The sequence below is a fragment of the Micromonospora sp. NPDC051227 genome (genome assembly GCF_044455385.1).
Lineage (GTDB): Bacteria > Actinomycetota > Actinomycetes > Mycobacteriales > Micromonosporaceae > Micromonospora.
Genome location: NZ_JBITET010000007.1, coordinates 211,393 through 267,842, shown reverse-complemented (window position 1 = coordinate 267,842; position 56,450 = coordinate 211,393). Strand labels below are relative to the sequence as shown.

Annotated in this window: 53 protein-coding genes (1 of these 53 running past the window's edge); 32 read left to right on the top strand and 21 right to left on the bottom strand. The window is 72.2% G+C overall.

From position 1 onward, the window contains the following. Both ACIA47_RS19780 and rsrA read left to right on the top strand, forming a co-directional pair. Positions 1–449, top strand: partial view of a sigma-70 family RNA polymerase sigma factor gene (locus tag ACIA47_RS19780; RefSeq protein WP_112583674.1) — the 3' portion only. It extends 376 nt beyond the left edge of the window; the window shows 449 of its 825 coding nt (coding positions 377–825); its start codon lies beyond the left edge, outside the window; it ends in the stop codon at positions 447–449. A gap of 1 nt (position 450) precedes the next feature. Then, on the top strand, positions 451–738 hold the full coding sequence (rsrA, locus tag ACIA47_RS19775; RefSeq protein ID WP_030336658.1) for a mycothiol system anti-sigma-R factor: 288 nt from the start codon (positions 451–453) through the stop codon (positions 736–738). Positions 739–877: 139 nt separating this feature from the next. Here rsrA and ACIA47_RS19770 read toward each other — a convergent pair whose 3' ends face one another. Beyond that, positions 878–952, bottom strand: a complete 75-nt coding sequence (locus ACIA47_RS19770) for a 50S ribosomal protein bL37 (protein WP_369814844.1) — start codon at positions 950–952, stop codon at positions 878–880. A 221-nt stretch (positions 953–1,173) separates the two neighbouring features. Between ACIA47_RS19770 and ACIA47_RS19765 the strand changes: the two genes are divergently transcribed. Continuing rightward, complete coding sequence (locus tag ACIA47_RS19765) at positions 1,174–1,395, top strand: biotin/lipoyl-binding carrier protein (protein ID WP_203124177.1); 222 nt, start codon at positions 1,174–1,176, stop codon at positions 1,393–1,395. Then, positions 1,392–1,901: a GNAT family N-acetyltransferase gene (locus ACIA47_RS19760; protein WP_203124170.1), complete on the top strand. Its 510-nt coding sequence runs from the start codon at positions 1,392–1,394 to the stop codon at positions 1,899–1,901. The genes ACIA47_RS19765 and ACIA47_RS19760 overlap by 4 nt, the downstream gene beginning before the upstream one ends. 41 nt (positions 1,902–1,942) lie before the next feature. Here the strand turns inward: ACIA47_RS19760 and ACIA47_RS19755 are convergent, their stop codons facing one another. Continuing rightward, the gene (locus tag ACIA47_RS19755) at positions 1,943–2,521 is read right to left on the bottom strand and encodes a TetR/AcrR family transcriptional regulator (protein ID WP_396709662.1); all 579 of its coding nucleotides are present in this window, start codon (positions 2,519–2,521) and stop codon (positions 1,943–1,945) included. Between the two features lie 111 nt (positions 2,522–2,632). Between ACIA47_RS19755 and ACIA47_RS19750 the strand changes: the two genes are divergently transcribed. Beyond that, the gene (locus ACIA47_RS19750; RefSeq protein ID WP_396709659.1) at positions 2,633–4,222 is read left to right on the top strand and encodes an MDR family MFS transporter; all 1,590 of its coding nucleotides are present in this window, start codon (positions 2,633–2,635) and stop codon (positions 4,220–4,222) included. Positions 4,223–4,322: 100 nt separating this feature from the next. Here ACIA47_RS19750 and ACIA47_RS19745 read toward each other — a convergent pair whose 3' ends face one another. Further along, a complete protein-coding gene (locus ACIA47_RS19745) occupies positions 4,323–6,149 on the bottom strand; it encodes a tetratricopeptide repeat protein (RefSeq protein WP_396709657.1) in 1,827 nt (608 codons plus the stop codon). Between the two features lie 183 nt (positions 6,150–6,332). On the opposite strand from ACIA47_RS19745, the gene ACIA47_RS19740 reads away from it, so the two are divergent. Together ACIA47_RS19740 and ACIA47_RS19735 are read left to right on the top strand one after the other, a co-directional pair. Beyond that, the gene (locus ACIA47_RS19740) at positions 6,333–7,364 is read left to right on the top strand and encodes an SIS domain-containing protein (RefSeq protein WP_396709655.1); all 1,032 of its coding nucleotides are present in this window, start codon (positions 6,333–6,335) and stop codon (positions 7,362–7,364) included. 25 nt (positions 7,365–7,389) lie between these two features. Next, a complete protein-coding gene (locus ACIA47_RS19735) occupies positions 7,390–8,982 on the top strand; it encodes a histidine kinase N-terminal domain-containing protein (protein ID WP_396709653.1) in 1,593 nt (530 codons plus the stop codon). Between the two features lie 100 nt (positions 8,983–9,082). Here ACIA47_RS19735 and ACIA47_RS19730 read toward each other — a convergent pair whose 3' ends face one another. Further along, entirely contained in the window at positions 9,083–10,591 is a 1,509-nt protein-coding gene (locus tag ACIA47_RS19730; protein WP_396709651.1) for a glycosyltransferase family 39 protein, read from the bottom strand. A 531-nt stretch (positions 10,592–11,122) separates the two neighbouring features. On the opposite strand from ACIA47_RS19730, the gene ACIA47_RS19725 reads away from it, so the two are divergent. From ACIA47_RS19725 to ACIA47_RS19710, 4 genes are read left to right on the top strand one after another with little or no spacing between them, the layout of a single operon-like run. Continuing rightward, positions 11,123–12,835 carry a nitrite/sulfite reductase gene (locus ACIA47_RS19725; RefSeq protein ID WP_396709649.1) on the top strand — a complete coding sequence of 571 codons (1,713 nt, stop codon included), beginning with the start codon at positions 11,123–11,125 and terminating at the stop codon, positions 12,833–12,835. Next, positions 12,832–12,993, top strand: coding sequence for a hypothetical protein (locus tag ACIA47_RS19720; protein ID WP_165435836.1), 162 nt, complete (start codon positions 12,832–12,834; stop codon positions 12,991–12,993). Before ACIA47_RS19725 ends, ACIA47_RS19720 begins: the two co-directional genes overlap by 4 nt. Beyond that, positions 12,990–13,751 carry a phosphoadenylyl-sulfate reductase gene (locus ACIA47_RS19715; protein ID WP_396709646.1) on the top strand — a complete coding sequence of 254 codons (762 nt, stop codon included), beginning with the start codon at positions 12,990–12,992 and terminating at the stop codon, positions 13,749–13,751. The genes ACIA47_RS19720 and ACIA47_RS19715 overlap by 4 nt, the downstream gene beginning before the upstream one ends. Then, the gene (locus ACIA47_RS19710; RefSeq protein WP_396709644.1) at positions 13,733–14,536 is read left to right on the top strand and encodes a sirohydrochlorin chelatase; all 804 of its coding nucleotides are present in this window, start codon (positions 13,733–13,735) and stop codon (positions 14,534–14,536) included. Before ACIA47_RS19715 ends, ACIA47_RS19710 begins: the two co-directional genes overlap by 19 nt. An 85-nt stretch (positions 14,537–14,621) precedes the next feature. Here the strand turns inward: ACIA47_RS19710 and ACIA47_RS19705 are convergent, their stop codons facing one another. Continuing rightward, a complete protein-coding gene (locus ACIA47_RS19705) occupies positions 14,622–14,879 on the bottom strand; it encodes a WhiB family transcriptional regulator (protein ID WP_007072794.1) in 258 nt (85 codons plus the stop codon). A gap of 447 nt (positions 14,880–15,326) precedes the next feature. Next, on the bottom strand, positions 15,327–16,277 hold the full coding sequence (locus ACIA47_RS19700) for a diacylglycerol kinase family protein (protein ID WP_124818842.1): 951 nt from the start codon (positions 16,275–16,277) through the stop codon (positions 15,327–15,329). A gap of 43 nt (positions 16,278–16,320) precedes the next feature. Between ACIA47_RS19700 and ACIA47_RS19695 the strand changes: the two genes are divergently transcribed. Continuing rightward, positions 16,321–16,710 (top strand): hypothetical protein, encoded by a 390-nt coding sequence (locus ACIA47_RS19695; RefSeq protein WP_203121800.1) that lies wholly within the window; start codon positions 16,321–16,323, stop codon positions 16,708–16,710. A gap of 22 nt (positions 16,711–16,732) precedes the next feature. On the opposite strand, the gene ACIA47_RS19690 is transcribed toward ACIA47_RS19695, so the two are convergent. Genes ACIA47_RS19690 through sodN form a run of 3 tightly spaced genes read right to left on the bottom strand, consistent with a single transcriptional unit; the run spans position 16,733 to position 18,095 of the window. Next, positions 16,733–17,140, bottom strand: coding sequence for an ATP-binding protein (locus tag ACIA47_RS19690; protein ID WP_030336681.1), 408 nt, complete (start codon positions 17,138–17,140; stop codon positions 16,733–16,735). 32 nt (positions 17,141–17,172) lie between these two features. Further along, a complete protein-coding gene (locus ACIA47_RS19685; protein ID WP_396709641.1) occupies positions 17,173–17,694 on the bottom strand; it encodes a GNAT family N-acetyltransferase in 522 nt (173 codons plus the stop codon). Continuing rightward, on the bottom strand, positions 17,691–18,095 hold the full coding sequence (gene sodN, locus ACIA47_RS19680; protein WP_396709639.1) for a superoxide dismutase, Ni: 405 nt from the start codon (positions 18,093–18,095) through the stop codon (positions 17,691–17,693). The genes ACIA47_RS19685 and sodN overlap by 4 nt, the downstream gene beginning before the upstream one ends. 84 nt (positions 18,096–18,179) lie before the next feature. Between sodN and ACIA47_RS19675 the strand changes: the two genes are divergently transcribed. The 3 genes from ACIA47_RS19675 (at position 18,180) to ACIA47_RS19665 (ending at position 20,944) form a co-directional block, all read left to right on the top strand. After that, positions 18,180–18,530, top strand: a complete 351-nt coding sequence (locus ACIA47_RS19675; protein WP_396709637.1) for a S24/S26 family peptidase — start codon at positions 18,180–18,182, stop codon at positions 18,528–18,530. Between the two features lie 145 nt (positions 18,531–18,675). Beyond that, the gene (locus tag ACIA47_RS19670; RefSeq protein WP_203121796.1) at positions 18,676–19,854 is read left to right on the top strand and encodes an NADP-dependent malic enzyme; all 1,179 of its coding nucleotides are present in this window, start codon (positions 18,676–18,678) and stop codon (positions 19,852–19,854) included. Positions 19,855–19,981: 127 nt separating this feature from the next. Continuing rightward, a complete protein-coding gene (locus ACIA47_RS19665; protein ID WP_396709635.1) occupies positions 19,982–20,944 on the top strand; it encodes a zinc-binding dehydrogenase in 963 nt (320 codons plus the stop codon). A 155-nt stretch (positions 20,945–21,099) separates the two neighbouring features. Here ACIA47_RS19665 and ACIA47_RS19660 read toward each other — a convergent pair whose 3' ends face one another. After that, positions 21,100–22,065 carry an alpha/beta hydrolase family protein gene (locus ACIA47_RS19660; protein ID WP_396709633.1) on the bottom strand — a complete coding sequence of 322 codons (966 nt, stop codon included), beginning with the start codon at positions 22,063–22,065 and terminating at the stop codon, positions 21,100–21,102. A gap of 512 nt (positions 22,066–22,577) precedes the next feature. On the opposite strand from ACIA47_RS19660, the gene ACIA47_RS19655 reads away from it, so the two are divergent. Then, positions 22,578–22,751, top strand: a complete 174-nt coding sequence (locus ACIA47_RS19655; RefSeq protein WP_396709631.1) for a hypothetical protein — start codon at positions 22,578–22,580, stop codon at positions 22,749–22,751. A gap of 107 nt (positions 22,752–22,858) precedes the next feature. On the opposite strand, the gene ACIA47_RS19650 is transcribed toward ACIA47_RS19655, so the two are convergent. From ACIA47_RS19650 to ACIA47_RS19620, 7 genes are all read right to left on the bottom strand, one after another. Further along, positions 22,859–23,983 (bottom strand): acetate/propionate family kinase, encoded by a 1,125-nt coding sequence (locus ACIA47_RS19650; RefSeq protein ID WP_396709629.1) that lies wholly within the window; start codon positions 23,981–23,983, stop codon positions 22,859–22,861. Beyond that, a complete protein-coding gene (gene pta / locus ACIA47_RS19645) occupies positions 23,980–26,049 on the bottom strand; it encodes a phosphate acetyltransferase (protein WP_396709627.1) in 2,070 nt (689 codons plus the stop codon). The genes ACIA47_RS19650 and pta overlap by 4 nt, the downstream gene beginning before the upstream one ends. A 164-nt stretch (positions 26,050–26,213) precedes the next feature. Then, positions 26,214–26,399: a DUF6104 family protein gene (locus ACIA47_RS19640; RefSeq protein WP_030490374.1), complete on the bottom strand. Its 186-nt coding sequence runs from the start codon at positions 26,397–26,399 to the stop codon at positions 26,214–26,216. 156 nt (positions 26,400–26,555) lie between these two features. Further along, positions 26,556–30,326, bottom strand: a complete 3,771-nt coding sequence (locus tag ACIA47_RS19635) for a multifunctional oxoglutarate decarboxylase/oxoglutarate dehydrogenase thiamine pyrophosphate-binding subunit/dihydrolipoyllysine-residue succinyltransferase subunit (RefSeq protein ID WP_396709625.1) — start codon at positions 30,324–30,326, stop codon at positions 26,556–26,558. 277 nt (positions 30,327–30,603) lie between these two features. After that, positions 30,604–31,416 (bottom strand): ABC transporter permease, encoded by an 813-nt coding sequence (locus tag ACIA47_RS19630; protein ID WP_203121789.1) that lies wholly within the window; start codon positions 31,414–31,416, stop codon positions 30,604–30,606. Further along, on the bottom strand, positions 31,413–32,348 hold the full coding sequence (locus ACIA47_RS19625) for an ABC transporter ATP-binding protein (protein WP_203121787.1): 936 nt from the start codon (positions 32,346–32,348) through the stop codon (positions 31,413–31,415). Before ACIA47_RS19625 ends, ACIA47_RS19630 begins: the two co-directional genes overlap by 4 nt. Positions 32,349–32,490: 142 nt before the next feature. Then, entirely contained in the window at positions 32,491–33,138 is a 648-nt protein-coding gene (locus ACIA47_RS19620) for a hypothetical protein (RefSeq protein WP_396709622.1), read from the bottom strand. 159 nt (positions 33,139–33,297) lie between these two features. Here ACIA47_RS19620 and ACIA47_RS19615 point away from each other — a divergent pair, with 159 nt between their 5' ends. From ACIA47_RS19615 to ACIA47_RS19575, 9 genes are all read left to right on the top strand, one after another. Further along, the gene (locus ACIA47_RS19615; RefSeq protein ID WP_396709620.1) at positions 33,298–34,068 is read left to right on the top strand and encodes a GNAT family N-acetyltransferase; all 771 of its coding nucleotides are present in this window, start codon (positions 33,298–33,300) and stop codon (positions 34,066–34,068) included. Then, positions 34,065–35,003 (top strand): lysophospholipid acyltransferase family protein, encoded by a 939-nt coding sequence (locus ACIA47_RS19610; protein WP_396709618.1) that lies wholly within the window; start codon positions 34,065–34,067, stop codon positions 35,001–35,003. Before ACIA47_RS19615 ends, ACIA47_RS19610 begins: the two co-directional genes overlap by 4 nt. Positions 35,004–35,126: 123 nt before the next feature. After that, the gene (locus ACIA47_RS19605; RefSeq protein WP_203125363.1) at positions 35,127–35,951 is read left to right on the top strand and encodes a DUF4097 family beta strand repeat-containing protein; all 825 of its coding nucleotides are present in this window, start codon (positions 35,127–35,129) and stop codon (positions 35,949–35,951) included. Then, on the top strand, positions 35,948–36,559 hold the full coding sequence (locus ACIA47_RS19600) for a PadR family transcriptional regulator (RefSeq protein ID WP_203125365.1): 612 nt from the start codon (positions 35,948–35,950) through the stop codon (positions 36,557–36,559). The genes ACIA47_RS19605 and ACIA47_RS19600 overlap by 4 nt, the downstream gene beginning before the upstream one ends. Before the next feature lie 86 nt (positions 36,560–36,645). Then, on the top strand, positions 36,646–37,347 hold the full coding sequence (locus ACIA47_RS19595; RefSeq protein WP_030336721.1) for a response regulator transcription factor: 702 nt from the start codon (positions 36,646–36,648) through the stop codon (positions 37,345–37,347). Further along, on the top strand, positions 37,344–38,900 hold the full coding sequence (locus ACIA47_RS19590; protein ID WP_203125367.1) for a HAMP domain-containing sensor histidine kinase: 1,557 nt from the start codon (positions 37,344–37,346) through the stop codon (positions 38,898–38,900). Before ACIA47_RS19595 ends, ACIA47_RS19590 begins: the two co-directional genes overlap by 4 nt. 62 nt (positions 38,901–38,962) lie before the next feature. Further along, positions 38,963–40,591, top strand: coding sequence for a trypsin-like peptidase domain-containing protein (locus tag ACIA47_RS19585; RefSeq protein WP_396709615.1), 1,629 nt, complete (start codon positions 38,963–38,965; stop codon positions 40,589–40,591). A 177-nt stretch (positions 40,592–40,768) separates the two neighbouring features. Then, on the top strand, positions 40,769–41,437 hold the full coding sequence (locus ACIA47_RS19580) for a BON domain-containing protein (RefSeq protein ID WP_203125371.1): 669 nt from the start codon (positions 40,769–40,771) through the stop codon (positions 41,435–41,437). Between the two features lie 148 nt (positions 41,438–41,585). Then, the gene (locus ACIA47_RS19575) at positions 41,586–42,641 is read left to right on the top strand and encodes a glycosyltransferase family 4 protein (RefSeq protein WP_396709767.1); all 1,056 of its coding nucleotides are present in this window, start codon (positions 41,586–41,588) and stop codon (positions 42,639–42,641) included. A gap of 18 nt (positions 42,642–42,659) precedes the next feature. On the opposite strand, the gene ACIA47_RS19570 is transcribed toward ACIA47_RS19575, so the two are convergent. Continuing rightward, entirely contained in the window at positions 42,660–44,150 is a 1,491-nt protein-coding gene (locus ACIA47_RS19570; protein WP_396709612.1) for a protein kinase, read from the bottom strand. 165 nt (positions 44,151–44,315) lie between these two features. Here ACIA47_RS19570 and ACIA47_RS19565 point away from each other — a divergent pair, with 165 nt between their 5' ends. From ACIA47_RS19565 to ACIA47_RS19535, 7 genes are all read left to right on the top strand, one after another. Next, positions 44,316–45,149, top strand: a complete 834-nt coding sequence (locus ACIA47_RS19565) for a patatin-like phospholipase family protein (RefSeq protein WP_203125373.1) — start codon at positions 44,316–44,318, stop codon at positions 45,147–45,149. Then, on the top strand, positions 45,149–46,153 hold the full coding sequence (locus ACIA47_RS19560) for a 1-acyl-sn-glycerol-3-phosphate acyltransferase (protein WP_203125375.1): 1,005 nt from the start codon (positions 45,149–45,151) through the stop codon (positions 46,151–46,153). The genes ACIA47_RS19565 and ACIA47_RS19560 overlap by 1 nt, the downstream gene beginning before the upstream one ends. Before the next feature lie 21 nt (positions 46,154–46,174). Continuing rightward, positions 46,175–46,495: a divalent-cation tolerance protein CutA gene (cutA, locus tag ACIA47_RS19555; protein WP_091406014.1), complete on the top strand. Its 321-nt coding sequence runs from the start codon at positions 46,175–46,177 to the stop codon at positions 46,493–46,495. A 48-nt stretch (positions 46,496–46,543) separates the two neighbouring features. Next, a complete protein-coding gene (locus ACIA47_RS19550) occupies positions 46,544–50,002 on the top strand; it encodes an SCO7613 C-terminal domain-containing membrane protein (protein WP_396709608.1) in 3,459 nt (1,152 codons plus the stop codon). Positions 50,003–50,138: 136 nt separating this feature from the next. Further along, on the top strand, positions 50,139–51,188 hold the full coding sequence (locus ACIA47_RS19545) for a fatty acid desaturase family protein (protein WP_396709606.1): 1,050 nt from the start codon (positions 50,139–50,141) through the stop codon (positions 51,186–51,188). A 161-nt stretch (positions 51,189–51,349) separates the two neighbouring features. Then, positions 51,350–51,643, top strand: a complete 294-nt coding sequence (locus ACIA47_RS19540) for a 4a-hydroxytetrahydrobiopterin dehydratase (protein WP_396709604.1) — start codon at positions 51,350–51,352, stop codon at positions 51,641–51,643. Then, on the top strand, positions 51,640–52,794 hold the full coding sequence (locus tag ACIA47_RS19535) for an FHA domain-containing protein (RefSeq protein ID WP_396709602.1): 1,155 nt from the start codon (positions 51,640–51,642) through the stop codon (positions 52,792–52,794). Before ACIA47_RS19540 ends, ACIA47_RS19535 begins: the two co-directional genes overlap by 4 nt. Positions 52,795–52,847: 53 nt before the next feature. On the opposite strand, the gene rocD is transcribed toward ACIA47_RS19535, so the two are convergent. The 3 genes from rocD to ACIA47_RS19520 form a co-directional block, all read right to left on the bottom strand. Further along, positions 52,848–54,062 (bottom strand): ornithine--oxo-acid transaminase, encoded by a 1,215-nt coding sequence (rocD, locus tag ACIA47_RS19530; RefSeq protein ID WP_396709765.1) that lies wholly within the window; start codon positions 54,060–54,062, stop codon positions 52,848–52,850. Continuing rightward, complete coding sequence (gene ddaH, locus ACIA47_RS19525) at positions 54,062–54,877, bottom strand: dimethylargininase (RefSeq protein WP_396709763.1); 816 nt, start codon at positions 54,875–54,877, stop codon at positions 54,062–54,064. Before ddaH ends, rocD begins: the two co-directional genes overlap by 1 nt. A 593-nt stretch (positions 54,878–55,470) precedes the next feature. Next, positions 55,471–56,307, bottom strand: a complete 837-nt coding sequence (locus ACIA47_RS19520) for a thrombospondin (protein ID WP_396709600.1) — start codon at positions 56,305–56,307, stop codon at positions 55,471–55,473. Positions 56,308–56,450 lie beyond the last annotated feature (143 nt).

Here is a 56,450-nt window from a genome sequence, read left to right as displayed (position 1 = left end):
AGCAGGGCACGAACCTCAAGGCCTGGCTCTACCGGATCCTGACCAACACCTACATCAACTCCTACCGCAAGCGGCAGCGCCAGCCGATCCAGGCGCCCACCGAGGAGATCACCGACTGGCAGCTCGCCGAGGCCGAGTCGCACACCTCAAGCGGTTTGCGCTCGGCCGAGACGGAGGCACTGGACCGGCTGCCGGACAGCGACGTCAAGGAGGCCCTCCAGCAGTTGCCGGAGGAGTTCCGCCTGGCCGTCTACCTCACCGATGTCGAGGGCTTTTCCTACAAGGAGGTCGCGGACATCATGGGCACGCCGATCGGCACCGTGATGTCGCGTCTGCACCGGGGCCGTCGTAATCTGCGCAAGCTGCTCGAGCGTTACGCGGGGGAGCGGGGCTTCAGTGCGGCCCGCTCGGCGAAGGGCTCGACCGCCGCTGCCGGCCGGGAGGTGTGACGTGAGCTGTGGGGAGCCGCACGAGACGGACTGCCGCGAAGTGCTCGCGGAGGTGTATCTCTACCTGGATCTGGAGTGCGCCGACGAGCGCCGCTCGTTGATCCGGCACCACCTGGACGAGTGCGGGCCCTGCCTGCGCGAGTACGGGCTGGAGCAGGAGGTGCGGGCGCTGGTGGCGCGTTGCTGTGGCAACGAGACCGCGCCGGATGAGCTGCGTGAGCGGCTGCGGGTCAAGCTCACCGAGCTGGTGGTCTTCGAGACCAGCGACTCCCGTGAGCTGGCCGACTGATCGTCTGAGCTGGCCGACCGAGCGTCGGCACGAGCTGGCAAGGCCGGTGGCCCGGGTCGATGTCGACCCGGGCCACCGGTGTACCCGGCCTCGGCCGGGTCGAGCTGAGCGGCGACGGGCAACTGGCCCGTCGACCCGTTCAGGAGTTGGGACGCTTGCCGTGGTTCGCGGCGCTCTTCTTACGAGCCTTCTTCTTCCGGGACTTCTTCGCCATGCTGACCTCCTCGTGATGGGTCGGATCCGTCCTGCGCACGACCTCGGCGCGGATGCGGCCACCGGCGGTCCGGCGTCGGGTCCGACCCGCTGATGGTAGTGCGGTCGACACCCGCCGCCTTCCCCAGGGCGGGCCTGCCATCCCGGCTGTGCCGCTGCGCGCCCATCACCGGTCGACGCATGATTGGATACATCGGCAGGCACGTCGCGAAGAGGGAGGGCCTGGACATGGCCGAGGAGATCCGCGCCGAGATGGTGGCCAACGTCTGGAAGGTCGTCGCCACTGCGGGTGACACGGTGACCGAGGGTGACACCCTGGTGATCCTCGAGTCGATGAAGATGGAGATCCCGGTCATCGCCGAGTCCGATGGTGTGCTCCAGCAACTCGTCGTCAACGAGGGCGACGTCGTGCAGGACGGTGACCTGATCGCCGTGATCGCTTGACCGGGCTGCGGGTCCGTCCGGCCGAGTCGGCCGACTTCCCGGCGGTGGCCCGGCTGACCGTGGCCGCCTACGAGGCGGACGGCCAGCTCAAGGGCGAACACGGGTACGGCGAGGTGCTGGCCGACGTGTCAACCCGAGCCGCCAGCGGCGAGGTGCTGGTCGCGGTCGACGAGGTGACCGGGGCGGTGCTCGGGTCGGTCACGTTCGTGCTGCCGGGCACCCCGTTCGCCGAGCTGGCAGGGCCGGGCGAGGCGGAGTTCCGGATGCTCGCGGTCGACCCGGGCGCTCAGGGGCGGGGTGTGGGTGGCGCGCTGGTCGAGGCGTGTGTCGACCGGGCGACCGGGTTGGGTTGCACGGCGATGGTGATCTGCGTCCGGGCCGGGATGGCCGATCAGGCGCACCGGCTCTACTCGCGGCGCGGTTTCGTCCGCTTGCCGGAGAAGGACTGGTCACCGCTGCCGGGTGTGGACCTGCTCGGCCTGCGGCTGGAGCTGACGCGCGGCTGAGCCGGCGACCCGCGAGCCGGGGCCGGCACGGTCACGCCCGGTCAGGCGTCGGGCTGCGTGCCGATGGCGGCCAGCAGCTCGTCGGCCACCTCCAGGGCGAGCTTGCGGCGTTCGTCGTCGCTGATGTGCGGCGCGCGGACCGCGAACCAGCTGGTGTGCACCGCAAAGATTGACAGCGCGGCGCGCAGTTGGGCGGCTGGGGATTCATCGCCCCGGCAGAGCGCGTCGGCCAGCTCCAACATCCGACCGCGCATCTTCTTACCGGCGGAGAGGCTCTTGAGCGCGGTCTGGTTCTGCTCGAAGAAGCGCATCACCGACGGCTGAGTGCCGTCGAACATCGTGTCGGCGTACCGGGAGATCAGCTCGCGCCGGGTGGCCAGGGTGGCGGGCTGGGTGGCGGCCCAGGCGATCAGTGCGTCCATCCCCTCCAGCCGGTCCTCGACGAAGCTGGCGACGATGTCGTCCTTGCTCTTGAAGTGGTAGTAGAGCGCGGCCTTGGTGACGCTGAGGCGCTCGGCGATTTCCCGGAGCGAGGTCTTCTCGTACCCCTGCTCGGTGAAGAGTTCGAGCGCGACGGCCTTGATCCGTTCCCGCGTTCCGCCGCCTGTGCTCTCGCTCACGCGCGCCCTCCAAATGGCTTGACCGTTACTCGTACCCAACTTACCGTGCGGCTAGTAAGGTGACTAGCCGGGCGGCAAGTAAGTACGGCAATCTTCGGGGGGAGCTTACCCATGACTCAGGCAACCCAGGCCGGCACGCGACCCAACAACATCCGGGTCGTGCTGTTCGGGCTGATGATCGCGATGATGCTCGCGATGCTCGACAATATGATCGTCAGCACCGCGTTACCGCGGATCGTCGGCGAGTTCGGCGGGCTCAACCACTTCACCTGGGTGGTTACCGCGTACGTCCTGGGCACCACCGTCTCCACCCCGATCTGGGGCAAGCTCGGTGACCTCTACGGCCGCAAGTCGGTCTTCCTGACCTCGGTCGTCGTCTTCCTGATCGGCTCCGCCCTTTGTGGCATGGCCGGCTCCGGGATGCTTGGCGGCCCAGAGGACGGCATGGTCCAGCTCATCGCCTTCCGGGCCGTGCAGGGCCTCGGCGCCGGCGGCCTCATGGTCGGCGTGATGGCGATCATCGGTGACCTGGTTCCGCCCCGCGAGCGCGGGCGCTACCAGGGCATGATCGCCGGCATCATGGCCATCGCCATGGTCGCCGGCCCGCTGGCCGGCGGATTCATCACCGACCACCTCTCCTGGCGCTGGGCGTTCTACGTGAACCTGCCGCTGGGCGGAATCGCGCTGCTCGTGCTGATCACCACCATGCACCTGCCGAAGTACCGCACCGAGCACCGGATCGACTGGCTCGGCGCCGGGCTGCTCTCGGTCGGCATCACCGCGATCGTGCTCATCACCACCTGGGGGGGCAACGAGTACGACTGGACGTCGCCGCAGATCCTCGGCCTGGCCGTGCTGGCCGTCGTCGCGTTGGTGGTGTTCGCCCTGGTGGAACGCCGGGTCCAGGAGCCGATCCTGCCGCTGGCGCTCTTCGCCAACCGCAACTTCGCGCTGATCTCGGTGATCGGCTTCCTGCTCGGCTTCGCGATGTTCGGCGCGATGAACTTCCTGCCGCTCTACCAGCAGACCGTGCAGGGTGCGTCGGCCACCAACAGTGGCCTGCTGCTGCTGCCCCTGATGTTCGGCATGCTGGTCGTCTCGCTGGTCATCGGCCGGGCGATCACCCGCAACGGCAGGTACCGGGCGTACCCGATCATCGGTGGTGTGGTGATGACCGCGGGCATGGCGCTGCTGTCCATGCTCGACACCGACACCAGCAAGCTGATGTCCTCGCTCTACATGATCGTGCTCGGCGTCGGCATGGGCTTCCTCATGCAGACGTCGATGCTGATCGCGCAGAACAGCGTGGAGCAGAAGGACCTCGGCGCGGCCAGCGGCGCGGCCACCTTCTTCCGGTCGATCGGCGGTTCGTTCGGCATCTCGCTGTTCGGCGCGATCTTCGCCAGCCGGCTGGCCAGCTCCGAGGGCGGCCGGGCCTTCGGTGGCGACGAGGCCGGCGCCGGGATGGACCTGGAGAAGCTCAGGGAGCTGCCCGCCCAGGCGCGCGAGGCGGTGCTCGGCGGTCTCTCCGACGCCATCTCGCACGTCTTCCTCTGGGCGGTGCTGTTCACCATCGTGATCCCGGTGCTCGCCTGGTTCATCAAGGAGATCCCGCTGCGCACCGCGAACGAGGCGCCGCCGCAGGCCACCCCGGAGGAGGACGCCGAGGTCGCCCTCGGCAAGGCCGCCCCCGTCGCCTAACCCCCGAACCTCCGCGATCTTGCACTTTGTGCGGGTGCATAAGCACTGTTTCCGACAGAACGGCGACAGTAAGTGCAAGATCGCGGGGGTTGGCGGGGAGTCAGCGGCGGAGCAGGCGTTGCCAGAGGCGGCGCAGAGGGTTGCGGGGGCGGGGAAGCCGGGGGGAGTGGGTGGCCAGCAGTTCGGTGGCCAGTGCCGCCGTCGCCGGATCCAACTGCGGGGCGGCGAGTGCCAGGTGAGCCAGCGAGGCGGCGATCGGGACCGGTCGGCTCCGCGCCACGGCAGCCGCGTCGGCCAGCCGCTCCGCCACCACCCGGGCCACGTCCGACCGCACCGAGGGGTCCACCCAGGCGGCGGTGACCAGGGCGAACAGCGCCGCCTCGGTGACCCAGTCCTCGACGCCCCAGATCAGATCGAGCAGCACCCGGCGCCGGGTCGAACCCTCCCACGGCTCGTCGGTGCGGTGGTGCAGCAGCCCCAGACAGGCCCACACCTGCACCCCACGGACCCAGACCGACGGGTCGTGGGCCGCCAGCAGCCGACCCACCGCGTTGGCCGGCGCCGCCGGCGGGTGCACCAGCAGACCGAGCAGGTCGCCCAGGTCGAGGCCGGCCAGGCCCACCGCCGCGTCGTACGCCGCCGGTGGGTGTGCCCACGCCGGGTGGGCGATCTGCCCGATCCGTTCGACAGCCGTCGCCGATGGCGCCGCCAGCGCGGGTGTGGGGACCACGTCCGCGTAGTGCCACAACCGCTGAGCGGACTCCCGCCGGGGCTCGCGCGGGTCGGGCTCCGGCGCGCCGACGACCTCGATCCGCAGCCCGGGGGCGGTGGAGATCGCCGTCCCGACCGCACTCGGCGGGGCGGCGGCGGGTAGGCGGACGGCACCGCCGAGACCATTGTCGTCATCGGCCACCGCCTGGCGCATCGCGTCGACCAGGGGCCCACCGGCCGGGGTGAGTTGACCGAGCCAGGGCCGACCTCGGCAGCACTGGGCAAGGTCGCCGTGCTCGTGGCTGTCGTCCGGGTGGTCCCGCACGAAGTCGGCGAGCGCGACCAGGTGGGCGAGGTCACCGTCGCGCAGGTGCCGCAGGCGGTGGGCTGTGTGCACCGCGCAGTCGAACGACGGATCGCGCGCCAGCGCCCGCTCGGTCCACTCCAACGCCTCGTCCAGCCGGCCGATCTCGGCCAGGGTGCCGGCGATGTCCGCGTAGATCGCCAGGTCGTCGGGGTCCAGCTCGACGGCCCGACCGAGTGCCGCGAGGCCGTCGCGGGTCCGGCCCGAGCTGCGGTACGCGTACCCGAGCCACACCTCGCCCATCTTCGAGGGCTGTGCGCGTACCCCTCGGGTGGCCCAGCGGACCGCCAGCTCGACCTCACCGAGGCGCCGGGCCAGCGCGGACGCCGCGCCCAGCAGCAGGCCGTGTTCGGGGTGCACGGTGGCCGCGTTGCGGGCGAGCGTGAGGTACGGGGTCAGCGGGGCGCGGCCGATCCGCGGCACGGGGTCGGGCAGTGCGGCGCAGACCTGCATGAGGACGCGGGCGATGTGCTCCGGGTCCAGTCGTTCGGCCAGCTCGGGCGCGGTGACCCAGGGCACGCCGGCCCACTCGGTGCCGGGCGCGTACGACGTCGCTGCGGCCAGCAGCTCCAACCCTTCGGCGGGGCGCCCGGCGGTGGCGAGGAGGTGGGCGCGGGCGACGACCGCACCGACGAAGGTGTGGTGGTTGATCGGGAAGAGGTCGAGGCCGCCGCCGCTCGTCGCGGCGAGCCGGGCCAGCGTCTCGTGCACCTCCGGCAGGGTGGGGGCCCGTGCCAAGGCGCCGGCGAGGTGGCCGGCGGCGTGGTGCAGGTCGCCCTCGTCGAGTGCCAGCCGGGCCAGCGCCAGCTCCTCCGTCGCGGAGAGCGCGGGATCGTCCGTTCCCTCGGGCACGTCGTCCTCTCGTTAGACCGGGCACAACGGGTAAAGCCTAGTTGATATTGAGATCAACTGGTGATCACCTGCGCAGTCCTGCTCGTTCGATTGCTGAGATACGCCTAAAAGTGCAAGACTGAGCAAGAATCGCGCGGCAATCGCGCAGGGGGAGGGGTTTCCGTGACACGTGCAGGGGCTGGAATGGCCGCCGACATCGACGAGCAGCCGGCTGGTTACGCGCGCCTGCTCTCCGCCGCCAACGCCGCCGAGATCGCCCGGGTGGCAGCGGTCATCGCGGAACGTCGGCCACGGCACGTGGTCTTCACCGCGCGGGGCACCTCCGATCACGCGGCGCTCTACGGGGCATACCTGACCGAGATCCGGCTCGGCCTGCCCGCCGGGCTGGCCTCGCCCAGCGTCGTCACCCTGTACGGGGCCCGCCCCGACCTCTCCGACGCGCTGGTCGTCGGGGTCAGCCAGAGCGGCGGCTCGCCCGACCTGGCCGAGGTGCTGCGCGCAGCCCGAGCCTCCGGTGCGCTGACCCTCGCGGTGACCAACGCCCCCGACTCGCCGTTGGTCGACGTGGCCGAGCTGAGCGTCGACATCGCCGCCGGGCACGAGCGGGCGGTGGCCGCCACCAAGACGTACACCGCCGAGCTGCTCGCCCTGCTGATGCTGGTGGAGGGGATCCGGGCCGGCGACGGCGTGCTCCCGAAGGTCGAACGGGAGGCGCTCGACGCACTGCCCGAGCTGGCCACCCGCACCCTGGCCGACGGCACCCCGGCCCAGCTCGCCCCGCGCTACCGGTTCGCCCGTCAGTTGGTCACCACCGGCCGGGGGTACGCCTACCCGACAGCCCGGGAGGCCGCGCTGAAGCTGATGGAGACCTCGTACCTGCCGGCGCTCGCCTTCTCCGGCGCCGACCTGCTGCACGGCCCGCTCGCGATGACCGACCCGGAGGTCCCGGTGCTCGCCGTGGTCGGCTCCGGCCCCGGCGGCCGGTCGATGGGTGAGGTGCTGCCCCGCCTCGGCGAACGCCGCGCCGACGTCGTGGTGGTCGGCTCCGCCGACGTGCCGGGCGCCACCCGGCTGGCCGTCCCCGAGGTCGACGAGCGGTACGCCCCGCTGCTGGACATCCTGCCGATGCAGCGGTTGGCGCTGGCCCTGGCGCTCACCCGAGGCGAGGACCCGGACGCGCCGCGCGGGTTGAAGAAGGTCACCGCGACGATGTGAGGCGCGGCGTGGCACCCTGGTCACCGTGTCCACGCTGCGCGACCTCGCCGAGGAGCACACCCATCTCCGTCCGGCCGACATCGACCACCTGCACCGGATCGCCGGCGACTGGCAACTGCTCTCCGATCTGTCCTTCGCCGACCTGCTGCTCTGGGTGCCGGTCGACATCGACGGCACGTTCCTCTGCGTCGCCCAGGTGCGCCCGACCACCGCACCGACCGCCTATCAGGACGACCAGGTGGGTCGGATCGTCGGCGGACCGGAGGTGGCCCACCTGGGGGTGGCGTACTCCCAGGGTCGGATCTGGCGCGAGGGCGACCCGGTCTGGTACGGCGATGTGCCGGCCCGGCACGAGGCGATCCCGGTCCGGCTGCGTACCGCCGAGGGGGAGGCCGGCGAGGTGATCGCCGTGGTGGGGCGGGACACCAACCTCTCCACCGCGCGTACGCCCAGCCAGCTGGAGCTCAACTACCTCACCACCGCCGACGACCTGGCACAGATGATCGCCGACGGCACCTTCCCGCCGCCGCGGCATCCGGGCGAGACCACCTCGGCGCCCCGGGTCGGCGACGGCCTGGTCCGGCTCGACGCCGGCGGCAAGGTCACCTATGCCAGCCCGAACGCGCAGTCCGCGTACCGCCGACTGGGCTACGCCTCGCACCTGGTGGGGGAGGACCTGGCCGCGCTGCACCGTCGGCTGGCCGGTGACCCGCTGGACGGCACCGAGGCCTCGAACGGCATCCTGGCCGCGCTGCGCGGTGAGGCGCCACCCCGGCGGGAGATCGACGCACGAGGTGCCACGATGCTCACCCGGGCGCTGCCGCTGATGCCGGCCGGGGTGCCGATCGGAGCGTTGGTGCTGGTCCGGGACATCACCGAGGTCCGCCGCCGGGACCGGGCACTGATCACCAAGGACGCCACCATCCGGGAGATCCACCACCGGGTGAAGAACAATCTCCAGACGGTGGCCGCGCTGCTGCGGTTGCAGGCCCGCCGGGTGGCGATGCCGGAGGCCCGGGTCGCACTTGAGGAATCGGTCCGTCGGGTCGCCTCGATCGCCCTGGTGCACGAGACGCTCTCGATGTCCAGCGACGAGGCGGTGGAGTTCGACGGCATCGTCGACCGGGTGGCCAGCGCGGCGACCGAGGTCGCGGCGACCGAGGTGAGCGTCGGCATGCGCCGGCGGGGCAGCTTCGGCGTACTGCCGGCGGAGATCGCCACCTCGCTGGTGATGGTCCTCAACGAGTTGCTGCTCAACGCCGTCGAGCACGGCTTCCCGCCGGCCGACGAGGCGGAGGAGGCCCCGGTGGCCGCCGCCTCCGGCATGGTGCCGGTCGCCGCTCCCGAGGTGGACCCGTCGCTGCGACCCGAGGTGGTGGTCTCCGCGCACCGGTTCCGCAAGATGCTGCACGTCTCGGTGACCGACAACGGGCGCGGCCTGCCCCCGGACTTCGACAGCGAACGCGGCAGCCGGCTCGGCCTCCAGATCGTCCGGGCCCTGATCACCGGGGAGTTGCGCGGCACCATCGAACTGCGAGCCGGCGCCAACGGTGGCACCGAGGCAGTGCTGGTCGTCCCGCTGGCCCGCAACACCCACGACGGCCGCTCGCAGCCCTGACCGCCGCGCGCGTCGTCCGGGCGTGGCGGGCGCGTTCGCCGTCTCGCGGGGTCGCCGGTCGTAGCCTCCGGCGGTCTGCCGAGGTGGCAACCGGGATGTGTCAGCGGTCGGGGCGGCCGGTCAGCAGGGCGACGGTGAGGCCGGGGCGCTGCCAGACCTGCGTGACGGTGAAGTCCGTGCGCAGCGCGTCGCCCTTGGCGCCGGACACGGCGGCCAGCGGCTCGGCGTGCCGGCCGGAGACGACGAGCCAGACCCGTGTCGTACCGGCGAGGCACTGGGCCGGCTGGGGGCACTCGGCGGCCCACAGATCGCCGCGACGGACCTCGTCCTCGGTGACCAGCACGTCGCGTGGTGGGTCGCCGAGGTGGTACTCGATGCCGAGGTCGAGGAAGAGCCAGCTGTGCCGGGGCGAGTAGACCACCGCGTCTCCCGGGCGTTGACCGTCGGCGATCACCCGGGCCGCCCCCGCGTAGTCCACCGGCGCGCTGCGCGGCCACTCGTGGGTCCGTCGCAGCGCGGCCTGGTCGGGTAGACCGAGCAGCCCGGCCAGCACCACAACGACAAGCGCGGCCGGTGCGGCCACGGCGGCCAGCGCCGCGCCCGCCAGCAGGCACGCGAAGGGCACCACGAAGACCAGGTACCGGGGCACCCACAGCGGTACGACAGTGCCGGCGGCGAAGAGCAGGAGCACGGGCAGCAGCACCGCGCCGACCGGCAGCAGGGCGCGTCGCCCGAGCCGGGCCGCGCCCAGTGCGGCGACCCCGACCAGCAGTCCACCGACCACGCTGCTCTGGGTGACGCCGCCGGGCAGCGCTGTGAGGTCGTCCAGCCGGGCCAGGTGGACCCAGTTCAACTGCCGGGACTGCTGGGTCCGGGCCTTGACCAGCAGCGGGCTGGCCAGCAGCGCGACCGGCACCACGGCGACCAGCCACCGCCACACCCGCCGGTCCCGCCCGGCGTCGGGCTGGGCCGGGGTGGCGACGCCGGCCGGGGCCGGGCCGCGCCACCACGCGACGAGGACGACCAGCGCGTGGGCGGCGAGCACTGTGAGCGCGATCAGGTGGATGAGCCCGAGAGCGGCGACGGCGGCGGCGTAACCGGCCCAGCGGGCCCAGCTCGGTCGACGCAGCGCGATCACCAGCAGCAGTGTGGCGAGCACGGCGAGCATGGTGGCCAGCGCGTACGGGCGAGCCTCCTGCCCGTAGCGGGAGGTGCCGGGGAGCACCGCGAACAGCAGCCCGGCGAAGAGGCCGCCGCGCCGGTCGACGAGCCGCGCGCCGAGCACGGCGAGCAGCCCGGCGGCCACTGTCATCGCCAGCACCGCCGGCACGCGCAGGGCGATCGTGGAGTCGCCGAAGACCCTCGTCCAGAGGTGCATCAGCAGGTAGTACGGCCCGGTGGCGGCGTCGATGGTGCCGGCCAGCCGGGCCAGGTCGCCGGGCGACCGGGTGGCCGCGCTCCACGTCGCCAGCTCGTCGCGCCAGAGCTGGGCGGAGCCCAGCCCGGTCACTGTCACCGCCAGGGTCAACAGTGCCGGGGGGAGCCAGACCGGCAGGCGGCGCAGGTGCTCCCACGCCGCCGCGGCCGACCTCTCGGACAATTGCCCCACGGTCCGAGCCTGCCACGGCCACCCCCTCCATGGGCGTCAGCCGGCCGCAGGTGGCGGGCGCCAGGGGGCATCACGTCGTTCGGCCGGGCGGTCTTCGCCGGATCACGCTCCACGAGTTCGTCGAGCACGGCGTCGATTTCGGCCGTCAGCTCGTCGAGCCGTACCGTGGCGGCCTTGGCCGTCTCGGTGAGCTGCTCGGGCCGTGACGCGCCGACGATCGCGCCCGCCACGGTTGGCTGTCCCCCGGCCCGTGATGTGGGATCCAGCACGCGGACATTGGCCGGCCCCCATGGGGTGTGGCAGCATGGCCCCATGACCGCCGCAGTCGTCCGCCGCTTCGTGGCACGTCGCCACGTCGATTACGGCCGCGTGCGCAGCGCGATCTGTCCGGCCTACTGACGACGCCCGACCAATCCGTCTCGGGCGCGCTCCGCGCCGGCTGTCTCCGACACCGTTGTCCCGCCCGCTTCGCCGGGCCGGCCGCCGCGCCCCGCGTATCCCGAGGCACAGCAGACAACGGAGGACGCCGCGATGGCGGTCAGCAGCATCCCGGCCCGTTCCGAAGACCCGACGGCTCGCCCGACCCGAGCACCGCGCCGGCCACGGGGTGAGGGTCAGTGGGCGCTCGGCCACCGCGAGCCGCTCAACCCCAACGAGCGGATCAAGAAGGACGACGACCCGCTCAACGTCCGGGCCCGCATCGAGACCATCTACGCGCACCGCGGCTTCGCCTCGATCGACCCGCAGGACCTGCGCGGCCGGTTCCGCTGGTGGGGCCTCTACACCCAGCGCAAGGCGGGCATCGACGGCGGGCGTACCGCCGTGCTGGAGCCGCACGAGCTGGAGGACGAGTTCTTCATGCTCCGGGTCCGCATCGACGGCGGTCAGCTCAGCCTTGCCCAGCTGCGCGTGATCGCGGACATTTCCCGGGAGTTCGCGCGGGACACCGCCGACATCACCGACCGGCAGAACATCCAGTACCACTGGATCCGGGTCGAGGACATGCCGGAGATCTGGCGTCGGCTGGAGTCGGTCGGTCTGCAGACCACCGAGGCGTGCGGTGACTGCCCGCGGATCGTGCTGGGCAGCCCGGCCGCCGGGGTGGCCCGCGACGAGCTGCTCGACCCGACCCCGGCGATCGACGAGATCGTCTCCCGGTACGTCGGCGACAAGCAGTTCTCCAATCTGCCCCGCAAGTTCAAGACGTCGATCTCCTGGCTGGTGGACACCCCGTACGAGTCGAACGACATCGCCTTCCTCGGTGTCGACCACCCGGAGCACGGGCCCGGCTTCGACGTCTGGGTCGGCGGGGGCCTCGCCACGAACCCGATGCTCGCCAAGCGGCTCGGCGTCTGGGTGCCGCTGGCCGAGGTGCCGGACGTGTGGGCCGGGGTGGTCGGGATCTTCCGCGACTACGGCTACCGCCGACTGCGCAACCGGGCCCGGTTGAAGTTCCTGGTGGCCGACTGGGGCGTGGAGCGCTTCCGCGAGGTACTGGAGAAGGACTACCTCGGTCGTACGCTGCTCGACGGCCCGCCGCCGGTCCTGCCGTCGAAGCCGGTCGACCACGTGGGCGTGCACGAGCAGTCCGACGGGCGGCACTACGTGGGCGCCGCTCCGGTGGTGGGGCGGGTCTCCGGCGTGCAGCTCAGCCAGCTGGCCGACGTGGTCGAGGCGCACGGCAGCGACCGGGTGCGGCTCACCCCGTACCAGAAGCTGCTGGTGCTCGACGTGCCGTCGGAGCGGACGGAGTCGCTCGTCGACGCGCTGCGCGGGATCGGTCTGGAGGCCCGGCCGTCGGCCTGGCGGCGCGGCACGATGGCGTGCACCGGCATCGAGTACTGCAAGCTCGCCATCGTCGAGACGAAGGCCCGCGGCGAAGAGCTGGTGGCTCGGCTGGAGCAGCGGCTGCGCGACTTCGACGCGGACATCTCGATCCACATCAACGGCTGCCCGAACGCGTGCGCACGCACCCAGGTGGCCGACATCGGGCTCAAGGGTCAACTGGTGGTCGGCCCGGACGGCCGGCAGGTCGAGGGTTTCCAGGTGCACCTGGGCGGCGGGCTGGGCATGGCCCAGGGGCAGACCGCCGGTTTCGGCCGCAAGCTTCGCGGCCTGAAGACCACCGCCGACGAACTTCCGGAGTACGTGGAACGGCTGGCCCGTCGCTACCTGGCCGGTCGGAGCGAGGGCGAGACGTTCGCCAACTGGGTGATCAGAGTCGACGAGGAGGAACTGCGGTGAGCAGCGAGAACCGAGCGGCACCTCTGTACTGCCCGTACTGCGGCGAGGAGGACCTGCGGCCGCACGAAGCGGGTCACGGCGCCTGGGAGTGCCACGCCTGCACCCGGGTCTTCTCGGTGAAGTTCACCGGGTTGCTGAGTCGGGCGGTGACCTCATGAGTCTCGTCTCGGCCGCGAGCCTGCGCCTGGTGGGCCCGGGCGGCTCGACGCCGGCCGACCCGGCCCGGCGCGACCCGGACGAGCTGCGGGCCCTGGCCGAGCAGGCCGCTCGGGACCTGGAGGGCGCGCCAGCACTGGAGATCGCCCGTTGGGCGGCGCAGACCTTCGGTGAGCGGTTCTGCGTGACCAGCTCGATGGCCGACGCCGTGCTGGCGCACCTGGTGTCCCGGGTGGCCCCCGGGGTGGACGTGGTCTTCCTCGACACCGGCCTGCACTTCCCCGAGACGCTGCGGGTACGCGACGAGGTCGCCCGGACGCTGCCGGTGAACGTCAGGTCGATCCGGCCCCGGCTCACCGTCGGCCAGCAGGACGGCCAGTACGGGCCCCGACTGTTCAACAAGTCACCGGACGACTGCTGCCAGCTGCGCAAGGTGGAGCCGCTGGAGCGGGCGCTGACCGGGTACGACGCCTGGGCTGCCGGTCTGCGTCGGGACGAGTCGCCGAGCCGGGCCAACACACCGGTGGTGACCTTCGACGCGCGCCGCGGCAAGGTCAAGGTCAACCCGATCGCGGCCTGGTCGCAGAAGGATGTGGACGCCTACATCGCCCGCTTCAACGTGCCGGTCAACGAGCTGTTCAAGCAGGGTTACGGGTCGATCGGCTGCTGGCCGTGCACCCGCCGTACCAAGGCCGGCGAGGACGCGCGAGCCGGCCGGTGGGCCATGTTCGAGAAGACCGAGTGCGGGCTGCACGTCTGACCTCCCCGGCGACGACCCTGACCGGCCCCGGTGCGGCCGGCGGGGCGGACCCGGTGGTGCTGGTCGCGCACGGCAGCCGTGACCCACGGGCGGCCGATGCCACCCGGGCGCTGGCTCGGGCGGTGTCGGCGGCCCGGCCGGGCACACCGGTGTGGGCGAGCTGGCTGGACCACACCGAGCCGGGGCCCACCGAGGTGCTGCGCGACCTGGCCGTGGCCGGTCACCGCCGGGCGGTGCTGGTGCCGCTGCTGCTGACCGCCGCGTACCACAATCGGGTGGACATTCCGGCGGCGGTCGCCGCGGCGGCGCGGTCCGGGCCACCGCTGGCGGTACGGGTGACCGATGTGCTCGGCCCGGCGGACGACACGCCCGATCCTGCGCTGCTGGCCGGGTTGTGCCGGCGGTTGGGTGAGACGCTTCCGGGCCGCTTCGACGCGTTGGTGCTGGCTGCGGCGGGCACCCGGGACGCGCGGGCGCGACGATCGGTGGGCCGGGTCGCCGACGCGCTCGGCGTGGAGTTCGGGGTGCCCTGCCGGGTGGCGTACGCCTCGGCGGCTCCACCGGCGGCCGGCGTGGCGGTGTCCCGGCTACGGGCGTCCGGCGCGCGCCGGGTCGCGGTGGCCGCGTACTTCCTGGCGCCGGGGCTGTTCCATGACGCGGTGACGGAGGCGGCCCGGGCGGCGGGTGCGGTGGCGGTCGCCGCGCCATTGACCGACGCACCGGAGTTGGTCGAGTTGGTGCTGCGTCGGGCCGACGACCGGCCTGTGCTGGCGTCGACGGGGTGACCCGTGCCGGCATGGTGATCCGATGCCGGACAGCGGAACGCCCCGGCGGGCGAACCCACCGGGGCGTACAGCGTGTCGTTGGGGATCAGGCGGAGTGAGCGCGCAGCACCCGGAGACCGCCGCGCCGCTTGACGGCGCGCCGCTCCTCCTCGCTCATTCCGCCCCAGACGCCGGCGTCCTGACCAGACTCGAGTGCCCACTGAAGGCACTGGTCGGTCACGGAGCAGCGCCTGCAGACGGCCTTGGCCTGCTCGACCTGCAGGAGAGCCGGTCCGGACGTCCCAATCGGGAAGAACAGCTCCGGGTCCTCGTCGCGGCAGACAGCATGGTGACGCCAGTCCATGGCGGCAACACTCCTCATTCTGGATGGGTGGCAACAATTGCTTGTCGTGCTTTTCCTATATGCATCCGCAGTGCCGAGGTGACAGTTAGCGTTCGTCCATTCGGCAGTGCGTGAGCAGGCAGTTGGTGCCGGGGACCTGCTGGAACAGCTCAACCTGACGAGCATATCCAGGCAATGTCCCGGTAACTCAAGTTCGCTTGTGAATACTTTCACGAACAGTCGTGATGTCAAGGGTGACGCTCGGAAAAACTCCGGGCGGTGAGCAAGCCCACAACCCATTTGTCCGGATACCAGTGCTTTCCTGGTTACCCGCCGTGCCACAGTCGAGGATCAATATAGTACAGTCCGCGTGACATTGCTGACATTTCCGGCACCTGTCCTCGGTGTGGCGGCGTCCGTGTCGAGCGGTTGTGGCGACCGCGTCGACCAAGGGCAGTACCCCGAGACCTAGCAGATTACTCTCAGTGCGGCCGGAACGGAGGTGAATCTGACCTTCTCCCGCTCGCCGAGATAGTCCCCGTCCAGCTGGAACGCCTGCGGACGGCTGGAGACCAGCGTGAACTCCGCCGTGTCATGGAGTCGTAACACCTGCCGACCGCGCGGATCCGGTTGCCGGGACAGGAACTGCGTCACAGTCCGTGTTGTGCTAGCCACCCGGAGCTGACGCAACGCCAGCACATCCAGCCCGAGGTCGAACGACGCCGCCGGGTTCGGGTTGACCTCCCGGTCACCCAGGTAGGTCCAAGGCGCCGTGTTCTGAATGATGACGGTGGCCAGCTCGGCCTCCGCCGGCTCGCCCGGACGCTCCAGGACGATCGCCGGGTGCCGTCGGTCCGAGGCGAAGAAGTACTGGTTCATGATCGAACGCAGATAGAGCGACGGCGTGGAGACCCGCCCCTTCCGCCGGGCCTGCTCCACCCGGTGGATCACCGCGGCGTCCAGGCCGAAGCCGGCGCAGAAGGTGAAGTAGCGGTCGTCGGCGCGGCCCAGCCCCACCGTCCGGCTCCGGCCCAGCCGAAGCCCTTCCAGGATCATGCTGGTCGCCTCCGGCCACTCCCGGGGCAGACCCACCGCGCGGGCGAACACGTTCGTCGAGCCACCCGGGACGGTCGCCAGCGCGGGCAGCCGCTCGGCCATCGGGGCGTCGCCGGCGCGAGTCGGCGGTTCGGCCGTCATCAGGCCGTTGACCACCTCGTTCACAGTGCCATCGCCACCCAGGGTGACGACCAGGTCGACGCCCTCAGCGGCTGCCTCCCGGGCCAACGCCACGGCGTGCCCACGCCGACGGGTGTAACGCACGCTGAGATCGACTTCGCTGCGCAGCGCCCGGACGAGCACGTCCCGGCTGCGTTCGCTGGTGGTGGTGGCCTTCGGATTGACCACCAGAACGGCCCGCATGGGCGGCACTGTACCTTCCGGCAGCCCGGGTATCGTGGCGCGCGTGACCATCGACTCGGCCCCGATCCCCGTCACGCTCCGCTGGGCGGTCCGGCTGCTGTGGGCGGAGGCGGCCGTCGTCGGGCTGATCGCCGTCTGGCTGGTCTGGGCCGACCTCACGGCCACCCGCACCGACCTGCTGGCGGCGTTGCTGGTGACCGTGTTCGCCATCGGGGCGGCCGTGGTGCTCTGGGCCCTGGGTCGCGCGCTGCTGCGCCGTCAGGCGGGCGCACGGGCCCCCGCGATCGTGCTCCAGCTGATGCTGCTGCCGATCGGGTGGTTCATGATCCAGGCTGGGCTGGGTTGGCTGGGCGTGCCACTGATGGCGCTCGGCCTGGGCGTGGCCTGGCTGCTGATCTGCCCTCCGACGACCCGCGCCCTCGGCTTCGAGTGACCGCGCCGGCGCCTCGGGTCGGTCAGTAGCCGCCGGAGCGGCGGGTGAGCAGCGCGATCGTGGCCCGACCGTCGGCGGACGTGGCGGACGCCGAGGTGGTCAGCGCGGTGAGCACCTTCCAGGCGAAGGACGACTCGGCGGGCAGGGTGGCGCCGCGCACGGTCGGCACTGTCACCTCGACGGTCAGTGCGTCCTCGGTGACAGCGAAGCGACACTCCAACTCGGCGTCGCGGGTGGCGATGGCGAGCAGCATGGCGCACGCCTCGTCGACCGCGATCCGCAGATCCTCGATCTCGTCGAGCGCGAACTGCAGCCGGGCCGCGAGACCGGCGGTGGCGGTACGAAGCACGCCGAGGTAACCGCCGTCGGCGGGCACCGTGAGGTGCACCACGTCGTCGTCGGTCGCTGGCTGGCCAGTCAGTTGAGTCACGCCTCATCCCCCCGGTCGGGGACTCTACCCGGTCAGTCGCCCGGACGCGTGCCGGCGGTGGTGGCGCGGTCGGCCAACTCGCGGAGCGCGTCGCCGCTGAGCCGATAGGAAACCCATTCGCTCAGCTGCTCGGCTCCGATCGAGGCGTAGAAGCCCGCAGCCGGGTTCCAGTCGATCATGCTCCACTCCAGCCGCCGGTAGCCGCGTCGTACGCAGATGTCGGCCAGCGCGGCGAGCAAGAGTCGCCCGGCGCCGGTGCCGCGGGCGGCCGGCCGGACGTAGAGGTCCTCCAGGTAGATGCCGTGCACTCCGGCCCAGGTGGAGAAGTTGAGGAACCACAACGCGAAGCCGACCGGCTCGTCGTGCTCGTCCACCGCGACGTGACCGAAGAGCGCCGGAGCGGTCGTGAAGAGCGCCGAGGTCAGCTGCTCGGTGGTGAGGTGGCACTGCTCGGGGGCACGTTCGTACTCGGCCAGCTCGTGCACCATGGCGACGACGGCCGGCACGTCCTCGGGACGTGCCGGCCGGATCGTCGGGATGACCGGTGAGGTCACGCCTTCTTGGTCTCCCAGAAGATCTTCGAGATCTCGTCGATCTTCGCGAGCAGCTTGTCGGCGGTGGCCGGGTCGAGGCTGCCCTTGACGCCACCGGCGCCGGCGAGCTTGGTGGCCTCGTTGAACAGGCTGTGCAGGTCCGGGTACTTCTCGAAGTGCGGCGGCTTGAAGTAGTCGGTCCAGAGCACCCAGAGGTGGTGCTTGACCAGCTCGGCGCGCTGCTCCTTGATGATGACGGCCCGGGTGCGGAACTCCGGGTCGGTGTTCGACTGGTACTTCTCGCAGATCATTTTGACCGACTCGGCCTCGATCCGGGCCTGAGCCGGGTCGTAGACACCGCACGGCAGGTCGCAGTGAGCGCTCGCGGTGACGCGGGGCGCAAGGATGCGCGGAAGTCGCATCAGGATCCTCCATGGGAAGTTTGCGATGATCAAAGGCGACATTACTCCTGGGAGTGCTCCCCGAACCGGGTGGAGGTGAAACCAGTGGCCGCCGATCACCCGGCTGAGGTGCCCCGGTTGCGGAGGCCACTGGCCGCCGTTCTGGTCACGGGCCCGTCCATGGCCCCGACGCTGCGGCACGGCGACGCGGTGCTGGTGCGCCCCGGTGGCCGCCCGATCCGAGCCGGCGACGTGGTGGTCGCGGTCTTCCGGACCCGGCCTGATCTGCTGGTGGTGAAGCGTGCGGTCCGGCCGCAGGACGGCGGCTGGTGGCTGCGTGGCGACAACGACCTGATCACCGACGACTCCCGGGCGTACGGGGTGGCCGACGTGAGCGGACGGGTGGTGGCCCGCTACTGGCCGCGCCCCGGACGGGTGCCCCGTCGCCAGTTATGACCCTGCTCACATCCGAGGGGTGGTGTCGACACTATGCTCGGAAAGTGCCCGGGTGACCCCCCGCACCGCGTGCCACCGCTCGCCGCCCACCTCGCGGCGGGGCAGGCCGCCTCACATCTGCTCGACAGATCCTGGAGTCACCACCATGCCTTCGTCCACCGTGGACCCCGCTGATCCCGTCTTCCTGCTGCACCGGGGCGGCAAGATGGCCGTCACCTCGACCGTGCCGCTCACCAGCCGGGAGGACCTCTCCCTGGCGTACACCCCGGGGGTGGCCCGGGTGTGTGAGGCGATTGCCGCCGACCCGGCCCTGGTGGACGACTACACCTGGGTGTCGCACACGGTCGCGGTGGTCACCGACGGCTCGGCGGTGCTCGGGCTGGGCAACATCGGCCCCCGGGCCGCGCTGCCGGTGATGGAGGGTAAGGCGGTGCTGTTCAAGCAGTTCGCCGGGGTGGACGCGGTGCCGGTGTGCCTGGACACCCAGGACGTGGACGAGATCGTCGCGGTGGTGCGGGCGCTGGCCCCCTCGTTCGGTGGGATCAACCTGGAGGACATCAGCGCGCCGCGCTGCTTCGAGATCGAGCGTCGGCTCGACGAGGCGCTGGACATCCCGGTCTTCCACGACGACCAGCACGGCACCGCCATCGTGGTGCTCGCCGCGCTGCGCAACGCCGCGACGTTGCTCGACCGCAAGCTCGGTGACCTGCGAGTGGCGGTGAGCGGCGCGGGCGCGGCCGGCGTGGCCGTGACGAAGATGCTGATCGCCGGGGGCGTCAACCCCGACCAGGTGGTGGTCTGTGACTCCAAGGGGATCATCGGCCGGCACCGCACCGAGCTGACCGGCACCAAGGCGGAGCTGGCGGCGAGCACCAACGCCGACGGCCGGCACGGCGACATCACCGAGGCGCTGCGCGACGCGGACGTGCTGGTCGGGGTCTCCGGCGGGCAGATCCCCGAGGCCGCGGTGGCCAAGATGGCGCCCGGCGGGATCGTGTTCGCGCTGGCGAACCCGACCCCCGAGGTGCACCCCGAGGTGGCCGCCCGGCACGTCGCGGTGGTCGCCACCGGGCGCAGCGACTACCCCAACCAGATCAACAACGTGCTGGCCTTCCCCGGGGTGTTCCGCGGCGCGCTGGACGCCGGTGCCACCCGGATCACCGAGGCGATGAAGGTCGCCGCCGCGGACGCCATCGCCGGGGTGGTGGCGGATTCCCTGACCGCCGACGCGATCGTCCCGTCCCCGCTCGACCCGCGCGTCGCGCCGGCTGTTGCCGAGGCGGTCGCCGAAGCCGCCCGCCGCGACGGCGTCGCCCGCCGTTAGCGCACGCACGGGCCGGGAGCAGCACGCGCCGCCGGTTTGTGCGCACGCGTGGGCCGGGGGCGCTCCGGCGCAGCATGTGCCGCCGGCCTGCGCGCACGGCTTCTTAACGAGCGCTCAGCTTGTTACCGTGCCGATCATGCGTGCTGCCTTTGCCTCCCGTTTCGACGACGCCGATCCGCTCGCCGCGCTCACCGTCGGCGAGCGGCCCGAGCCGACCCCACCGGCCGACGACTGGGTGACCGTGCAGTTGCGGGCCACCTCGCTCAACCACCACGACCTCTGGTCGCTGCGCGGGGTGGGTCTCACCGAGGCCCAGCTGCCGATGATCCTCGGCTGCGACGCGGTCGGGCTGGACCCGGAGGGGCGCCCGGTGGTCGTGTACCCGGTGGTCGTCACACCGGGTGACCCGCGCGGGGTTTCCATCCTCTCCGAGCACTTTGCCGGGACGCTCGCCGAGCGGGTGGCCGTACCCCGCTCGAATCTGATCTCGCTGCCCGACGGCATGGCGGCGACCGACGCGGCGTGCCTGCCCACGGCCTGGCTGACCGCGTGGCGGATGTTGACCACCAAGGGCCGCGTCGCGGACGCCGACAGCGTGCTGGTGCAGGGCGCGGGCGGTGGCGTGGCCACCGCGGCTGTCGCGCTCGCCGTCGCCATGGGCAAGCGGGTGTACGCGACCAGCCGCGATGTCGTCAAACGGGACCGGATCTCGGCCCTCGGCGCCATCGCGGTGGAGCCCGGTGCCCGGCTGCCGGAGCGGGTGGACGTGGTGATCGAGACGGTCGGTGCGGCCACCTTCGACCACTCGCTGAAGTCGGCCGCGCCGATGGCCCGGATCGTGGTGTCCGGCGCGACCGCCGGGCACGAGCCGTCGGTCAACCTGCGCCGGGTCTTCGCCATGCAGCTGGAGATCCTGGGCACCTCGATGGGCACGCCCGGCGAGCTGTACGAGCTGCTGGCGTTCTGCTCCGACAACGAGGTGCGCCCGGTGGTGGACAGCGTCATCCCGTTCAGCCGGGTCGAGGACGCCTTCGCCCGACTGCACTCCGGCGACGCCTTCGGCAAGGTCGTCATCGACCACACCGCCTGACCCGCACTGCGCTCGGCCGCGCCGCGCCGCTCGGCCTGGCCCCGCCGCAAGATCGCCCAACATCATGGAAGTAGTGGCCTCCGCGTCGTCGGAGGCCACTACTTCCTGGTTACTGCGCGATCTTGAGGGGTCGGCGCGCACGGCGCGGGCGGGCCTCAGAGGTGGTCGTCGAAGGTGGCGATGTCGCCACGCGTCGCGTCGGTGGGGATGCGTTCCTTGGCGTCGGCGTCGCCGTAGAGCGACCAGCGCAGGAACTCGACAGACGTGTCCGAGACGACCCGCAGCGTCGCGCCGTCACCGAGCAGCGCCCGCCCGTGGTCGCCCTTGGGCAGGCTCAGCATCGCCTTCGGCCAGGGCACCTTGTCGTACGCGGCCTTGCCCGCCGCGTACTCGACCACCTCGTCCAACTCGCCGTGCACGAACAGCTGCGGCGCGGCCGCACCCGCGAACGCGGTGCCCACGCCGAGCGCAGTGCCGGCGAACACCACACCCGCGTCCAGCCGCTCGTCCCGGCTCGCGGTGAACAGGCCGATTGTGGTCACCCCGCCCGCGGAATGCCCGGCCGCGGCCACCCGCTCGCCGTCCAACCGGCCGCGCAACGCGTCGCCGGCCTTGCCGTCCAACGCCAGCACCTGATCCAACGCGTACGACACGTCGGCGGGCTGGTTGAGCACGTCGAGGACGTTGTTGTCAGCCCCCCGGGAGGTGTGCGGGAACGCCGGCGCGGCCACCACGAAGCCCGCCGCCGCCCAGCGGGTCAGCAGCGTGGCGTAGTCGTCCGGCCGCCCACCCAAGCCGTGACTGAACATCACCACCGGGAACCGGCCCTCCGCCGCCGTCGCCGACCGCTTGGCCGCGCCGCCGGACTGCCCGGCCGCCGGGTACCAGAGCGTCGTCGGCAGCGCGCGGCCGTCCCGGTTCAGCTTGAGCTGGCGTACGCCGACCGCGAAGGCGCGCTGCGGGGCCTTTCCGGCGGGGACCTGCGGTGTCGGCGTGGCGGCGGGTGATGGTTCGACGGGCGCCTGCTGGCCCTCGGTCTTCCTGGCGTCCGCCGAGCAGCCGACCAGACCGGCAATGAGCACGGCGCTGGCCAGCAGGGCGGGGGTGACGCGACGTGGCATGAATCCGATTGTGCCCTGCCCCGCTGACGTGCCCGGTGGACTTCGACGCGGTGTGCCCGTCGACTCACCTAGCGCTGCGCTGTCGGCTTCGGGGTTGTACCGGTTCGTTCCGGGCGGAACGATCTCGTCGATCCGGGCCGCCACCTGATCGGTCGACACCGGGTACCAGATCGTCACCGGCAGGGGGCGCGCCGAGCGCGGATCGAGGGTGAGCGTACGCACGCCGACGGCGTACGACCCCTCGGGCGCCCGACGCGCCGACACCGGCCCGGCGGCCCCGCCAGCCGTGGCCGTGGCCGGCGCAACCGGGCAGCAGCACTGTCACCAGTACGGCCATCAGCCGGCCCGCCCCCATCGTTCCACGGTAGGTGCCCGGGCGGGCGTAACGTCCCCGCCGTCCGGCTCGGGTGCATCCGCCACCCGGTCGGGTCACCTCCGCCGGCCGGGTCCACCCCTGGGACGCCGCCGGCCGGGGACGGTGCCGCGTGACCAGCTTCGCTAGGGTCACCGGCATGCCTGAGAACTACACGGACCCCAGCGGCAACACCGAGGCGTTCCGCGCCTTCAACCAGACGCCGGAGACTGCGGCGCCGACGGAGGCCCCGTCCCGCCTGCCGCTCGTCATCGGTGCGGCAGTGGTCGTCGTGGTGCTGGTGGCACTCGTCGCCTGGCTGGCGACCGGCTGACCGAGTCGCCTGGCTGGCGCTGCACTGATCAGGTCGCCTGGCTGCGGCCGCACTGAACGGGCTTCACCGACTCGCGCGCACCCTCGGGCCTCCCGGGGGTGCGCGCCTCAGTGGCGCCGGGCCGCCGCGACCACGTCCCGGGTCTGCCTGGCGATTTCCCGCTCCTCGTCGGTGCGGATGACGCAGACGCTCACCTCGGCCCCGTCGGGGGAGATCAACCGGTCGCCCTCGCCGTTGTTGCGGGCCTCGTCCACGGCGATGCCGAGCCGGCCCAGCCCGGCCAGCGCGGCGGCCCGCACCGGCGCGGCGTGCTCGCCGACCCCGGCGGTGAAGGTGATCGCGTCGACCCGGCCGAGCAGCGCGTAGTACGCCCCGACGTAGCCGGTGATGCGCCGGCAGTACACGTCGAAGGCCAGCGACGCCGCCCGGTCACCGGCCGCCCGGCGTTCGAGCACCTCACGCATGTCGTTGACCCCGCTCAGCCCGAGCAGGCCACTGCGGTGGTTGAGCAGGTCGTCGATGTCGTCCACCGACAGCCCGCCCTCACGGCGCAGGTGGAAGATCACGGCCGGGTCCACGTCGCCGCTGCGGGTCCCCATCACCAGCCCCTGCAACGGGGTCATGCCCATCGAGGTGGCGACGCTGCGACCGTTCGCCACCGCGCAGGCGCTGGCCCCGTTGCCCAGGTGCAGGGTGATCGTGTTGACCTGTTCGTACGGGCGACCCAGCAGCTCGGCGGTGCGCCGGGACACGTAGGCGTGCGAGGTGCCGTGAAAGCCGTACCGGCGGATGTCGTACCGCTCGGCGGTGTCCCGGTCGATCGCGTACGTCGCCGCTGCCTCCGGCAGTGTGTGGTGGAACGCGGTGTCGAAGACGGCGACCTGCGGGACGTCCGGCAGCGCCGCGCGGGCCACCTCGATGCCGGCCAGGTTGGCCGGGTTGTGCAGCGGGGCGAGCGGCACCAGATCCTCGATCGCGGCCAGCACCGCGTCGTCGACCAGTACCGGCGCGCTGAACGTCCGGCCACCGTGCACCACCCGGTGTCCGACCGCCGCCAGCCCGGTCAGGTCCAGCCCGTCCAGGATCTGCCGGACCGCCTCGGCGTGGTCCGCCGGGCCGCCACCGGGCTCACCGATCCGCTCGACGGTGCCGTGGTCGAGTGCCCGGTCACCGTCGTAGCGACGCCACTTCACCGACGACGACCCGCAGTTGAGCACCAGCACCTGACTCACGACGCCTCCTCGGTGGCCGCTTGGATGGCGGTGATCGCCACCGTGTTGACGATGTCCGGCACCGTGGCGCCCCGCGACAGGTCGTTCACCGGCCGCCGCAGGCCCTGCATGACCGGGCCGACGGCGACCGCCCCGGCGGAGCGCTGCACCGCCTTGTACGTGTTGTTGCCGGTGTTCAGGTCCGGGAAGATGAAGACCGTGGCGTGCCCGGCGACGGGGCTGTCGGGCAGCTTCGTGGCCGCCACCGCCGGGTCGATCGCCGCGTCGTACTGGATGGGCCCCTCGACCAGCAGATCCGGCCGGCGCTCCCGGACCAGCGCGGTGGCCGCGGCGACCTTCTCCACGTCGGCGCCCGCGCCGGAGCTGCCGGTCGAGTACGACAGCATGGCCACCCGGGGTTCGATGCCGAACCGGGCGGCGGTGTCGGCCGACGAGATCGCGATGTCGGCGAGCTGGGCCGCGTCCGGGTCGCGGTTGACCGCGCAGTCGCCGTAGACCAGCACCCGGTCGGCGAGCAGCATGAAGAAGACGCTGGAGGCCACCGAGACGTCCGGCAGCGTACGAATGATCTCGAACGCCGGCCGGATGGTCGCGGCGGTGGTGTGCGTAGCGCCGGAGACCATGCCGTCGGCTCGGCCGGTGGCCACCATCAGCGTGCCGAAGTAGTTGGGCTGGGCCACGACGTCGTGCGCCAACTCGGCGGTGACGCCCCGGTGGGCGCGCAGCCGGGCGTACTCGGCGGCGAAGTCGTCGCGCCACTCGCTGGTGCCCGGGTCGACCACCTGCGCGTCGCCGAGGTCGATGTCCAGCTCCCGGGTGCGCCGGGCGATGCCGTCCGGCTGGCCGAGCACCGTCAGCTCGGCCACTCCACGCCGTAGCAGGATCTCCGCCGCGCGCAGGATCCGCTCGTCGGTGCCCTCCGGCAACACCAGGTGCCGGGGCTTCGAGCGGGCCCGGTCGATCAGCTCGTTCTCGAACATCAGCGGGGTGACCCGCGCCGACCGGCTGACCCGCAGCCGACGGGCCAGGTCGTCGGTGTCCACACAGCGCTCGAACGCCCCGAGCGCGGCCTCCACCTTGCGGAAATTGGTCGCGCTGGGCCGGCCCTCGATGCGACTGGACGCGGCCACCGTGTCGTAGCTGTCGAGACGCACGGAGAGCACCGCCAACCCGGTGTTGAGCCCCTCAACCAGCCGCATCACCCTGGGGTCGGGCTGCTCGCCGAGGGTGAGCACCAGCCCGGCCACCGACACCTGCCCGGCCACGTGCGCGGCGCTCGCGGCGACGAGCAGGTCGGCCCGGTCCCCAGGGGTGATCACCAGGGCGCCCTCGGTGAGGTGGCCCAGCACTGTCGGCACGTGTGCCGCGCCGACCACGAAGTCCAGCACGTCGCGACCGAGCGCGGCGTCGTCCCCGGCCAGCAGGGTGGCGCCGAGCGCCGCCGCCACCTCGGCCACCGTCGGCGCGGACACGCTCGGCACCTCCGGGATGGCGTACGCGGGGACCGGCAGGTCGGGCAGCGTCATCGGCTCGGTCACCCGGTTGGCGATCACCGCGAGCACCGTCGCGCCGAGGTCGGCCAGATCGTGGTAGGCCCCCCGCATCGCCGACGCGACGGCCGCCGGCTCCTGCCCGAAGCCGTCCACCACCGGCACCACCACGCTGCCGAACTCGGTGGCCAGCCGAGCGTTGAAGGCCAGTTCCCGGGGGTGGGCCGGGTCGCCCGGTTCGTCGAAGTCACTGCCCACCACGACCACCGCCGGGCACTGCCGCTCCACCGCCCGGTAGCGCTCGACGATGGCGGAGATGAGCTGCTCCCGTCGGCCGTCGGCGACGAGCGCCGAAGCCTCGGCGTAGCTCGCCCCGGCCAACTCGGACAGCGGCACCTCGACCCGGTAGCGCTCGCTCAGCAGGGCGAGGATCGGGTCCTGGCCGGTGTCGGCCACCAGCGGCCGGAACACGCCGATCCGCCCGACCTGGCGGGACAGCAACTCCGCCAACCCGAGGGCAATCGTCGACTTGCCCCCGCCGGACCCCACGCTCGTCAGATACACACTTCGGGCCACAGCCCCACCCTAGAAGATCGCAAGGCCCCCCACCCGGGCCCTCCGGCCCTGCCAGCCCGGCCCCTCACCCCTGTGATCATGAAGTTGTCGCCCGACACGCCGACGACACGCGCGGACAACTTCATGATCAACCCGCTGGGGCGGGGTGGGGTGGGGGGTGTGGGTTAGGCGTCTTCGTCGTCGGGGTCGTCCAGGCGGGCCAGGTAGGTTGCCAGGCGCTCGATGGGGGTTTCGAAGTCGGGGTTGAGGTCGACGAAGTCGCGCAGGCGCTCGCCGAGCCACTCCAGGGTCACCTGCTCTTCGCCCCGGCGCTCGACCAGCTCCTCGATGCCACGGTCGGTGAAGTACATGGGTATGTCCTTGTGCTCGGCCCGGCCCGGCTCGGGCGGCCGGGTCGGTGCTGGGTGGATGGTCAACCGGCCGGCGGGTGGACCGGCGGGACCTACGAGAGCCGGGGCAGGACCGTGGTGAAACGGTCCTGCCCCGGTTTCCGTGCTCAGGTCAGGTCACGGGCGGGGGAGAGCCGCCTCGATCAGCGCGTTCTGCTCGACCTCATGGGTCTTGGCCGAGCCGACCGCCGGGGCGGCCGCGGCCGGGCGGGAGATCCGCCGCAGCCGAACGTCAGTGAGGTGCTCCAGCAGGTTGAGCGCGACGAACGACCAGCCACCCTGGTTGGCCGGCTCCTCCTGCACCCAGGCGAAGTCCTCGGCGTTCGGGAACTGCGCGAGGGCGGCCCGGATCTCCTCCACCGGCAGCGGGTACAGCTGCTCCAGCCGGAGGACCGCGGTGTCGGTGACGCCGCGCTCCTGCCGGGCCTGGAACAGGTCGTAGTAGACCTTGCCGGAGCAGAGCAGCACCCGCTTCACCGCCTCCGGCGCCGGGGCGGCCGTGTCGCGCAGCACCGGCTGGAAGGTGCCGGTGGTGAAGTCCTCCACCGACGAGACGCAGAGCTTGTGCCGCAGCAGCGACTTCGGCGTGAACACCACCAGCGGCTTGCGCTTGGGCGACAGGGCCTGGCGGCGCAGCAGGTGGAAGTAGTTCGCCGGGGTCGTCGGGATGGACACCCGCATGTTGTCCTCGGCGCACATCTGCAGGAACCGCTCCGGCCGGCCGGAGGTGTGGTCCGGGCCCTGACCCTCGTGGCCGTGCGGCAGCAGCAGGGTGATGGCGGAGCGCTGGCCCCACTTCACCTCACCCGACGAGATGAACTCGTCGATCACCGACTGGGCGCCGTTGACGAAGTCGCCGAACTGGGCCTCCCAGGCGACGAGGGCGTTGATGTTCTCCACCGAGTAGCCGTACTCGAAGCCCATCGCCGCGTACTCGCTGAGCAGCGAGTCGTGCACGAAGAACCGGGAGCGGTCGCCGTCGCCGGTGAGCGACTTCAGCGGCAGGTAGTCGTCGCCGGTGCGGGAGTCGACCACCGAGGCGTGCCGCTGGACGAACGTGCCGCGACGAGAGTCCTGCCCGGCGAGCCGGACGGTGACCCCGTCGTGCAGCAGCGCCCCGAGCGCGATGATCTCGCCGAAGCCCCAGTCGATGTTGCCCTCGACGGACATCTTGGCCCGCCGGTCCAGCAGCTGCTGGATCCGCTTGTGCGGGGTGAAGCCCTCCGGCAGGTTGATGTGCGCCTCGCCGATGGCCTTGACCACTGACGCGTCGGTGGCGGTGTCGACCTGCGGTTCCGGCTCCTCCTCGCGGCGCGGCCGGTTGAGCTGGCGCGGTGCCGAGGCGGCGTCCCGGGTGGCCTTGAAGACCTTCTCCAGCTGCGCCTGGTAGTCGCGCAGCAGCTCCTCCGCGTCCTCCACGGTGATGTCACCGCGACCGATCAGTTCCTCGGTGTAGAGCTTGCGGACCGAGCGCTTCGAGTCAATGATCTTGTACATCTGGGGGTTGGACATCGACGGGTCGTCGCCCTCGTTGTGCCCGCGCCGGCGGTAGCAGACCATGTCGATCACGACGTCCTTGTTGAACGTCTGCCGGTATTCGAAGGCCAGCCGGGCCACCCGGACCACGGCCTCCGGGTCGTCGCCGTTGACGTGGAAGATCGGCGCCTGGATCATCCGGGCCACGTCGGTGCTGTAGAGGCTGGACCGGCTGTACTCCGGGGCGGTGGTGAAGCCGACCTGGTTGTTCACCACCACGTGCACGGTGCCGCCGGTGCGGTAGCCGCGCAGCTGCGACAGGTTGAGCGTCTCGGCGACCACGCCCTGCCCGGCGAAGGCGGCGTCACCGTGCACCGCCAGCGGCAGCACTGTGTAGCCCTCCAGCTTGAGGTCGATCCGGTCCTGCTTGGCCCGGACGATGCCCTCCAGCACCGGGTCGACGGCCTCCAGGTGCGACGGGTTGGCCACCACCGACACCTTGACCGCGTGCTCGCCGTCGGGGGTGGTGAACTTGCCGTTCTGACCCAGGTGGTACTTCACGTCGCCGGAGCCCTGCGTCGAGCGCGGGTCCAGGTGACCCTCGAACTCCGAGAAGATCTTTTCGTACGGCTTGCCGACGATGTTGGCCAGCACGTTGAGCCGACCCCGGTGGGCCATGCCGATGACGACCTCGTCCAGCCCGTTCTCGGCGGAGGACTCCAGCACCTCACCGAGCAGCGGGATCAACGACTCGCCGCCCTCCAGCGAGAAGCGCTTCTGGCCGACGTACTTCGTCTGCAGGAAGGTCTCGAACGCCTCGGCGGCGTTGAGCCGGTTGAGCACGTGCTTCTGTTCGTCGGCGGAGGGCTTCTCGTACTTGCGCTCGATCCGTTCCTGGACCCAGCGCCGCTCCTCCGGGTCCTGGATGTGCATGTACTCGATGCCGACCCGGCGGCAGTACGAGTCGCGCAGCACGCCGAGGATCTCGCGCAGCTTCATCCGCTGCCGGCCGGCGAAGCCGTTGACCGGGAACTCGCGGTCCAGGTCCCACAGGGTGAGCCCGTGCTGGAGGACGTCCAGGTCGGGGTGCTTGCGGATCTTGAATTCCAGCGGGTCGGTGTCAGCCATCAGGTGACCGCGCACCCGGTACGCGTGGATCAGCTCGTGCACCCGGGCGGTCTTGTTGATCTGACCCTCGGAGTTGACAGCGACATCGCGCATCCAGCGCACCGGCTCGTACGGGATGCGCAGCGCGGTGAAGATCTGGTCGTAGAAGCCGTGCTCGCCCAGGATCAGCTCGTGCATCACCTTGAGGAACTCGCCGGACTGCGCACCCTGGATGATCCGGTGGTCGTACGTGCTGGTCAGCGTGATGATCTTGCTGACCGCCAGCTCGGCGAGGGTGGCCTCGGACATCCCCTGGTAGGGGGCGGGGTACTCCATCGCGCCGACGCCGATGATCGCGCTCTGCCCCTGCATGAGCCGCGGCATCGAGTGCACGGTGCCGATGCCGCCCGGGTTGGTCAGCGAGATCGTGGTGCCGGAGTAGTCCTCCATGGTCAGCTCGTTGCGCCGCGCCCGTCGGACCACGTCCTCGTACGCCTGCCAGAACTGCCGGAAGTCCATCTGCTCGCAGCCCTTGATGGAGGGGACCACCAGGTTGCGGCTGCCGTCGGGCTTCGCGAGGTCGATCGCGATGCCGAGGTTGACGTGTGCCGGGCGGACCACCGCCGGCTTGCCGTTGGCCTCGGTGAAGGAGTTGTTCATCTCCGGGTGCTGGACCAGCGCGCGCACCATCGCGTAGCCGACCAGGTGGGTGAAGCTGACCTTGCCGCCCCGCCCACGGGCGAGGTGGTTGTTGATCACGATGCGGTTGTCCACCAGCAGCTTGGCCGGGACCGCGCGCACGCTGGTCGCTGTGGGCACGCTCAGCGAGGCGTCCATGTTCTGGACGATCTTCGCCGCGACGCCCCGCAACGGCGTGGTCTGCGGGCCGTCGGCACTCGGCGCGGCGGCCTTGGCGGCCGGCTTGGCCGGAGCGGTCTTCTCCGGAGCGGTCTTCTCCGGCGCGGCCTTCGGTGTGGCCGGAGCGGCCGGCTTGGCCGGCGCCGGCTGGGCGGCGGCCGGCTTGCTCGCGGTCACCGGCTTGGCCGGGGCGCTCGGCTGGGCGACAGTGGCGGCTGCCTCCGGCTGACCGTCCGGCTCCGGGGCGGCGGCTGGCTTGTCCGACGATCCGGCGCCGCGCGGTGTGCCCGCTCCCGGTGCCGGCCGGTAGTCGGCGAAGAAGTCGTGCCAGGCCGAATCGACGCTCGATGGGTCGGCGAGGTAACGCTGGTACATCTCCTCGACGATCCACTCATTCGGGCCGAAACCCGCCAGTGGGTTCTCCTGCGAAGTCTGCTGGGTCGACACGGCCGGTAATCGCCTCTTTCACGCGGGTTTGTGTGGCACGCGGTGGGTCCGTCGCGCCCGATTAGGAGCACGGACTAGACGGCTCCCAGGCTACGCCGTACCGATCCCGCAGGCATTTCCGCCTCGGTCCCGTGGCCGGTTTCACAGAAGATGCCAGAAGTTCGGCAACGCCTGCGCGCACCGTGTCGAACTGGTAACACCCGACCCTCGCGCGGCCGGTCGCCGAGCGTGACGCCCGACCCCGGAGCGGCCAGCCGCCCCGGGGTCGCAGACGCCATCAGGCGATGTCGCGCCGCCGGGTGAGCAGAACTCCGGCAATTCCGCTGACCAGCGCGTAGCCGATCAGCACCAGGGCACCGACCCACCAGGACGGTGTGAACTCCGAGGTGCCCTCGGTGATCATGACCTGGGATGCCACGGCGGGCCAGATCACCTGCCACTTGAGCACCGCCTGGCTGTCGAGCACGTTCGACAGGAGCAGGAACAGCAGACCCACCACCTGGGTGCCGATCAGATAGAGCACCGCCGCCGTGATCACCGCTCCGAGCTGGTTGGTGATCAGCGTGCCGATGCCCACCCCGAGGATCGTCCAGATGGCGTAGGCCAGCAGGTTGAACAGCAGTGCCCGCTGCACCGGCCACTCACCGAGCTGGGTGCCGTAATCATTCGCGGACAGGAAGATCGCGCCGGCGGCCAGGTCGATGAGCGTGGTCGCCAGCCAGAACATGAAGCCGAGCAGGCTGGCGGCGACGAGCTTGCTGACGATGACCGACGTTCGCCGGGGAGTCGTCAGGAACGTCGTGGTCGCGGTCTGGTGGAAGAACTCGTTGGTGACCATCAGGATGCCGATGAGCATCACGAACATCAGCCCGAGGTACTGGCCCGAGGTGTAGAGGTTCGCCGCCTGCGCCGGCGCGGTCGCCTGCTCGGCGCTGACGCCGATCTCCTCGGCGTCGCCACCGAGCGTCGTGACGGCCAACCACGCGTTGATCGCGAACGCCAGGGCGATCGAGAGGAACGCGCCGAGGGCCAGCCACCACCAGGTGCTGGTGGTACGGATCTTGAGTAGCTCGGATCGGACCAGGTTCATCGGATGCCCGCCTTTCCGGCCGTCAGCTCCAGGAAGACCCGTTCCAGATCGGGCCGTTCGGTGGTCAGTTCGTGCAGCTCGACCCCTGCCGCGAGGGCGGACCGGCCGATCGTCGGGGCGTCCACCCCGGCGACCAGCAGCACGCCGTGCTCGTCGACGTCCACGGTGGCCGACTGCGCCTTGAGGGCGGCGGTCAGCGCCTCGGCCTGCGGGGTGCGGACCCGGACCCGGGCGCCCTGGGCCATCGACCCGAGCACCTGGTCGACCGGACCCTGCCGGACCAACTGCCCGGCCGCGATGATCACCACGTCGTCGGCGAGCAGCTGCATCTCCGACAACAGGTGGCTGGAGACCAGCACCGTACGACCCTCGTGGGCGAGGTTCTTGAGGAACCCACGCATCCACCGGATGCCCTCCGGGTCCAGCCCGTTGGCCGGCTCGTCGAGGATCAGCACGCGGGGGTCACCGAGCATCGCGGCGGCGATACCGAGCCGCTGCTTCATGCCCAGCGAGTAACCCTTGAACTTGCGCTTCGCCGCCGGGGTAAGCCCCACCAGGGCCAACGCCTCGTCGGCCCGCTGCTTGGGCAGCCCGGCCGCCGCGCAGATGACCCGGAGGTGGTTGATGCCGGTGCGGCCCTTGTGTGCGCTGGACGCCTCCAGCACCGCGCCGACCTGCCGCAGCGGGTTGGCCAGGTCGACGTACCGCTGGCCGCTGATGGTGGCCGTGCCGGCGGTCGGCGTGACCAGATTCAGCAGCATGCGCAGCGTGGTGGTCTTGCCTGCGCCGTTCGGGCCGAGGAAGCCGGTCACCCGTCCCGGCGCCACGGTGAAGGACAGGTTGTTCACCGCCCGGACGTTCTTGTACTGCTTCGTCAGACCGGACACCACGATCTGACCGTCGCTGGTGGGGCTTCGCTGCCCGTCAGTCATCGTTCTCCTCCCGTGTGTGGCGTCGAGGTACGCCGTGGCACAGCGTGACGGCCCGTGGCAACAAGGTCAATCAGGCGCGGTCAGTACGTCTGCCTCCGTCGCGGGGTGGAGGTGACTCATCCCTGCGGACTACGGCCCGGATTCAACTGGCGATCCAGGTCGCCCGCGCCGCGCCGAGCAACGAGCCGTCCGGGGCGTACAGGCTCGTGTGCACGAGCGCCTTGCGCCCATCGACGCGCAGCAACGCCCCGGTCACCACGCACTCGTCGCCCGCCCCGGGCAGCGCCTCGACCACGGCGGCGATCCGGCCCAGCAGGTACGGGCGGCCCGGCGCGAGCACCGCCCAACCACCGGGGCAGTCCAGCGCAGCCCAGACCGTGGCCGCGCTGACCTGTGCGGGCGCGCGGAACGGCGCGGCTGTCCGGCCATCGGGCAGCCGGCCGGGGAAGATCCGCAGTCCGTCGGCCCGCTGCGGCCCGCACACGTAACAGCTGGGGAACGGATGCTCGACCAGGCCAGGGTAGCGGGCCGCGGCGGCCACCGCCGTCTCCAGGTCGACCGGGGGTACGACGGCATCGATCACCCCGGCCGGGCGCACCTCGGCCACCAGCTCGCCGGCCGGGTCCCGGACCTCGCCGTCGACCACTGTCAGCTCGGTCTCCAGCGGTGGTGGCCGGCGCAGCGTCACCTCGATCGGCCCGCTGCCGTCCGCCTCGGCGGCGAAGATCCCCGCGCTCCAGCCGCCGTTGCCGGAACCGGCGGGCCCGTTGTAGCGGGTTTCGATGCGCATCGTCGACCTCCGGTGGTGCGTGTCGGCGCCTTCGCCGGCCTGGTCCGGCAGCCTCGCACGGTCCGCGCCGGGCGTCGCTGGCGGTCTCGCCTGCCGGCGTTCATCCGATCGACACCAGTGGTCCCCGTGGATGGCAACCCGGGCACCTACACAGATCCCATGGCCGTTCTGCATGCCGCTGGCACACCCCTGAAGACCAGCGGATACACAGTGCTGATCGCCGACGACCCCACCCAGGTCGCGGCCGCGCAACGCCTGCGCCACGAGGTGTTCGCCACCGAGCTCGGCGCCACCCTCCCCGGCGAGGCCGGGTTGGACGTCGACCCCTTCGACGCGTACTGCGACCACCTGATCGTCCGCGAGGACAGCACCGGTGAGGTGGTCGGCACGTACCGACTGCTGCCGCCGGGGCGCACCACCCGGCGCTACGCCGAGGACGAGTTCGACCTGAGCCCGCTCGACCCGCTCCGCGACGACCTGGTCGAGGCAGGTCGGTCCTGTGTGCACCCGGGCCACCGCTCCGGCGCGGTGATCAACCTGATGTGGGCCGGCATCATCAGGTACCTGCACCTGCGCGGCTCCCGCTGGCTCGGCGGCTGCGCGTCGGTGCCGGTGGCCGACGGCGGGCGGACCGTGGCCGAGGTGTGGACCCAGGCCCGGGCCCGGCACCTGTCACCGCCGCCGCTGCGGGTCCGTCCGTTGCGGCCCTGGTTCACCGAGGCGGCCGCCGCCGGCCCGGTCACCGCTGCCCCGTCCGGGCGGGTCGCGGTTCCGCCGCTGCTGCGCGGCTACCTCCGGCTCGGCGCGTGGATCTGCGGCGAGCCGTCCTACGACAGCGACTTCGGGTGCGCGGACTTCTACGTCCTCTTCTCCCTGGACCGGATGAACCCGCGCTACCTGCGGCACTTCCTCGGCGGGGAGCAGCGGTGACCGCCGTGCCGCGCGACCTGTGGCGGCCCGCCTCGGGTTGCGACGACGACTGCCTGCCGACGGCGGGCGAGGTGCCCACGGTGCCGGTGGCCCGCCGGGTGCTCCGGCTGGCCGCCGCGCTCGGCATGCTGCTGGCCGGGATCCCGGTGGTGCTGCTGCTGCCCGTGCTCCCCAGCCGGGAACGGCGCGCGCTGGTCAGCGGCTGGTCGCGGGCCACCGCGCGCGCCTTCGGCGTCCGCCTCGTGGTCCGGGGTCGGTTGCCCCGACGGCGCGCGCTGCTGGTCGCGAACCATGTCTCCTGGCTGGACATCCTCGCGGTGCTGGCGGTCGCGCCCACCCGGATGGTGGCGAAACGGGAGATCCGCTCCTGGCCGGTGGTCGGCCTGCTGGCCGCGGCGGCGGGCACGGTCTTCGTGGACCGTGCCCGGCCGCTGGCGCTGCCGAGGACCGTCGCCCGGGTCGCCGACGCGCTGCGCGCCGGGCGGTCGGTGGCGGTCTTTCCGGAGGGTACGACGTGGTGTGCCCGCAACGGTGCCACCGACTGCCGCCCCGGCGGTGGGTTCCGGCCCGCGACGTTCCAGGCGGCGATCGACACGGGCAGCCCGGTGGTTCCGCTGCGGCTCACCTATCGCTGTGCGGCCACCGGGTCGACCACCACGGCAGCCGCCTTCCTCGGTGCGGACACCCTGCTGCGCTCGGTGGCACGGGTGGTCGCGGCGCGGGAGTTGGTGGTCTCGGTGACGATCGCCGCCGCGCTGCACCCGGCCCGTGACGCCGATCGGCGGTTGCTGGCCCGGGCCGCCGAGTCGGCCGTACACCTGGTGCCGACGGCGGGTGCCGTGGCGCGGGCCCGGCTGCGGCCGGTGCCGACGATGACCCCGGCCGTTCCCGTGCCCGCTCCGCCTGCTGATCGGGAGCTGGACCTGGCGGCCTGAGGAGCGCACGCCGAACGCCGAGCCGGCGACCAACTCGCGACCTGTCTTGTGGTGTCGCGATGTATCGCGTTACATTCTCCTTCTGTCGGCGTGCCTCCCGCGCGTCGTCGAGAGGGGGACGCCATGGCCGGATGGACGGTCGAGAGCCCGCAACGGCTCACAGTGGACGCTCCGGTCGTCCGGCTGGACGTTCGACTGATCAGTGGGCGGCTCAACGTGGTCGCCACCGACGGGCCGGCCCGGATCGACGTGACCCAGGTCGGCCGTCGGCCGGTCCTGATCGACCACACCGACGGTCGGCTCAGCATCCGCCAGGAGCGCGGTCGGGGCTGGTCGGACGTCCTGCGCTGGTTCCGGATGATCCACCGCTATCCCCGGGTGGACGTCTCCATCGCGGTGCCCGCCGACGTCCTCGCCGATCTGGGCCTGGTCGCGGGCTCGCTGGTCGCCTCCGGCCTGCGCCGACAGACCACCGCCAACGTCGTCGCCGGCCAGATCACCCTGATGGGGCTGCGCGGCAGCACCTCCGCGAAGCTCACCTCGGGGCCGGTGGAGGCGCTCGGCGTCCGCGGCGACCTCACTGTGGAGACGGTCTCCGGGGAGGTGATCCTCGCCGACAGCGCCGCCGACCGGGTGCGGGCACAGACCGTCTCCGGCGCCATCACCTGCGATCTGGACAACCCCCGGCGCAGCGAGATCCGGTTGACCACCATCTCGGGCAGCATCACCGTCCGGGTCCGCGCGGACAGCGACCTCGCCGTCCAGCTGAACACCGCCTCCGGCCGGATCACCAGCGGCTTCCCGCAGCTGCGCACCTCGACGTTCCCGCTGCCCAGCAGCGAGGGGGTGCTCGGCGCCGGCGAAGGTAAGCTCTGGGCTTCCGCGACCTCGGGGAGCATCGCCCTGCTCGCCCGAGCCGTCGACGACGATGAAGAGGAGCTGCCGTGACCGCCGTGTTCAGCCACGGGCGGCTCCGGCTCTACCTGCTCAAGCTCCTCGACGACGGCCCGAAGCACGGCTACGAGCTGATCCGCCTGCTGGAGGACCGCTTCCTCGGGCTGTACGCGCCCAGCGCCGGCACCATCTACCCCCGCCTGCAACGGCTGGAGGTCGAGGGTCTGGTCAGCCACACCGCGGCCGGCGGCCGCAAGACGTACGACATCACCGATGCCGGCCGGGCGGAGCTGCGCCAGCGGGCCGACGAGTTGACAGCGCTGGAAACGGACATCGCGGCCTCCGTGGCGGATCTCTCCAGCCTGGCCGGCGAGATCCGCAGCGAGGTACGCGGATCGGCACGCGACCTCAAGCGGGAGCTGAGCGAGGCCACCCGGCAGACCCGGCGGGCCCGGTGGGAGGCGCCCGCGCCGCCGCCCCGCCCGGCGTCGACCGGAGGGCCGCAGGCCGAGCTGCTCGACGAGTTGGACCAGCGGCTGGCCGCGTTCACCGCCGAGGTGGGCCGGCTGATGCGCGCCCGACAGTTCAGCGACACCCAGTTGCGCACGGCGATCCGGCTGCTCGACGGCGCCCTCGACGGGCTGCGTCGTCTGCTCCGCTGACCGGCGTCGCCGGACGGCCGGCGACTCACAGCCTTTTTGCAGGAAGTGTCCAGCGCTGGCGCAGTGAAGTCACCGATGATGGGCGCATGCCCGCTACCCAGACCGAGGCGCGACTGCTCGTCGTCGAGGACGACCCCAACATCCTCGAACTGCTCTCCGCGAGCCTGCGGTTCGCGGGCTTCGACGTGGCCACCGCGACAAGTGGGAGCGCCGCGCTCAACGCCGCCAAGGACCACCGGCCCGACCTGGTGGTGCTCGACGTGATGCTCCCCGACCTCGACGGCTTCGAGGTCATCCGGATGCTCCGCGAGGGCGGCACGCGTACCCCTGTGGTGTTCCTGACCGCCCGGGACGCCACCGACGACAAGATCCGTGGGCTGACCCTGGGCGGCGACGACTACGTCACGAAGCCGTTCAGCCTGGAGGAGCTGACCGCCCGGATCCGCGCCGTGCTGCGCCGCACCACGACCGGCGAGCAGGCACCGTCCCGGCTCACCTTCGCGGACCTGGAGTTGGACGAGGAGACCCACGAGGTGCACCGTGCCGGCCAGCGGGTGCAGCTCTCGCCGACCGAGTTCAAGCTGCTTCGCTACCTGATGCTCAACGCCAACCGGGTGCTCTCCAAGGCGCAGATCCTCGACCACGTCTGGAACTACGACTTCCGGGGCGACGACAACATCGTCGAGTCCTACATCTCGTACCTGCGGCGCAAGGTCGACACCACCCAACCCCGCCTGATCCACACCCTTCGCGGCGTCGGATACGTCCTGCGCAAGCCGGCGGCGTGAACGCGGTCCAGCAGGCGAAGGGACGGGTGCGCAGCGTTCCGCTGCGGGTGAAGCTGGTCACCTCGGTGCTCGCGCTGGTCGCCGTCGCGCTTCTGGTGATCAGCTCGCTGACCGCGTACTTCCTCCGCAACTACCTGGAGGGCCAGGTCGACGGGCAGGTCCGGTCGACCGCCCAGGGCCTCGGCCAGGTGCAACTGAAGCTGCGCAGCGGTGAGGTCGGCGTGGTGCTGCCCAGCGACTACGTCGTGATCGTGGCCGACGAGCGGCGGGTGTACGACCCCCAGTACGACAAGCGCAACTTCGACCCCGATCAGCTGCCCACTTTTCCTGCCAGCCGCAAGGACTTCGAGGCGGCGGAGGGCGAGCCGCGGACGGTCATCTCACACGATCGCCTCACCCGGTGGCGGGTCTACTACGCGGCTCAACCGGACGGCTCGGTGCTGGCCGTGGGTCAGCCGCTGACCGAGGTGGACCGGGCGGTGAAGCAGCTCGTCTGGATAGACCTCCTGGTCGGTGGCGCAGTGCTGATCATGCTGGCCTCGGTCGGCGCGGCGATCGTCCGGACCAGCCTCAAGCCCCTTGTCGAGATCGAACAGACCGCCGCTGCGATCGCCGGCGGTGACCTGACCCGCCGGGTGCCCGACCCGGAGGAGGGCCAGGCCGAGCCGACCTCGGAGCTGGGCCGGCTCTCCCGTGCGCTGAACGCGATGCTCACCCAGATCGAGGCGGCGTTCACCGCCCGTGCCGCGTCGGAGACCTCGGCCCGGTGGGCGGAGAGCGCCGCCCGGGACGCCGCCGCAGCAGCTCAGGCGTCCGAGGCGCGGGCCATCCGCTCCGAGGAGCGGATGCGGCAGTTCGTCGCCGACGCCTCGCACGAGCTGCGGACTCCGCTCACCACAATTCGTGGCTTCGCCGAGCTGTACCGGCAGGGTGCCGCCCGTGCGCCGGAACAGACCGCCGGCCTGCTGCGCCGCATCGAGGACGAGGCGGCCCGGATGGGGCTGCTGGTGGAGGATCTGCTGCTGCTCGCCCGGTTGGACATGGAACGGCCGCTCTCGCTGACCCCGGTGGAGCTGCCGGTGCTCGCCTCCGACGCGGTGCAGGCCGCACGGGCGATGGCGCCGGACCGGCGGATCGAGCTGGAGATCAGGCCGGAATCCGGCCCGCTCGTCGTCTCCGCCGACGACGCGCGGCTGCGGCAGGTGATCGGCAACCTGGTCACCAACGCGCTCACCCACACCCCGGCGGAGGCCGAGGTCCTCGTACGGCTGCGCGCCGAACCCGGTGGCTTCGCCGTCGTGGAGGTCGCCGACACCGGCCCCGGCCTCTCGGCCGAGCAGGCCGAACGCGTCTTCGAGCGGTTCTACCGGGCGGACGCGGCCCGTACCCGGCGGGCCGACGGCAACACCGGCACCGGCCTCGGCCTGGCCATCGTGGCGGCGCTGGTCGCCGCCCACCACGGCTCGGTCGAGGTGGCCGAGACGCCCGGCGGCGGGGCCACCTTCCGGGTTCGGCTGCCGCTGCTGCCGCAGGTCGACGGAGCGGGCGAGTGACTTTCAGCCAACTTCCAGGACGGTTCCAGGTTGATTGCAGTGCCGAGGGAGAAGGTAGTGCCATGACCGAGTTCGAGTCCGACCCGCAGCGCCGGCCGGCCCCCACCGACGCCGAGCCGTCGCACCCCACCGCCGAGCTGCCGCGCGACGAGCGCGTGCAGTCCGACTCCCCGACCACTCCCGTACCGGTCGTCTCGACCGACGGCGACCCGACGGTCGCCTCCACCATCGGTGACGGGAAGACCACCGCCGTCACCCCGGCCGCCGCGCCCGCCGGCTTCTCCGCGCCCGCCGGCCCGCCGGCCGCCGCTCAGCCGACCGGGTACGAGCCGTCGACCGGCTACGAGCGCCCGGCCGCCGCCGCGTCCGCGCCGCCGTACCCGGCCTCCGGTCACCCGTCGCCCGGCCAGCCCGGCTACCCACAGCCGGCCGCCGGCCACTACCCCGGTGCCCCCTGGTACCCGGGCCAGCAGTCCGGCTGGGCCGGCGGGGGCCAGCCGGGTATGCCGTACGCCCAGCACCAGCAGCACCCCGGGCAGCACGCCCAGCACCCCGGGCAGCACCCGCACCACCCGGGCCAGCCGGTCCCGCCGTGGGGCCCGCAGGTCGCGCCGCCCGGCAGCGGCCCCCGGCCGGGTCGGATCGCCAAGTTCGCCGGTGCCGGCGTCGCGGTGTTCGCCCTGATGCTCGGTTCCGGTGTCGCCGGTGGGGCGCTCGCGCTCGCCCTCGACGGCGACGGCGGTGGCATCACCCGCACCTACTCCGCAGCTCCCGTGATCAACGGCGCCGACCTGCCGAAGATCGCCGCGTCGGTGCAGGACAGCGTCGTCTCGATCACCACCGACAGCGGTGAGGGCTCCGGGGTGGTGCTCAGCGCCGACGGGTACGTGCTGACCAACAACCACGTGGTCGCGTCCGCCGCGGGCGACGCCGTGCGGGTGGTCTTCGCCGACGGCAAGACCGCCGACGCGAAGATCATCGGCACCGACCCGAAGACCGACCTGGCCGTGGTGAAGGCCAACGGGGTGAGCGACCTCAAGCCGGCCAAGTTCGGCGACAGCGACGCCATGCAGGTCGGCGACCAGGTGCTCGCCCTGGGCAGCCCGCTCGGTCTGCAGGGTTCGGTGACCTCAGGCATCCTCAGCGCCCGGGACCGCACCATCCGGGCCGGTGAGGGTCAGCCGCAGGACCCGACCCAGCAGCAGAGCCAGCCGGTCAGCTCGATCTCCGGCCTGCTCCAGACGGACGCGCCGATCAACCCCGGCAACTCCGGTGGCGCCCTGGTCAACACCCGGGGCGAGGTGATCGGCGTCAACACCGCCATCGCGACCTCCGGGCAGAGCACCGGCAACATCGGTGTCGGGTTCGCCATCCCCAGCAACAAGGCCAAGGACGTCGCGGGCAAGCTCCAGCGGGGCGAGAAGGTCAGCCACCCGTCGCTCGGAGTCGGCGTCAACCAGGCCGAGGGCGGCGGCGCCCTCGTCGCGTCGGTCACCCCGGGCAGCCCGGCGGAGAAGGCCGGTCTTCAGCGCGGCGACGTCGTCACCCGGTTTGGCGACAAGCCCGTCAACGACTCCGACGACCTGGTCGGCGCGGTGCAGGCCGGCAAGGTCGGCGACCGGGTCGAGGTGCAGTTCAAGCGCAACGGTGTCGAGAAGTCGGCGACCGTGACGCTCGCCGAGACGTCCTAATCAGCTGTCTGAACCTGCTTCCTCCCTCCGGCGGCGGGTGGCGGGGCCGAGGGGGTCGGCTCCGTCACCCGCCGCTTCTTTCCGCCCGCACGGCGGTTCACCCGGATCGGGTGAACCGCCGTCATCCGTCCACCCGGCAGGTTCGAAGGGCGACGACCGGAACCGGGGGTGGGTGCCATGACCGAGGTGGTGGGTGTCCGCGACGACCAGCGGATCCAACGCGACGTTCTGGCCGAGCTGGCCTGGGACGCCCGGCTGCAACCGAACGAGATCGGGGTGACCGTCGACCAGGGCGTGGTCACCCTGACCGGCTTCGTGGACGGTGCCGCCCGCGGCTGGGCCGCGACGCGGTGCGCACAGCGGGTTCGCGGCGTACGGGCGGTGGCCGACGAGATGGAGGTGCGGCTTCCCGGCACTCCGGGGCGTACCGACGCCGAGGTCGCCAACGCCGCCACCCGTGCCTTGGAGTGGGACAGTTTCGTGCCCGCCGAACGGCTGGACGTGACAGTGGCCAACGGCTGGCTGATGCTGCGCGGTGAGGTCGAGTTCGGGTGGCAGCGGCGGGCCGCCGAGGGCGAGGTGCGCCGGCTCGACGGTGTACGGGGGATGACCAACCTGATCGAGGTACGACCCGCGGCGCCACCGGCCGAACAGCTGCGGCGGGAGGTCCAGCGGGCGCTGTCGCGCACGCTCGGCGGCGAGCGGGTGACCGTCGAGGTGGACGGCGACACACTGGTCCTCGCCGGCGTGGTCCGTTCCTGGTGGGAACGCGATCAGGTCGAGCGGGTGGCGTGGTCCGCGCCCGGGGTGCGGGTCGTCCACGACCAACTACTGGTGGGCGGGTGATCGTCCGCCATGTCCGGTTTAGCCGGGATGCCACCGGGAAACCGCCGCCGACCGGCGGTGCCGCCGCACCGGGGAGCAACGGGGAGGACTCGTGGCCGTGAACCACCCGCCTGCGGACCGCCCCGAGGAGCGGTCGCTGCGCATCGCGATGGTGGTTCCGCCGTGGTTGTCCGTACCGCCGCCCGGCTACGGCGGCCTTGAACAGGTCGTCGCCGCTCTGGTGGACGCGCTCTGCGGGCAGGGGCACTCGGTGACCCTGTTCGGTGCCGGAGGTGATCATGGCACGGCGGCCGACGGCTTCGTCTCCACTGTGGCCGAGGTCCAGTACGAGCGGCTCGGCGAGTCACTGCCCGAGCTGGCACACCTGGCCCGGGTGAATCGGCTGATCAGCCCGGCCGACTTCGACGTGATCCACGACCACACCACGATCGGTCCGCTGGTCGCCGGCCGCCGGGCCGTGTCGACGGTCGCGACAGTGCACGGCAACCCCGTGGGGGAGTACGGCGACGTGCTGAGCGACATTGACGCGGGGGTCGCGCTGGTGGCCATCTCGCACGCCCAGCGCCGGCTGAACCCGAACCTGCCCTGGGCCGGAACGGTGCACAACGCGCTCGACATCCGCGGCTTTCCGCGCAAGCACACGCCCGGCGCGGGGCCGGTGCTGTGGCTGGCCCGGTTCAGCCCGGACAAGGGCCCGGACACCGCCATCCGGGCGTGCCGGGCGGCCGGATTACCCCTGCTGTTGGCCGGCAAGTGCAACGAGCCGGCCGAGCGCCGCTACTACGAGCAGGTCGTCGCGCCGATGGTCGACGAGGACGTGACCGTCGTGCTCAACGCGGACCGCGCGGCGACGCTGCGGATGCTTGTCGACGCGCGCTGCCTGATCATGCCGATCCAGTGGGACGAGCCGTTCGGCATGGTGATGCTGGAGGCGATGGCCACCGGCACGCCGGTGGTGGCGCTCAACCGGGGTGCGGTGCCGGAGCTGGTGCGGCCGGGGCTGACCGGGCTCGTCGTCGAGCGGCCGGAGGAGCTACCCGCGGCGTTGCTCGCGGCGGAGCGACTCGACCCGGAGGACTGCGTGGCGCACGTCGCGCGGAACTTCTCGGTCGAGCGGATGGCGAGCGGCTACGCGGAGATCTATCAGCGCTTCGCCCTCGGCCGGCACGACGTCCGTGAACCGGCCCGGGTGCCGGTGCGCTGACCCACCGGTGTCGCCGGGTCAGGCTCCGGTCGCGCCCAGCTCGGCGATGGCGGCGTCGAGCCGAGAGGCGTACGCCGGGCTGATGCCACCCTCACCGAGACGGACGGCGACCTTCGTGCGCAGCCGGGCCACCGGCGGCGCCAGCTCTTCGCGGCCGGAGCTGACCGCCACGGTCAGATTGCGCAGCTCGTTGCGCAGGTCGAGGGCGACGTCGTCGCGGATCTCACCGGCGCTCAGGCCGGCGCCGATCAACCCGTCGACCCGGTTCGCGACCTCGGTCAGGGTGCCCGGGTTCGAGGTGGGTGCGCCGGTGGTCGGCTTCGTCGTCGGCGTCCCGGACGACGTGATCGGCGCGGACGACTCGGGGGCCGGCGGGTCGGTCGACGGGGTCGTCACCGGCCCGGCGGAGGGCTGCGCCCGGCGGGTCGGCTGCTGTTCGGGCAGCAGGGCCACCCCGGCCAGCGTCACCCCGACGGCCAGCACCAGCAGCAACACCAGTTGCCGCCGCGACCAGCCGGACCCGGTCGCCGGCTCGCCCGCGCCGGAGGAGGTCCCATCGTCCGAGGTGTCTGGATCCAGTCGTGCCGCCGCGGGAGGGCTGGCCGTCGCGACGACGGGCGACTGTGGTGGCAGGGGTTGGGTGGGCACCCGGATGGTCGCCGTCGGGGGCTCGGCGGGCAGCGAGTGGTCGCGGAGCGCGGTGGAGACCTGCCGGGCGGTCGGCCGATCGGCGGGGTTCCGGGCGAGGCTGCGCAGGCAGATCTGGGCCACCGGTGCGGGCAGGTCCGGTAGGTCGGCCAGCGTCGGCGGCGGACCACTGGCCAGCGCGGCGCTGAGCTGCTCCCAGGTGTCCGCCGGATACGGGACCCGGCCGGTGAGCGCCTCGTGCAGCAGCACGCCGAGCGAGTAGACGTCGGTGGACGGTTGAGCCGGCGCGCCGTCGAGGCGTTCCGGGGCGACGTACGCCGGGGTGCCGAAGGTCTCGCCGTCCTCGTCCTCGTCGGGCGCGCCGATCCGGGTGGCGATGCCGAAGTCGAGAACCTTGACGCCCGTCCCGGTCATCATCACGTTGGCCGGGGTGATGTCCCGGTGCACGATGCCGAGCCGGTGCGCGGCGGCCAGCGCGTCCGCCACCTGCGCGCCCACCTGGACCGCCTCGGTCCACGGCAACGGCCCCTCGGTGAGCCGCAGCTTCAACTCCTCGCCGCTGAGCAGCTCCATCACCACGAACGAGGTGATCGAGCCGTCCGGGTCGACAGTCTCGCCGTAGTCGTGCACGGAGGTCAGGTGCGGGTGCACCAACTGGGCGGCGGCCCGTGCCTCCTCGCGCACCATGCCCCGGAACCGCGCGTCGGCGGCGAGTGACGGGGCGAGCACCTTCAGCGCGACCAGCCGGTCCAGTACCTCGTCCCGGGCACGCCAGATGACCGACATGCCGCCGGCGCCGATCTGGTCCAGAAGTCGGTATCTGCGAGCCAGCAATCGGCCCGGATGCAGTGCTGCCTTCACGGATCGCACCTGCCTCAGGGGTGGGAGCGGTATCAGGTTGCGCGAATGCGTCCTGCCTGTCAACGCCGTCGCCACCAGCCGTCGACGGACGGTGCCTGCTGTGCGCTGACCGCTGGTCGACAGCGGCCCACCGGTCGGCGGCGGGCCCGTGCCAGGATGAGAGACATGGCGGGGGGACCGGTGGCGTTCGTGCTCGGCGGCGGGGGAGTGCTCGGCGCGGTCGAGGTCGGCATGTTGCGTGCCCTGTTCCGGGCCGGCATCCAACCCGACATGGTCCTCGGCACCTCGATCGGCGCGGTCAACGGCGCGCTGGTCGCCGCCGACCCGTCCGAGGCGGTGACCGACCGGCTGGTCCGGCTCTGGGCCTCACCGGAGGCGAGCGAGGTGTACGGCGACTCGGTGGCCCGGCAGTTGCGCCGCTTCGCCGCCCGCACCCATCTGCACTCACCCCGGCCGCTGCGCCGCCTGCTCGAGAACGAACTGGGGGTGGACACCACCTTCGCCGATCTGCGGGTGCCGTTCCGGTGCTGCGCCGCCCACATCGAGCGGGCCGCCGAGCACTGGTTCGACAGTGGCCCGGTGGTGCCGGCGGTGATGGCGTCGGCCTCCGTGCCGGGCCTGCTTCCGCCGATGCAGATCGACGGCGCGCACTACGTGGACGGCGGGATCGTCAACTCCATCCCCATCGGCGAGGCGGTGGCCGTCGGGGCCCGCCGGATCTACGTCCTCCAGGTGGGTCGGATCGAACGGGAGCTGATCCCGCCCCGCCGGCCGTGGGAGATCGCGCAGGTCGCGTTCGAGATCTCCCGCCGGCACCGCTTCTTCCGGGAGATGGCGGCGCTGCCCGAGGGGGTGGAGGTGCACGTTCTGCCCACCGGCGGGCTCAACCCACGCGACGACACGCCGTGGGCGTACCGGGACATGGCGGCGGTGGGACGGCGGATCAGCCGCGCGTACACCGCCTCCCGGCGCTACCTCGCCACCCACCTGGAGCGTTGATGCCGCTGCCTCCCCGGTGGCTGCGTCGGCTGCTGATCGCGCCTGCCGTCGTGCTGCTCGCCTTCCTCGTGGTCACCACGTTGCCGATCTGGGCGTTGCTCGCCGCGGCCGCGTCCCCGCTGGTGCCGGGCCGGTTGCGCCCGCTGCGACTGCTCTGGATCGGCTCCTTCTACCTGGTCTGGGACGCCGCCGCGCTGCTCGCGCTCTTCCTGCTCTGGGTCGTCTCCGGCTTTGGCTGGCGGACCCGGTCGCCGGCCTTCCAGCGCGCGCACTACGTGCTGGCCGGCTGGTTCCTGCGGGTGCTGTTCTGGCAGGCACAGTGGACATTGCGGTTGCGCATCGACGTCGTGGGCACCGACCCGGACACCGCGCTGCCCGGCCGGCCCGAGCTGGTGCTCTGTCGGCACGCCGGGCCGGGCGACTCGTTCATCCTGATCCACGGGCTGGTCAACTGGTTCCACCGGGAGCCCCGGATCGTCCTCAAGGACAGCCTCCAGTGGGATCCGGCGATCGACGTGCTGCTCAACCGGCTGCCCAACCGGTTCATCGCGCCGACCCCGGAGCGCGGCGAGGAAACGGTCCGCCAGGTCGGGCACCTCGCCACCGGCCTGGACGACAACGACGCGTTCGTGATCTTCCCCGAGGGCGGCAACTTCACTCCCAGGCGACGGCTGCGCGCCATTGCCCGGCTGCGCTCCCTCGGCCTGGAAGGGATGGCCGTGCGCGCCGAGCGGATGCGCCACGTGCTCGCCCCGCAGCCCGGTGGGATGCTCGCCGCGCTGGACGCCGCACCGGACGCCGGGGTCATCTTCGTCGCCCACACCGGGCTGGACCGGATGCTCACCGTCGCCGACGTGTGGCGGGAACTGCCGATGGACAAGCGGATCGTGATGCGGTTCTGGTCCGTGCCGCCGGAGGACGTACCGACCGGACGGCAGCAACGCATCGACTGGCTCTTCGATTGGTGGGCGCAGATTGATGTCTGGATCGCCGCTAATCGGTAGATGTCCGCGTAGGGTGCGGGCGTGGACGAGATCTGCGTGGTGACAACGGTGGTGGACGCGCGTTCGGTCGCCGACGTGCTGGCGGCTGCGGCCGTCGCCGGCAGGCTCGCCGCCTGCGCCCAGGTGGGTGGTCAGGTGGACAGCACCTACTGGTGGCGGTCCGGGATGGAGACGAGCACCGAGTGGTCGGTGCAGTTCAAGACCGCACCGGATCGGCTCACCGCGTTGCTGGACCAGATCCGGGTCAGCCACCCGTACGAGGTGCCGGAGATCCTGGTGTCCAGAGTGGAGAGCGGCAACCCCGACTACGCCACCTGGGTGTACGAGCACACCCGATCCTGAGTACGCGCACTCTGGGTCGCACCCCGATCGGTTGTCGATGATGACCGGGTGGACGACACCCGTTACCCCTGCCCCGCCTGCGGTGCACCGGCCGATCTGAGCGCCGGTTGCTCCGGCTGCCGGCGTGCGCCCGACCCCGTCGCCGCTGAGGTGGTTCGGCTGAGCCGGGAGGTCGCCGAGCTTGAGCCGCAGGTGGAGCGGGCTCGCCGCGCGTACACCGAGCTGGCCGGACGGCTGTCGACCGTGTCCGGGCGGCGGGCCGAACTGGCCGCGCTCGTCCGTGCCGGGTTGGTGGCCTCGGTCGTGGCGCGCCCGGCGCCTGTCGTCGGCCCGACGCCGTTCATCGGCCCGGGCCCCGGGGTCGCGACGGATACGCGGCCGGGTGCGGCGGAGACCTCGACCCGGACGGTCCAAGGCCTGCTCTTCGTCCTCGGTGGACTCCTGCTGGGCACCGCGGCGGTGGTGTTCACCGCGGTCGCCTGGGCGGCGGTGGGGGTCGCCGGGAGGGCGTTGATCCTGGTGGCGTTCACCGCGCTCGCGCTGGGCGTACCGCTGCTGGCGGTCCGCCGAGGGCTGCGCGGTACGGCGGAGACGTTCGCCGCGGTGGGGTTGCTGCTGGTGGTGCTGGACGGTTACGCGGCCTGGTCGGTGGACCTGGTCGGCGTGGCCGGCTGGCCGGGCAGCCGGTACGCCGCGCTGGTCGGGGGGGCCAGCGCGGCGGTCGCCGTGACGTACGGCCGGTGGAGCGGGTTGACGGGGCCCTGGTTCGCCGCCCTGGTGGCCGCTCAGCCGGCGTTACCGCTGCTCGCCGCCGAGGCCGGGCTGGGTGCGGCGGGGTGGGCGTTGGTCCTGCTAGGGGTGGCGTCGCTGAACCTGGCGGTGCTGGCCGCGCTGCGTGGCCGGGGAGGGGTGGCGCAGCTCGTCGGCCGGGTCTTGGCCGGTGCCGGTCACGTCGGCGCGCTGGTGGGTGCCTCGGCGTGCGCGGTGGTGCCGCTGGTCGGTGGGCGGGCGGGGGGCTCGCCACTGCTGGCCGGGGTGCCGCTGTTGCTGGTCGCGCTGACCGGGTTCGGTGCGGCCTGGCTCGTCGGGGGGCGGGCGCTGCGGGCGGTGGCGGCCGGGCTGCTGGTGCCGGTGCTCGCCGCCGCCCTGCTGCGTCCGGTGGCGGAGCTGCGGCCGTCAGTGCTGCTGCTCGCGGCGGCGACGGTGGCGCTCGGGATGGCCGCCGCCGTGCGGCTCCTGCCAGCGGTGGACGGTGGCGGCGGTTGGCGGACCGGTCCGCGGGCCGGCGCGCTGGTCGTCGCGGCGGGCACGGCGCAGGTCACCGTGTTGATCGCCATTGGGCTGGCGGTCGCCGCCGTCGGCCGGTCGCTGCCGCCCTGGGGCGGGGCTGGGACGGGGCCGGACCTGCGCTGGGGTTGGCAGTTGGCACCCGCGGCGGCGCTGGCGATCGGCGCGACGGCGCTCCTGCTGCCCCGTGGCGCGCGGGCGGTGCTCGCCACGGCCGGCGCGGTGGCGGTGCTGTTCGCCGTACCCGCCGGCTGGACGGCCTCCTGGCCTCAGGTGCTGGCCATCGACCTGGTCGGCGGGGTCGCGCTGCTGCTCGCCGTGCTGACCCGCCCAAGCACCCCACCGGTCGCCCTGCACACCCGTGCGTTCGGCGGTGCCGTCCTGCTCGGGCACGGGCTGCTGGTCGCCCTGGCCGCCCCGACCGGTGCCCTGGTGGCGCTCGGCGTGCTCGCCGTGGTCGGGCTGGCCCTGGCCGTCCGACGGGGGGCCGGCGCGTACCGGGAGGTGGCCGGTGCGGGTCTGCTGGTCGGGCAGCTCGCGCTGCCCGGGATCGCGGCGGTGGCGATGTTCGCCGCGGGCGGGCCGCCCTGGTGGCAGGCCCGGCTCGCGCTGGCCGCCGCCGGGCTGTCGCTGGTCGCGGCGCTCGCGGCCCGCCGCCACCGGGTGGAGCTGATCGGGTACGCGGTGACCGGCGCCGTCGCCGCGGTGACAGTGCCCGGCCTCGCGCCGCTGGTCGGGGCGGGTGACGAGCCGCTCGTGCTGTACGCGGCGCTGGCCGCGCTGGGTGTCGCGTTCGTCGCCTGCTGGCTGCCGTCGGCGAGCGCCTCCAGTCAGGCGGCCCTCGGCGACCGGCTGGCGGCCGACGGGCACGAGTCGGCCCGGTCGGCGCTGTTGCTGGCGGCCGGCGGAACGCTGGCGGTGGTCGCCGTCCTGGCAGCCCTGCCGACGGTGCTGACCGCGCTCGGGTCGCCGTACGGCGGCTGGAACCGGGTGTGGTCGGGGGTGCCCACTGTCGTCGCCGACCCGTCGGTGCTCCCGGTCGGGTTCGCGCTGGTCGTGCTGGCGCTGGCCGGCGCGCTGGCCGGTCGGCGGGTCGGCCTGCCGGTGCCGCCCGCGCTGCCGTTCGGCGCGGCGGCGCTGCCGGTGCTGCTCATCGCGATCGGCGCGCCGTGGCCGGTGCTGCCGGCCGCAGTTCTGCTCGCCGGCCTGGCGGCGCTGCTGTTCACCGCGCTTGCGGCGGCCCGCCCGGCGCTCACACCGGTCGCCGTGCCGGTGGGCGTGGTGCTGGTGGCCTCCGGTGTGCTCGGTCTGCTGGCCACCCGCGCCGGAACGCTCGCCGCCGAGGGGGCGCTGCTGGTGGCGGCGGTCGCGGTCGCCGCCGGGGCGCGCCGATTCGAGGTACGGGTCGTCGGTTGTCTCGCCGCCGTGGGCGCGGCGTCCGCGTTGGCGGTGACCGCCCCGCTCGCCGCTGGGCTGCCGTTGCGGGCTGCCGCGTACCCACTGCTGGCGGTGGCCGCGTTGGTGCTTGCCGCCGCGGCGGTCACCCCGGCGCGGGTCCGGCTGGGACGGGTGCTGGACGCCACCGCGCAGGCCGTCGCGCTGGTGGCGGCGGTGCTCGCCGTCGAGGCGGCGCGGCACCTCGCCACCGTCTGCGTGCTCTGGGGTGTCGCCGTGGCGCTGCGACTGCTGCGCCGGGGCGAACCAGCCGGTCGGCGGTGGGCGTTCGCCGGGATCGCCGCCGGCAGCGAGTTGGTCGGGGCCTGGGTGCTGCTCGCCGCCGGTGGGGTGACCGTGCTGGAGGCGTACACCCTGCCGGCCGCGGCGCTCGCCGTCGGAGCGGGTCTGTTGGCGCTGCGTACCCGGCCGGGGCTGACCAGCTGGCCGGCCCTCGGCCCGGGGCTGGTAGCGGCGTTGCTGCCCAGCCTCGTGTCAGTGCTGGCCGGGGCGGACCCGCAGCCGTGGCGGCGACTGCTCCTCGGCGCGGCGGCGACCGGCGCGGTGCTGGCCGGCGCGACCCGCCGGTGGCAGGCGCCGGTGCTGCTCGGCGGCGGGGTGCTGACGCTGCTGGCGCTGCACGAGGTGGCCCGGGGGTGGGATCTGCTACCCCGGTGGATCTATCTGGGGGTCGGCGGGCTGGCGCTGGTCGGGCTCGCCGCCACCTACGAGCGGCGGCGGCGTGACCTGGCCCGACTGCGCGCCGCGGTGGGCCGACTGGGTTGAGCCGCACCAGCGGGGGTAGGGCTCTCCCTACCCCCCATTCGGGGGCTGTCGGGGTTACTCAGCGCTACCGCGATTGGGAGACTTGACATTAAGCCCGAACCACCCCGGTACGGGCGCAAGCGGAACGGGAGCAGCGATGGCGCTCGGAGCGGTGGCGGAACCGCCGGTACGACGGCGAGGCAGTGACTACGCACAGTTGTCCCGGCGGATCAGCGAGGCGGGCCTGCTGGAGCGGCGCCCCGGCTGGTATGTCACCCGCATCGTGCTTACCCTCGGCGCCTTCGTGGCCGGCTGGGTGGCCGTGTTCCTGCTCGGTGACTCTTGGTGGCAGCTGCCGCTCGCGGCAGTGATGGCGGTGGCCACCACCCAGGTCGCGTTCCTCGGTCACGACGCCGGGCACCGCCAGATGTTCCGTCGGCGTGGCCCCAGCGAGTTGGTGGGGCTGTTCGCCGGCAACGCGGCGGTCGGGCTCAGCTACGGCTGGTGGGTCGACAAGCACAACCGGCACCACGCCAACCCGAACCACGAGGACGAGGACCCGGACGTCGGCGCGGGGGCCCTGGTGTGGACGCCCGAACAGGCGTTGGAGACCCGTGGGATCGGTCGCTGGATGGCCAAGCGGCAGGCGTACCTGTTCTTCCCGATGCTGCTGCTTGAGGGCCTGAACCTGCACGCGGCGAGCATCAAGGCGATCGTCGGCCGGGAGGACGGCAAGTACGCCGTCCCGATGCGGCGCCGGGCCGTCGAGGCGGCGCTGCTCGTCGCGCACACCGCCGCTTACGTGGCGCTGCTGTTGGCGGTCATGTCCCCGGTCAAGGCGCTGCTCTTCGCCGTGGTGCACCAGGCGCTGTGGGGCCTCTACATGGGCTGCGCGTTCGCGCCGAACCACAAGGGCATGCCGATGCCGACCGCCGAGGACGAGTTGGACTTCCTGCGTAAGCAGGTTCTGACCTCCCGCAATGTGCGGGGCAGCCGACTGGTGGACACCGCGCTCGGTGGTCTCAACTACCAGATCGAGCACCACCTGTTTCCGAACATGCCGCGCGCCAACCTGCGCCGGGCCCAGCCGATTGTCCGGGCCTACTGCGCCGAGCAGGGCATCCCGTACGCCGAGACCGGGCTGGTCGAGTCGTACCGGCAGGCACTCGGTCATCTGCACGAGGTGGGTCAGCCGCTGCGCGGCTGAACAGCACGGCCGCTGCGCGGCTGACGCGATACTGATTGGCGGGGCGGCATCTGATGATGCCGCCCCCGCCGTCGCGTTTCTGGCCGGCACCGCCAGCAGGAGACCCTGGGCTCGAGGGAGCGCGTCCGGTCAGCCAGCCGTCCCACCGGTAGGGTCTGGTCATGGCAGACCTGCTCACCGCGGACGCGGTGCGAGAAGAGCTGAGCCGGTTGCCCGACTGGTCGGGTGACCCGACCGGCATCGGTCGTACCGCCCAGCTCGGCAGTTTCCCGGCGGCCATCGCGGTGGTGGACCGGGTGGCGGCGGTGGCCGAGGAGCTCGACCACCATCCCGACATCGACATCCGATGGCGGACCCTGACCTTCCGCTGTGTCACGCACTCGGCCGGTGGGGTCACCCACCGGGACTTCGAGCTGGCCCGGCGCATTGACGACATCGTCCGGAGTGCGGCATGAGATTCGAGATCAGCAAGGTTCTGGATGCCATCGAGGGTCGGGTCTGCACGGACCCGTCACTGGCCCGGGCCGTGGTCGACCTGGCCGAGGTGATCCGCTACCACGACATCGACGGTGGTCGGCCGGCCAGCCTGCTCCGCCTCGGCATGGTCATCGACGCGCTCTCCCGCGAGCTGGAGGAGGACAGCGTCCAGGTCTACGCGGTGGTGCACCGGGCGTTGCTCTCCGACGCCGACCTCACTTCGAACGAGCGGATGGTCGTCCGCCGCTGGGCCGACGACGGCCTCGTCGAGGTGCTCGACAACCCAGGTGACCGGATGTTGGAGGTCGCCGACCTGCTCGGGTTGCCGGTGCTCAGCCGGGTCCGCTTCGACGGGCTGCGCGGTCGTTTCCCGTGGCTGGTCGAGCAGCCCGGTCGGGTGGTCGCCCCGGTGCCCGGCGCCGGCGGGCCGGTGTTCATCGCACACGTCGGTGGTGGCCACTCGCCGGTGGCCGGCAAGCGGTCACCGACCGGCGTCAAGCTGCTGGCCCGCCAGTGGCGCTGCCCGGAGTCGGGCTGCGCGCTGTTCGGCGGCGGTGGTGGGGGTGGCGCGTTCGCCGACCTGGCCGGGGGCGCCGACCGCAGCCCCGCAGCGCAGCCGCCGCCCGCGCTGCGCAACGGCGTGCCGACCTGCCCCCGGCATGGCGTACGGCTCGGTGACGGCGGCCCGCGTCCGCGTACCGAGGTGCTCGCGGTGCGCGTCGGCGGTCTGGTCCGGCGGCGGTTCGTGCTCAGCGAGGAGCAGCCGATCGTTGCCGGTCGGGCTCCCGAGCAGGACGGCGGGATCATGCTCGGGCAGTGGCTCAACGACGAGGCCCGGCGCTGGATCAGCCGTGGTCACGTCAGCTTCGAGTTGCGGGTCGGCGAGGTCATCGTGACCGACGTCAGCACCAACGGCTCCGGCATCCGTCCGGCCGGTTCGATGGCCGAGTCGGACCGGATCCCGCTGGCGCCCCAGCAGTCCCGGGTGCTGGGCGAGAACGACATGGTGGAGCTGTACCCGGGGGTGCAGATCGGTCGGGCCGAGGAATTGCCGACCGGTGCCCCGTTCACCCCCACCTCGGTGATGGCCGAGGCCCCGACGATGGCCATGCGTCTACCCCGACCCTGACGCGAAAGGCGGGCGCCGGAACCCCGACGCCCGCCTTTCACCACGTTCGCGGTTCAGCCGGCCAGCACCTCGGCCAGCTGGGCCACCGCCAGGTCGATCTCCTCCTCGGTGATGACCAGCGGTGGGGCGAGCCGGATGGTGGAGCCGTGGGTGTCCTTGGCGAGCACTCCGCGCGCGGCCAGCCGCTCACACGCCTCCCGACCGCTCATCAGCGCCGGGTCGATGTCCAGACCGGCCCACAGGCCACGAACGCGTACCCCGACGAGGCCCTTGCCGACCAGCCCTTCCAGGCCGGCCCGCAGCCGCTCACCAAGCTCGGCCGAGCGGCGCTGGAACTCGCCGGTGGCCAGCAGCCGGACCACCTCGATCGCCACCGCGCAGGCGAGCGGGTTGCCGCCGAAGGTGGAGCCGTGCTGGCCGGGCTTGAGCACCCCGAGCACGTCGGCGTTCGCGGCCACCGCGGAGACCGGCACAATGCCGCCGCCGAGCGCCTTGCCGAGCAGGTACATGTCGGGCACGACGCCCTCGTGGTCACAGGCGAAGGTCGCGCCGGCACGCCCCAGACCCGACTGGATCTCGTCGGCGATGAACAGCACGTTGCGCTCGGTGCAGACCTGGCGTACGCCCGGCAGGTAACCCTCCGGCGGCACCACCACACCCTGCTCACCCTGGATCGGCTCCAGCAGCACGGCCACTGTGTTCTCGTCGATCGCGGCGGTCAGCGCGGCCAGGTCGCCGTACGGCACGACAGTGAACCCCGGGGTGTACGGCCCGAAATCGGCGCGGGCGTCCTCGTCGGTGGAGAAGCTCACGATGGTGGTGGTCCGCCCGTGGAAGTTGCCCTCGGCGACCACGATGTTGGCCTGCCGGGCGGCCACGCCCTTGACCTGGTAGCCCCACTTGCGGGCCACCTTGATCCCGGTCTCCACCGCCTCGGCACCGGTGTTCATCGGCAGCACGAGGTCCTTGCCGCACAACTCGGCCAGCTCCCGGCAGAAGTCGGCGAACTGGTCGTGGATGAACGCCCGGCTGGTCAGCGTGAGCCGGTCCAGTTGGGCGTGTGCGGCGGCGATCAACTGCGGGTGCCGGTGACCGAAGTTCAGCGCGGAGTAGCCGGCCAGGCAGTCCAGGTAGCGGCGGCCGTCCACGTCGGTGAGCCAGGCGCCCTCGGCGGACGAGATCACCACCGGCAGCGGGTGGTAGTTGTGCGCAGTCCAGCGCTCGGCGTCCCGGACCGCTCCCGGCGTACGCAGCTTGTCATCCACTATCACTTGCTTGCCTTTCCCTGACGGAGTCGCAGCGTGCAGCACTTCGGTCCGCCGCCGGCCTTACGTAGCTCGGACAGGTCGACCCCGATGGTTTCGTAGCCCCGGTCGCGCAGCTTGGCGCCCAGGTCGGTGGCCTGCGCGGGCAGCACCACGTGGCGCCCGTCGCTGACCGCGTTCAGCCCCAGCACCTCGGCGTCCGCCATGGTGGCGTGCACCGCGTCGGGGAAGAGCCGGCGCAGCACGGCCTGGCTGCCCGGGGAGAACGCCTCCGGCAGGTACGCGACGGTCCGCTCGTCGAGCACCGTCAACGCGGTGTCCAGGTGGTAGAAGCGCGGGTCGACAAGTTGCATGGTGATCACCGGGTAGCCGAAGACCTCCTGCAACTGGGCGTGTGCGGCGTGTGCCGTGCGGAAGCCGGTGCCGGCCAGCAGGTGGTCACCGGCCAGCAGGACGTCGCCCTCGCCCTCGTTGACGTGCTTCGGGTCGTACATCTCAAAGCCGGCGGCCTCGAACCAGGCCCGGTACGCCGGCGCCTCGTCGGCGCGCTGCGGGTCCCGGAACTGCACTGCCATCGCCTTGCCGTCGATCACGGTGCCGCCGTTGGCGGCGAAGACCATGTCGGGCAGGCCGGGCACCGGAGTGATCTCCTCGACGGTGTGGCCCAGGTCAAGGTACGTCTGGCGCAGCTGCTCCCACTGCCGGACGGCCAGCGCGGCGTCGACCGGCGCGCTCGGGTCCATCCAGGGGTTGATCGCGTAATCGACGGCGAAGTACGTCGGCCGGCACATCAACAGGCGCTGGCTGGTGGCGTCCATCGTCATTGTCCTGCTCCCAGGGGTCGGGCGCGCCCGGCCACCGTGGCCCACGGGCTGGCGCCGTTGCTCAACGGTATGCGGCGTCAGCGGCAGGATCCACCACTGAGAGTTGCGCAGAACGTAGATTCGTTGCGTTTGGCGAGCTTTTCCAAACGATTCGTTGCGTTGGACCGTGGACGTGCCGGCTTCAGGCCGGAGACCGGCGTTCGGGAGCCGGTGGCCGGGGCGGAGGCCGGGCGGTCGGGAGCCGATGGCCGAGGGCCGAGAGCTGTGGGGCCGAGAGCTCGTTCGCACCCTTTGCTCTGCTGCCCTATACGCACCACCAGACGGGCGCCACCCTCACCGACGCGTACCGGATCCGCCGGCCACTTTCCGGCGCCACGCGACGGACGCCTGCCGGACGCAGGGTGGCGCATATGGGTATGCAGAGCAAAGGGTGATGTACAACCGTCGAAACCTGGAAACACTTCAGGGGCGGCGAACCGCCGCCCCTGAAAGGGTGTCGCCCGGCCGGTGAACCACCGGACTGATCGGGCTGCCGGCGAACCGCCAGCTGTTCGCCGGTGCATCACCGGCGAGCGGAACAGTGCCCGCTAGAAACGATCCACAAACTGTGAGTCAAGCCACTCGCGGAAGCGCTGCACCCAGTCGCCGTCGGTGGTCGGCCAGTCGAACTGGCCGGTCATCGCGAGCACTCCGATCACGACCGCGGCCAACCCGATCAGCACGCCGAAGAGCGCGTCGGTCTTGCCGGCGACGTGCCGACGGCGGGTGGCCATCAGGCCGAGCACCGCGAGCACCGCACCGAACGCGCCGAGCCCGATGCCGTACCCGGCCAGGGTCCCGGTCAGCACGAACATCGCGCCGACGACCGAGACGATCAGGCCGAGGGTGGCGAGCAGGCTGGCCCGCGGCTTCGGGCCACGCGTCACCGGCGGCTCGGGAGTGGTCACGCCGGTGGGGTCGACCGGGTGGTCGGTGGTGGCCCGGTCGGTGGCGTCGGGCCGACGGGTGGTGCTGTCGAGGTCGGCGTCCCGCTCGGCGGTGCGCGCCGTGGTCGGGGCAACGGAGGGCCGGGACTCGGTCTCCACCTTGTGGGCGGTGCGGGGCTCGGGTGTGACCGGGCTGGTCGTGCCGTTCACCGGCTCGGGTGCGACGGGGCGGGTCGTGCCGTTCGACGGTTCGGGTGCGACCGGGCGGGCGGTACCCCGGGGCTCAGTGTCCACCGGTCGCGCGGTGGCGGCACGGGGCACCGCCGCCCGCTCGTTGGCCCGCCGCTCGGCCTCACTGGTCTGGCCACCGGTCGCGCTGGCACTGTCGTCAGACTGACCGGTCTCGGTGACCGGGGTGTCGCGGCCGTCCACGCGGCCGTCGAGGTTCTCGTCCCGTGCCGGCTCGGACCGGCGGGACAGCGAAGGAATCCTGACCACTACACACCTCCTGATGAATGCGTGGTGGCCGACAGAAAGGGTGGCACCCACGCGGTGTCGCCCCTCGAATACCCACCTGGGCGTTTCCTGACACCAATCCTGGGTACGGCCGCCGAGAGCTGCCTGCCGCGGCCCGGCCTGTG

Excerpts from the sequence above, each read along its gene's own strand:
- ACIA47_RS19705 (WP_007072794.1), bottom strand. The coding sequence starts at position 14,879 with ATGGACTGGCGTCACCATGCTGTCTGCCGCGACGAGGACCCGGAGCTG.
- ACIA47_RS19700 (WP_124818842.1), bottom strand. The coding sequence starts at position 16,277 with ATGCGGGCCGTTCTGGTGGTCAATCCGAAGGCCACCACCACCAGCGAA.
- ACIA47_RS19560 (WP_203125375.1), top strand. The coding sequence starts at position 45,149 with ATGCCGCTGCCTCCCCGGTGGCTGCGTCGGCTGCTGATCGCGCCTGCC.
- ACIA47_RS19595 (WP_030336721.1), top strand. The coding sequence starts at position 36,646 with ATGCCCGCTACCCAGACCGAGGCGCGACTGCTCGTCGTCGAGGACGAC.
- ACIA47_RS19715 (WP_396709646.1), top strand. The coding sequence starts at position 12,990 with ATGAGTCTCGTCTCGGCCGCGAGCCTGCGCCTGGTGGGCCCGGGCGGC.
- ACIA47_RS19725 (WP_396709649.1), top strand. The coding sequence starts at position 11,123 with ATGGCGGTCAGCAGCATCCCGGCCCGTTCCGAAGACCCGACGGCTCGC.
- sodN (WP_396709639.1), bottom strand. The coding sequence starts at position 18,095 with ATGCGACTTCCGCGCATCCTTGCGCCCCGCGTCACCGCGAGCGCTCAC.
- ACIA47_RS19545 (WP_396709606.1), top strand. The coding sequence starts at position 50,139 with ATGGCGCTCGGAGCGGTGGCGGAACCGCCGGTACGACGGCGAGGCAGT.
- ACIA47_RS19640 (WP_030490374.1), bottom strand. The coding sequence starts at position 26,399 with ATGTACTTCACCGACCGTGGCATCGAGGAGCTGGTCGAGCGCCGGGGC.
- ACIA47_RS19655 (WP_396709631.1), top strand. The coding sequence starts at position 22,578 with ATGCCTGAGAACTACACGGACCCCAGCGGCAACACCGAGGCGTTCCGC.
- ddaH (WP_396709763.1), bottom strand. The coding sequence starts at position 54,877 with ATGGACGCCACCAGCCAGCGCCTGTTGATGTGCCGGCCGACGTACTTC.
- ACIA47_RS19535 (WP_396709602.1), top strand. The coding sequence starts at position 51,640 with ATGAGATTCGAGATCAGCAAGGTTCTGGATGCCATCGAGGGTCGGGTC.
- ACIA47_RS19565 (WP_203125373.1), top strand. The coding sequence starts at position 44,316 with ATGGCGGGGGGACCGGTGGCGTTCGTGCTCGGCGGCGGGGGAGTGCTC.
- ACIA47_RS19660 (WP_396709633.1), bottom strand. The coding sequence starts at position 22,065 with ATGCCACGTCGCGTCACCCCCGCCCTGCTGGCCAGCGCCGTGCTCATT.
- ACIA47_RS19585 (WP_396709615.1), top strand. The coding sequence starts at position 38,963 with ATGACCGAGTTCGAGTCCGACCCGCAGCGCCGGCCGGCCCCCACCGAC.
- ACIA47_RS19750 (WP_396709659.1), top strand. The coding sequence starts at position 2,633 with ATGACTCAGGCAACCCAGGCCGGCACGCGACCCAACAACATCCGGGTC.
- ACIA47_RS19605 (WP_203125363.1), top strand. The coding sequence starts at position 35,127 with ATGGCCGGATGGACGGTCGAGAGCCCGCAACGGCTCACAGTGGACGCT.
- ACIA47_RS19630 (WP_203121789.1), bottom strand. The coding sequence starts at position 31,416 with ATGAACCTGGTCCGATCCGAGCTACTCAAGATCCGTACCACCAGCACC.
- ACIA47_RS19575 (WP_396709767.1), top strand. The coding sequence starts at position 41,586 with ATGGTGGTTCCGCCGTGGTTGTCCGTACCGCCGCCCGGCTACGGCGGC.
- ACIA47_RS19540 (WP_396709604.1), top strand. The coding sequence starts at position 51,350 with ATGGCAGACCTGCTCACCGCGGACGCGGTGCGAGAAGAGCTGAGCCGG.
- ACIA47_RS19615 (WP_396709620.1), top strand. The coding sequence starts at position 33,298 with ATGGCCGTTCTGCATGCCGCTGGCACACCCCTGAAGACCAGCGGATAC.
- ACIA47_RS19580 (WP_203125371.1), top strand. The coding sequence starts at position 40,769 with ATGACCGAGGTGGTGGGTGTCCGCGACGACCAGCGGATCCAACGCGAC.
- ACIA47_RS19620 (WP_396709622.1), bottom strand. The coding sequence starts at position 33,138 with ATGCGCATCGAAACCCGCTACAACGGGCCCGCCGGTTCCGGCAACGGC.
- ACIA47_RS19670 (WP_203121796.1), top strand. The coding sequence starts at position 18,676 with ATGCCTTCGTCCACCGTGGACCCCGCTGATCCCGTCTTCCTGCTGCAC.
- ACIA47_RS19740 (WP_396709655.1), top strand. The coding sequence starts at position 6,333 with ATGGCCGCCGACATCGACGAGCAGCCGGCTGGTTACGCGCGCCTGCTC.
- ACIA47_RS19625 (WP_203121787.1), bottom strand. The coding sequence starts at position 32,348 with ATGACTGACGGGCAGCGAAGCCCCACCAGCGACGGTCAGATCGTGGTG.